The organism is Streptomyces sp. NPDC021080 (assembly GCF_044333225.1).
Taxonomy (GTDB): Bacteria; Actinomycetota; Actinomycetes; order Streptomycetales; family Streptomycetaceae; genus Streptomyces.
Map to the genome: position 1 here is coordinate 112591 of NZ_JBIRQM010000008.1, position 55471 is coordinate 168061.

General features: G+C 72.2%; 51 protein-coding genes, 1 tRNA gene and 1 riboswitch (2 of these 53 running past the window's edge). Of the genes, 24 read left to right on the forward strand and 28 right to left on the reverse strand.

The window, feature by feature from the left end:
- A protein-coding gene (locus ACH4S8_RS21055) for a DoxX family protein (protein ID WP_398396689.1) crosses the window boundary here: on the forward strand, positions 1 to 1524 show its 3' portion. The gene continues 198 nt to the left of window position 1, outside the view; only the last 1524 of its 1722 coding nucleotides appear in the window; its start codon lies off the left edge, out of view; it ends in the stop codon at positions 1522 to 1524.
- Positions 1525 to 1706: 182 nt separating this feature from the next.
- Here the strand turns inward: ACH4S8_RS21055 and ACH4S8_RS21060 are convergent, their stop codons facing one another.
- The 3 genes from ACH4S8_RS21060 to ACH4S8_RS21070 all read right to left on the reverse strand — a co-directional run bounded on the left by ACH4S8_RS21060 (position 1707) and on the right by ACH4S8_RS21070 (position 4369).
- Positions 1707 to 2438 (reverse strand): NDP-sugar synthase, encoded by a 732-nt coding sequence (locus ACH4S8_RS21060; RefSeq protein ID WP_398396132.1) that lies wholly within the window; start codon positions 2436 to 2438, stop codon positions 1707 to 1709.
- A gap of 89 nt (positions 2439 to 2527) precedes the next feature.
- Positions 2528 to 2977, reverse strand: a complete 450-nt coding sequence (locus ACH4S8_RS21065) for a hypothetical protein (RefSeq protein ID WP_398396134.1) — start codon at positions 2975 to 2977, stop codon at positions 2528 to 2530.
- 255 nt (positions 2978 to 3232) lie between these two features.
- Positions 3233 to 4369, reverse strand: a complete 1137-nt coding sequence (locus ACH4S8_RS21070; protein WP_339130151.1) for a sn-glycerol-3-phosphate ABC transporter ATP-binding protein UgpC — start codon at positions 4367 to 4369, stop codon at positions 3233 to 3235.
- Between the two features lie 238 nt (positions 4370 to 4607).
- Between ACH4S8_RS21070 and ACH4S8_RS21075 the strand changes: the two genes are divergently transcribed.
- Positions 4608 to 4681 (forward strand) — tRNA-Thr (locus tag ACH4S8_RS21075).
- A 110-nt stretch (positions 4682 to 4791) separates the two neighbouring features.
- On the opposite strand, the gene ACH4S8_RS21080 is transcribed toward ACH4S8_RS21075, so the two are convergent.
- Together ACH4S8_RS21080 and ACH4S8_RS21085 are read right to left on the reverse strand one after the other, a co-directional pair.
- Positions 4792 to 5166 (reverse strand): hypothetical protein, encoded by a 375-nt coding sequence (locus ACH4S8_RS21080; RefSeq protein WP_398396137.1) that lies wholly within the window; start codon positions 5164 to 5166, stop codon positions 4792 to 4794.
- A gap of 522 nt (positions 5167 to 5688) precedes the next feature.
- Positions 5689 to 6168, reverse strand: coding sequence for a GNAT family N-acetyltransferase (locus tag ACH4S8_RS21085; protein ID WP_398396139.1), 480 nt, complete (start codon positions 6166 to 6168; stop codon positions 5689 to 5691).
- 150 nt (positions 6169 to 6318) lie between these two features.
- On the opposite strand from ACH4S8_RS21085, the gene ACH4S8_RS21090 reads away from it, so the two are divergent.
- Both ACH4S8_RS21090 and ACH4S8_RS21095 read left to right on the forward strand, forming a co-directional pair.
- On the forward strand, positions 6319 to 6972 hold the full coding sequence (locus ACH4S8_RS21090) for a rhomboid-like protein (RefSeq protein WP_398396691.1): 654 nt from the start codon (positions 6319 to 6321) through the stop codon (positions 6970 to 6972).
- 9 nt (positions 6973 to 6981) lie between these two features.
- A complete protein-coding gene (locus ACH4S8_RS21095) occupies positions 6982 to 8388 on the forward strand; it encodes an NAD(P)/FAD-dependent oxidoreductase (RefSeq protein WP_398396141.1) in 1407 nt (468 codons plus the stop codon).
- Positions 8389 to 8443: 55 nt separating this feature from the next.
- On the opposite strand, the gene ACH4S8_RS21100 is transcribed toward ACH4S8_RS21095, so the two are convergent.
- A complete protein-coding gene (locus ACH4S8_RS21100) occupies positions 8444 to 9943 on the reverse strand; it encodes an MFS transporter (protein WP_398396143.1) in 1500 nt (499 codons plus the stop codon).
- Between the two features lie 80 nt (positions 9944 to 10023).
- On the reverse strand, positions 10024 to 11004 hold the full coding sequence (locus tag ACH4S8_RS21105; protein ID WP_398396145.1) for a zinc-binding dehydrogenase: 981 nt from the start codon (positions 11002 to 11004) through the stop codon (positions 10024 to 10026).
- 356 nt (positions 11005 to 11360) lie between these two features.
- On the opposite strand from ACH4S8_RS21105, the gene ACH4S8_RS21110 reads away from it, so the two are divergent.
- Positions 11361 to 12068, forward strand: a complete 708-nt coding sequence (locus ACH4S8_RS21110) for a pentapeptide repeat-containing protein (RefSeq protein WP_398396147.1) — start codon at positions 11361 to 11363, stop codon at positions 12066 to 12068.
- A gap of 72 nt (positions 12069 to 12140) precedes the next feature.
- On the opposite strand, the gene ACH4S8_RS21115 is transcribed toward ACH4S8_RS21110, so the two are convergent.
- Positions 12141 to 12641, reverse strand: coding sequence for a hypothetical protein (locus tag ACH4S8_RS21115; protein ID WP_398396149.1), 501 nt, complete (start codon positions 12639 to 12641; stop codon positions 12141 to 12143).
- Between the two features lie 260 nt (positions 12642 to 12901).
- Here ACH4S8_RS21115 and ACH4S8_RS21120 point away from each other — a divergent pair, with 260 nt between their 5' ends.
- Positions 12902 to 14311, forward strand: coding sequence for a M1 family metallopeptidase (locus ACH4S8_RS21120; RefSeq protein ID WP_398396151.1), 1410 nt, complete (start codon positions 12902 to 12904; stop codon positions 14309 to 14311).
- Positions 14312 to 14383: 72 nt separating this feature from the next.
- On the opposite strand, the gene ACH4S8_RS21125 is transcribed toward ACH4S8_RS21120, so the two are convergent.
- Positions 14384 to 14959 carry a TerD family protein gene (locus ACH4S8_RS21125; RefSeq protein ID WP_339130105.1) on the reverse strand — a complete coding sequence of 192 codons (576 nt, stop codon included), beginning with the start codon at positions 14957 to 14959 and terminating at the stop codon, positions 14384 to 14386.
- 193 nt (positions 14960 to 15152) lie between these two features.
- Here ACH4S8_RS21125 and arfB point away from each other — a divergent pair, with 193 nt between their 5' ends.
- Positions 15153 to 15581, forward strand: a complete 429-nt coding sequence (gene arfB, locus ACH4S8_RS21130) for an alternative ribosome rescue aminoacyl-tRNA hydrolase ArfB (RefSeq protein ID WP_398396154.1) — start codon at positions 15153 to 15155, stop codon at positions 15579 to 15581.
- A gap of 85 nt (positions 15582 to 15666) precedes the next feature.
- On the opposite strand, the gene ACH4S8_RS21135 is transcribed toward arfB, so the two are convergent.
- On the reverse strand, positions 15667 to 16149 hold the full coding sequence (locus tag ACH4S8_RS21135; RefSeq protein ID WP_392973374.1) for a flavin reductase family protein: 483 nt from the start codon (positions 16147 to 16149) through the stop codon (positions 15667 to 15669).
- A gap of 506 nt (positions 16150 to 16655) precedes the next feature.
- Here ACH4S8_RS21135 and cdgB point away from each other — a divergent pair.
- Together cdgB and ACH4S8_RS21145 are read left to right on the forward strand one after the other, a co-directional pair.
- Positions 16656 to 18347, forward strand: coding sequence for a diguanylate cyclase CdgB (cdgB, locus tag ACH4S8_RS21140; protein WP_398396156.1), 1692 nt, complete (start codon positions 16656 to 16658; stop codon positions 18345 to 18347).
- A gap of 117 nt (positions 18348 to 18464) precedes the next feature.
- Positions 18465 to 19427, forward strand: coding sequence for a CBM35 domain-containing protein (locus tag ACH4S8_RS21145; protein WP_398396158.1), 963 nt, complete (start codon positions 18465 to 18467; stop codon positions 19425 to 19427).
- A 120-nt stretch (positions 19428 to 19547) separates the two neighbouring features.
- Here ACH4S8_RS21145 and ACH4S8_RS21150 read toward each other — a convergent pair whose 3' ends face one another.
- The 3 genes from ACH4S8_RS21150 to ACH4S8_RS21160 all read right to left on the reverse strand — a co-directional run bounded on the left by ACH4S8_RS21150 (position 19548) and on the right by ACH4S8_RS21160 (position 22811).
- Positions 19548 to 20477 (reverse strand): 1-phosphofructokinase family hexose kinase, encoded by a 930-nt coding sequence (locus ACH4S8_RS21150; protein WP_398396160.1) that lies wholly within the window; start codon positions 20475 to 20477, stop codon positions 19548 to 19550.
- A gap of 146 nt (positions 20478 to 20623) precedes the next feature.
- Positions 20624 to 21808, reverse strand: coding sequence for an N-acetylglucosamine-6-phosphate deacetylase (nagA, locus tag ACH4S8_RS21155; RefSeq protein WP_398396162.1), 1185 nt, complete (start codon positions 21806 to 21808; stop codon positions 20624 to 20626).
- A gap of 7 nt (positions 21809 to 21815) precedes the next feature.
- Positions 21816 to 22811, reverse strand: a complete 996-nt coding sequence (locus ACH4S8_RS21160; protein WP_398396164.1) for an ROK family protein — start codon at positions 22809 to 22811, stop codon at positions 21816 to 21818.
- 151 nt (positions 22812 to 22962) lie between these two features.
- On the opposite strand from ACH4S8_RS21160, the gene ACH4S8_RS21165 reads away from it, so the two are divergent.
- Positions 22963 to 23190 carry a DUF3263 domain-containing protein gene (locus ACH4S8_RS21165; RefSeq protein WP_328554833.1) on the forward strand — a complete coding sequence of 76 codons (228 nt, stop codon included), beginning with the start codon at positions 22963 to 22965 and terminating at the stop codon, positions 23188 to 23190.
- A gap of 152 nt (positions 23191 to 23342) precedes the next feature.
- The gene (gene otsB / locus ACH4S8_RS21170; RefSeq protein ID WP_398396167.1) at positions 23343 to 24197 is read left to right on the forward strand and encodes a trehalose-phosphatase; all 855 of its coding nucleotides are present in this window, start codon (positions 23343 to 23345) and stop codon (positions 24195 to 24197) included.
- Positions 24198 to 24328: 131 nt separating this feature from the next.
- Here the strand turns inward: otsB and ACH4S8_RS21175 are convergent, their stop codons facing one another.
- Positions 24329 to 25786 (reverse strand): trehalose-6-phosphate synthase, encoded by a 1458-nt coding sequence (locus tag ACH4S8_RS21175; protein ID WP_398396169.1) that lies wholly within the window; start codon positions 25784 to 25786, stop codon positions 24329 to 24331.
- Between the two features lie 78 nt (positions 25787 to 25864).
- Positions 25865 to 26809 (reverse strand): glucosyl-3-phosphoglycerate synthase, encoded by a 945-nt coding sequence (locus ACH4S8_RS21180; RefSeq protein WP_398396171.1) that lies wholly within the window; start codon positions 26807 to 26809, stop codon positions 25865 to 25867.
- A 204-nt stretch (positions 26810 to 27013) separates the two neighbouring features.
- Positions 27014 to 27170, forward strand: a riboswitch (SAM riboswitch).
- A 17-nt stretch (positions 27171 to 27187) separates the two neighbouring features.
- Between ACH4S8_RS21180 and thrC the strand changes: the two genes are divergently transcribed.
- The 5 genes from thrC (at position 27188) to ACH4S8_RS21205 (ending at position 32772) form a co-directional block, all read left to right on the forward strand.
- A complete protein-coding gene (thrC, locus tag ACH4S8_RS21185; protein WP_398396173.1) occupies positions 27188 to 28486 on the forward strand; it encodes a threonine synthase in 1299 nt (432 codons plus the stop codon).
- A complete protein-coding gene (locus ACH4S8_RS21190; RefSeq protein ID WP_398396175.1) occupies positions 28483 to 28758 on the forward strand; it encodes a MoaD/ThiS family protein in 276 nt (91 codons plus the stop codon). The genes thrC and ACH4S8_RS21190 overlap by 4 nt, the downstream gene beginning before the upstream one ends.
- 442 nt (positions 28759 to 29200) lie before the next feature.
- On the forward strand, positions 29201 to 29404 hold the full coding sequence (locus ACH4S8_RS21195; RefSeq protein WP_005315736.1) for a cold-shock protein: 204 nt from the start codon (positions 29201 to 29203) through the stop codon (positions 29402 to 29404).
- A 325-nt stretch (positions 29405 to 29729) separates the two neighbouring features.
- Positions 29730 to 31352, forward strand: a complete 1623-nt coding sequence (gene groL, locus ACH4S8_RS21200) for a chaperonin GroEL (protein WP_398396177.1) — start codon at positions 29730 to 29732, stop codon at positions 31350 to 31352.
- Positions 31353 to 31650: 298 nt separating this feature from the next.
- Positions 31651 to 32772, forward strand: coding sequence for an NADH:flavin oxidoreductase (locus ACH4S8_RS21205; protein ID WP_398396179.1), 1122 nt, complete (start codon positions 31651 to 31653; stop codon positions 32770 to 32772).
- A gap of 89 nt (positions 32773 to 32861) precedes the next feature.
- On the opposite strand, the gene ACH4S8_RS21210 is transcribed toward ACH4S8_RS21205, so the two are convergent.
- The gene (locus ACH4S8_RS21210; RefSeq protein WP_398396181.1) at positions 32862 to 33080 is read right to left on the reverse strand and encodes a DUF397 domain-containing protein; all 219 of its coding nucleotides are present in this window, start codon (positions 33078 to 33080) and stop codon (positions 32862 to 32864) included.
- Positions 33061 to 33903, reverse strand: a complete 843-nt coding sequence (locus ACH4S8_RS21215) for a helix-turn-helix domain-containing protein (RefSeq protein WP_398396183.1) — start codon at positions 33901 to 33903, stop codon at positions 33061 to 33063. Before ACH4S8_RS21215 ends, ACH4S8_RS21210 begins: the two co-directional genes overlap by 20 nt.
- A gap of 121 nt (positions 33904 to 34024) precedes the next feature.
- Here ACH4S8_RS21215 and ACH4S8_RS21220 point away from each other — a divergent pair, with 121 nt between their 5' ends.
- Positions 34025 to 34231, forward strand: coding sequence for a hypothetical protein (locus ACH4S8_RS21220; RefSeq protein WP_398396694.1), 207 nt, complete (start codon positions 34025 to 34027; stop codon positions 34229 to 34231).
- A 30-nt stretch (positions 34232 to 34261) separates the two neighbouring features.
- Here ACH4S8_RS21220 and ACH4S8_RS21225 read toward each other — a convergent pair whose 3' ends face one another.
- Genes ACH4S8_RS21225 through ACH4S8_RS21240 form a run of 4 tightly spaced genes read right to left on the reverse strand, consistent with a single transcriptional unit; the run spans position 34262 to position 38461 of the window.
- A complete protein-coding gene (locus ACH4S8_RS21225) occupies positions 34262 to 34849 on the reverse strand; it encodes a hypothetical protein (RefSeq protein ID WP_398396185.1) in 588 nt (195 codons plus the stop codon).
- 34 nt (positions 34850 to 34883) lie between these two features.
- Positions 34884 to 36545 carry a PTS transporter subunit EIIC gene (locus ACH4S8_RS21230; protein ID WP_398396188.1) on the reverse strand — a complete coding sequence of 554 codons (1662 nt, stop codon included), beginning with the start codon at positions 36543 to 36545 and terminating at the stop codon, positions 34884 to 34886.
- Positions 36546 to 36561: 16 nt separating this feature from the next.
- Positions 36562 to 37497, reverse strand: coding sequence for an N-acetylmuramic acid 6-phosphate etherase (gene murQ, locus ACH4S8_RS21235; RefSeq protein ID WP_398396190.1), 936 nt, complete (start codon positions 37495 to 37497; stop codon positions 36562 to 36564).
- 43 nt (positions 37498 to 37540) lie between these two features.
- Entirely contained in the window at positions 37541 to 38461 is a 921-nt protein-coding gene (locus ACH4S8_RS21240) for a MurR/RpiR family transcriptional regulator (protein WP_398396192.1), read from the reverse strand.
- Between the two features lie 56 nt (positions 38462 to 38517).
- Here ACH4S8_RS21240 and ACH4S8_RS21245 point away from each other — a divergent pair, with 56 nt between their 5' ends.
- Positions 38518 to 38913, forward strand: coding sequence for a hypothetical protein (locus ACH4S8_RS21245; protein WP_398396194.1), 396 nt, complete (start codon positions 38518 to 38520; stop codon positions 38911 to 38913).
- Complete coding sequence (locus ACH4S8_RS21250) at positions 38910 to 39173, forward strand: DUF4031 domain-containing protein (protein WP_398396196.1); 264 nt, start codon at positions 38910 to 38912, stop codon at positions 39171 to 39173. Before ACH4S8_RS21245 ends, ACH4S8_RS21250 begins: the two co-directional genes overlap by 4 nt.
- 166 nt (positions 39174 to 39339) lie before the next feature.
- Here ACH4S8_RS21250 and ACH4S8_RS21255 read toward each other — a convergent pair whose 3' ends face one another.
- The 4 genes from ACH4S8_RS21255 to ACH4S8_RS21270 form a co-directional block, all read right to left on the reverse strand.
- The gene (locus tag ACH4S8_RS21255; RefSeq protein ID WP_398396198.1) at positions 39340 to 40446 is read right to left on the reverse strand and encodes a GNAT family N-acetyltransferase; all 1107 of its coding nucleotides are present in this window, start codon (positions 40444 to 40446) and stop codon (positions 39340 to 39342) included.
- 20 nt (positions 40447 to 40466) lie between these two features.
- Positions 40467 to 41666, reverse strand: a complete 1200-nt coding sequence (locus tag ACH4S8_RS21260; protein WP_398396696.1) for a Cmx/CmrA family chloramphenicol efflux MFS transporter — start codon at positions 41664 to 41666, stop codon at positions 40467 to 40469.
- 319 nt (positions 41667 to 41985) lie between these two features.
- Positions 41986 to 42675: a hypothetical protein gene (locus ACH4S8_RS21265; protein WP_398396200.1), complete on the reverse strand. Its 690-nt coding sequence runs from the start codon at positions 42673 to 42675 to the stop codon at positions 41986 to 41988.
- A 48-nt stretch (positions 42676 to 42723) separates the two neighbouring features.
- Positions 42724 to 43710, reverse strand: a complete 987-nt coding sequence (locus ACH4S8_RS21270; protein ID WP_398396202.1) for a helix-turn-helix domain-containing protein — start codon at positions 43708 to 43710, stop codon at positions 42724 to 42726.
- Between the two features lie 111 nt (positions 43711 to 43821).
- Between ACH4S8_RS21270 and ACH4S8_RS21275 the strand changes: the two genes are divergently transcribed.
- The 3 genes from ACH4S8_RS21275 to ACH4S8_RS21285 all read left to right on the forward strand — a co-directional run bounded on the left by ACH4S8_RS21275 (position 43822) and on the right by ACH4S8_RS21285 (position 47312).
- Positions 43822 to 44874 (forward strand): saccharopine dehydrogenase family protein, encoded by a 1053-nt coding sequence (locus ACH4S8_RS21275; protein ID WP_398396204.1) that lies wholly within the window; start codon positions 43822 to 43824, stop codon positions 44872 to 44874.
- Positions 44875 to 45080: 206 nt separating this feature from the next.
- Complete coding sequence (locus ACH4S8_RS21280) at positions 45081 to 45785, forward strand: copper homeostasis protein CutC (RefSeq protein WP_398396206.1); 705 nt, start codon at positions 45081 to 45083, stop codon at positions 45783 to 45785.
- Between the two features lie 312 nt (positions 45786 to 46097).
- Positions 46098 to 47312 (forward strand): trypsin-like serine peptidase, encoded by a 1215-nt coding sequence (locus ACH4S8_RS21285; protein ID WP_398396208.1) that lies wholly within the window; start codon positions 46098 to 46100, stop codon positions 47310 to 47312.
- 91 nt (positions 47313 to 47403) lie between these two features.
- Here ACH4S8_RS21285 and ACH4S8_RS21290 read toward each other — a convergent pair whose 3' ends face one another.
- Positions 47404 to 49482, reverse strand: a complete 2079-nt coding sequence (locus tag ACH4S8_RS21290; protein WP_398396698.1) for a HelD family protein — start codon at positions 49480 to 49482, stop codon at positions 47404 to 47406.
- Between the two features lie 418 nt (positions 49483 to 49900).
- Here ACH4S8_RS21290 and ACH4S8_RS21295 point away from each other — a divergent pair, with 418 nt between their 5' ends.
- Entirely contained in the window at positions 49901 to 50095 is a 195-nt protein-coding gene (locus ACH4S8_RS21295; protein ID WP_398396210.1) for a hypothetical protein, read from the forward strand.
- Between the two features lie 159 nt (positions 50096 to 50254).
- Here the strand turns inward: ACH4S8_RS21295 and ACH4S8_RS21300 are convergent, their stop codons facing one another.
- Together ACH4S8_RS21300 and ACH4S8_RS21305 are read right to left on the reverse strand one after the other, a co-directional pair.
- Entirely contained in the window at positions 50255 to 51901 is a 1647-nt protein-coding gene (locus ACH4S8_RS21300; protein WP_398396212.1) for a DNA repair helicase XPB, read from the reverse strand.
- A gap of 74 nt (positions 51902 to 51975) precedes the next feature.
- Positions 51976 to 54534 (reverse strand): helicase-associated domain-containing protein, encoded by a 2559-nt coding sequence (locus ACH4S8_RS21305; protein ID WP_398396214.1) that lies wholly within the window; start codon positions 54532 to 54534, stop codon positions 51976 to 51978.
- A gap of 196 nt (positions 54535 to 54730) precedes the next feature.
- Here ACH4S8_RS21305 and ACH4S8_RS21310 point away from each other — a divergent pair, with 196 nt between their 5' ends.
- Positions 54731 to 55471 carry the 5' portion of an HAAS signaling domain-containing protein gene (locus ACH4S8_RS21310; protein WP_398396216.1) on the forward strand. 264 nt of this gene lie beyond the right edge of the window, so 741 of the gene's 1005 nt are visible here — the first part of the coding sequence; the start codon lies at positions 54731 to 54733; its stop codon lies off the right edge, out of view.

The following is a 55471-nucleotide window of genomic DNA, read 5'->3' on the forward strand; positions in this document are numbered from 1 at the left end:
GGCGCGCCGGGCCGAGCGGGCGGGGCCGGTCCGGCCGGCGGGGCTCGCCGCCGTGCGCCCGTCGTCTGGAGCGGGAAGTCCGCGCCGGACGACACCGGCGCCCACCGCCTGCTCCAGGCCGTACGGAGCGCGGGCGTGCCCCACGGCTCCACCGGGCCCACGCCCGACGCCGGTTCGACCCAGGTCATCCCGCGGATCGGCGCACAGGGCGGCTACGCGGGCGACCTGACCGTCGACACGGTCGAGACGCCCCTCGTCGGCAGCCGGCGCACCCCCCTCGGCGACGAGCAGCGGCTGCTGCCCCGGATGCGCGGCGTGGGCAGTGCCTACGACGAACCGCGGTACGGCCGGTCGTCGTACGGCGAGCCGCCCTACGGCGAACACGCTTACCCGGACGCCGACTTCGGGGACGACGACGGCTACGAGGACGACCGCCTCGACACGGCGGAGGGCGCCGCCCCCGCCCGGCGGCGCGGCTCGGACTCGGTCCGGCACGCCTATCACCCCGGTCGCCGCATGAACCTCGGCGTCGTGCTGCTTCCGCTGCGCGTCTTCCTCGGCTTCATCTCCGCCTACGCCGGCATGGGCAAGCTCTGCGACCCGGTCTACTTCGACGGCGGCAAGCGCGGCTCCATGGTGAAGTGGCTCAACACACTGCACCCGTGGGAAGTCGCCGAGCCGCTGCGGCAGTTCGCGCTCCAGCACCCCGTCGGCTCCGGACTCGTCATCGCCTTCTTCCAGGTCATCGTCGGCGTTCTGACCGTGCTCGGGCTGTGGCAGCGGGTGGCGGCCGTCGTCGGCGCGATGCTGTCGGCGGCGCTCATCGTCACCGTCAGCTGGAAGACGGTGCCCGTGTACGACGCGCCCGACATCATCTACCTCGCCGCCTGGTCCCCGCTGATCATCGCGGGTGCCCCGGTCTACTCCGCCGACGGACGGCTCTCCAGCGAGGCCTGGCGGACGCTCGGTCCGCGCGCCGACATCTGGGACCTGCGCTCTCGCGTGCTGCGGCGCGGCGCGCTGCTGGCGGCCGTCGTCGTGGGTCTGACCCTGCTCGTCGGTTCGCTCCTCGGCGGTGCGGTCCGCGACTCCAGCCGGATCGTCGTCCCCGGTCCCGGCGAGGCCCCGCGCAACGAACTGCCCGGCTCCCCGCTTCCGCGGACGCCCGGTGAGCGGCACCGGAAGGCCACCCCCTCGTCCTCCGTCCCGCCCACCCACAGCAGTTCCGCGACCCCGTCGCAGCCGGCGGACACACCGGGCGCGACGCAGGAGACCGACCCGTCCGGCAGCGGGCAGCAGCCCAGCCAGACCCAGGGCGGCGGCCAGGCCCCGCCCCAGCAGTCCTCGCCGGTCGGCCGGACCCCGAGCACCGGCGCGGGTCCCTCCAGCAGCGGCGGTACGGCGACGGGCGGCAGCGGCGGCGGCGCCGCGGGAACCGGCGGTACGGGCACCGGGAGCGGCACCTCGACCGGCGGGAGTTCGTCCACCGGCCAGCCGGGCCTGGTGGGCGGCCTGCTGGGCTGAGGTCCACCGCCGTCCCGGGCGGGCACGACGACGGAAGGGCCCCGCACACCGTGTGCGGGGCCCTTCCGTCGTGCCGTGTGCGCGGAGCCCTGCCCGCTCCTGGCGCCGGGGCGGCTTCCCTCGGCCTGTACGGGTCCTCGCAGGGCCGTGAAGGCGGTCTCCGGTGTCTTGGGCGGCCGTCTCTAGCGGCCCAGGGCCGCGAGTTCCTTCGCCGCCTCCGTGAGGTCCTTGGCCGTGTCGATGGCGCGCCAGTACGCGCCCTGCGGGATCGGGAAGCCGGACAGCCGGCGCTCGCGGGCCAGGCGCGGGAACGTGGTGCGCTCGTGGTCACCGCGCTCGGGGAGCATGTCGGTGAACTCGGGCGAGAAGACGTACACGCCCGCGTTGATCTCGAACGTGGACGGCGGGGCCTCGATGAAGTCCGTGATGTGACCGAAGCCGTCCGTCTTGACGGCGCCCCACGGGATGCGGGGGCGGGCCAGCGCGAGCGTGGCGACGGCGTCGCGCTCGGTGTGGAAGTCCGCCATGTCGCGCAGCGAGAAACGGGTCCAGATGTCACCGTTGGTCGCGTACCAGGGCAGGTCGGGGCGCGGCAGGTGCGCGGCGGCGTACTTGAGGCCGCCGCCGCGGCCGAGGGGCTCCGTCTCGACGACCGTCGTGACGGAGAGCGGGAGGTCGGCCGAGTCCAGCCACTTCTGCAGGACGTCGGCGAGATGACCGCAGGAGACGACGACGTCGGTCACGCCCTCTTCGGCGAGCCAGGTCAGCTGGTGGCCGATGATCGGTGTCCCGGTGCCGGGGATCTCGACCATCGGCTTGGGCCGGTCGTCGGTGTAGGGACGCAGCCGGGAGCCCTGGCCGCCGGCCAGGACGACGGCTTGAACGGGGCGCGACGCGGCGTTCGGATCGGTCATGTCCGAACTGTACGTGGCGCCCCGCACGCGGTTTCCCGCGGCAACGGTTCCTTAATGAGCTGTTACCGGGCGGACCGGAAGCGGTGATCTCAGAGATGGGTCGCTGCGACCCCCGAGGCGAACGCCGTGTCGCAGACCGGCCGGGCGAAGGACTGGGCGCGCGTCGGTCCGTACGCGCGGACCGCGGCGCGGCCCAGGGAGCGGGCGATGGAGACGCAGTGCTTCGCGAGCGACGGGCGGCCGTTCACCGCCTGCTGGAGGTGGGTGAGGGCCACGCCCGGGTTCTTCTCCTGTAGTTCCAGGAGCAGTTTGTCGCGCAGGACGTCCTGCGGGGCGCGGGAGACGGCTCGCGTCGAGACCTCCTCGGAGGACGCGGTGAGCACCGAGCTCGAGGGATTCCCCGACCAGTTGACTTGGGTGACCGCGAGAGTCCCGGAGAGCACCAGGACGACAGGCAGAACGAGGGCGAGGGTGCGGCCGATCTGGCGGGCGGGGCCACGGCCACGCCGGGTCCGCTGGTTAGTGGTGGAGTGCTTCACGCGAGTGAGGGTAGCGCGGGGTGATGATTTGGCGACATTTAGTCACCGGTTCGAGGGACGGGGAAACTGGCTTTTCTGGGTAGTGGGTTGACGCGCGGGGGTCGTGCGGGAGTTGCGCGGGGTCGAAATGCCCGGTCTGCCGGGGTATTTGTCGACAACGAAGAGGGCCCCGCGGCCGGCCGCGGGGCCCTCTTCGTCAACATGGGTGAATTCAACCCTTACGGGGTGTGCGCTTCCGCCCGGATGACGCGGACGTCAGTCGGACAGGCGCTCGCCCGTCGAGGTGGAGAACACGTGGATCTCGCCCGGGCGCGGGACGACGTGCAGCGTGGCGCCCTTGTCCGGGACGGAGCGGCCGCTGACGCGGACGACGAGGTCCTTGTGCTCGTCGCCGACCTTGGCGGAGCCGTAGACGTAGCCGTCGGCGCCGAGCTCCTCGACGACGTTCACGGAGACGGCCAGACCGGCCGGGGCGTCCTCGGTGTCCTTGGAGAGCGACTTGGCGGCCTCGCCGTTGTGCTCGACGACGTCGAAGTGCTCGGGGCGGACGCCGACGGTGACCGTGCGGTCGCCCTTGTCGGCGGCGGCCTTGAGGGCCTCGCGGTTGACCGGGACGACGCTGTTGCCGAACTTCACGCCGCCGTCGGTGATCGGGACCTCGACCAGGTTCATGGCCGGGGAGCCGATGAAGCCGGCGACGAAGAGGTTGGCCGGGCGGTCGTACATGTTGCGCGGCGAGTCGACCTGCTGGAGCAGCCCGTCCTTGAGCACGGCCACGCGGTCGCCCATGGTCATGGCCTCGACCTGGTCGTGGGTGACGTACACCGTGGTGATGCCGAGGCGGCGCTGCAGCGAGGCGATCTGCGTGCGGGTGGAGACGCGGAGCTTGGCGTCGAGGTTCGACAGCGGCTCGTCCATGAGGAAGACCTGGGGCTCGCGCACGATGGCGCGGCCCATGGCGACACGCTGGCGCTGACCGCCGGAGAGGGCCTTCGGCTTGCGGCCGAGGTACTCGGTGAGGTCGAGGATCTTCGCCGCGTCCTCGACCTTCTGGCGGATCTCGGCCTTGTTGACGCCGGCGATCTTGAGCGCGAAGCCCATGTTGTCGGCGACGGTCATGTGCGGGTACAGCGCGTAGTTCTGGAACACCATCGCGATGTCCCGGTCCTTGGGCGGCAGGTGCGTGACGTCGCGGTCGCCGATGCGGATCGCGCCGCCGTTGACGTCCTCGAGCCCCGCGAGCATGCGGAGCGAGGTGGACTTGCCGCAACCGGAGGGACCGACGAGGACGAGGAACTCGCCGTCCGCGATGTCGATCTCGAGAGCGTCGACGGCGGGCTTCTCGGAACCCGGGTAGATCCGGGTCGCCTTGTCGAACGAGACAGTGGCCATGGTGATGGGCCCCCTTCACCGGCAGGAACGTGCCGGACGATCCGTTGTAAAGGTGGTGATCCACTATGGAAACGCCCATAGTGGTGTAGTCCATGTGAGTGAACTGGGTCAGGACGCTACCTGGCGTTCATGTGTTCTGTCAGCACCCCGGGGCCGGTGAAGTTCGCGGAAACTCCCGGCGGGCCTCCGCTGTGACGCGGGTACACTGCACGGGCACGCACGCCCCGGCGCGCGGCAGGCCTCCTTAGCTCAGATGGCCAGAGCAACGCACTTGTAATGCGTAGGTCGTCGGTTCGAATCCGACAGGGGGCTCAGCGGAAAGCCCAGCTCGGACGGTGTCTGAGCTGGGCTTTTGTGTTCAGTCGCGTGACGGCGGCGATGCCGGAGGGGGCGGGTGCGGTCGGGGTGCGTCCGCCGTGGCGTCAGCAGGTCGCGCTGCTGGAGATCCTCACGCCGTCGATGACGATGCCGGGGCTCATCACGGTGGTCGTGTTCGGCCCGACGCAGAGCGTGCCCGCGTTGCTGCGCAGGTAGGCCACGTCGTCGTTGCGGGTGTTGAGGACGATGTAGGCGTCGCGGGACGTGACGTCCTGGAACCCGCTGGTGACGACCTGGAACTTGGCGGCGGGGTGACCGGCCGTGACGGCGGCCCGGTTCACGTAGAAGCAGACGTACGGGTACACGCAGCCGTGCTGGACCGGCTCCGCGTTCGCGGCCGGGGCGCCGGCCATGGACGCGGCCGCGACCGCACCGGCGACGACGGCGAGGTTCGCCGCTTTGCGGATGATGGAGTTCAACAGTCCCCCAGGGATTCGATTCGGTTCGGGCTCATCGGCGAGCGATGCTCGACCGAGGGGACAGCGCACGCCGTGCCGGGCACAGGTCAGGGTGTCGGAGGTGTTCGCCGTCTTCCGCGGCGACAAGTCCGCGCACGGTAGGTTCTCATGCGGTCGTACATGCGATCGACCGTCATGAGGCGTACTGCTGGGGATGATTGGAGCACCGCAGGTGAAGGGCGCCTTCTGCTGACGGGGCGTCGGTTCGCGGCCACGGCATCCGGCCCGGGGTGCGCGCCGCCGACCGGCCGGCCGGCGGATGGGCGAGACCGGATGGCTCGTGGCGCGCAGGTCGTCTGTTCGAATCCGGCAGGGGCTCCGGCGAAGGCCGGGCGCACGGCCCGTGACCCGGTCCTTTCGCTTCCCCGACCGGCTTTTGGTCCGCACCGTCTGCTCGTCCGGCTCGAGATGCCCCAAGGAGGGCGCACGGGGCGCGGTCACCAGCGAGTTCGGCGTCGAGGACCCGTACCGCGTCCGCGGGCCTCAGCCGCGTCCGCCGAGGGACTCCAGCGCCTCGTCCGTCAGCCGGTACACCGTCCACTCGTCCTGCGGGCGCGCACCGAGCGACTCGTAGAAGTCGATCGCCGGCCGGTTCCAGTTCAGGACGGACCACTCCAGACGCTGGTAACCGCGCTCGGCGCAGATCCGTGCCAGCTCCGTGAGCAGTGCCTTGCCGTGGCCGCCGCCGCGCGCCGAGGGGCGTACGTACAGGTCCTCCATGTAGATGCCGTGGACACCGCGCCAGGTCGAGAACGTCAGGAACCACAGGGTGAAGCCGACGGGCTCGCCCGTGGTGTCGTCCTGCGCGATGTGCGCGTACGCGGCGGGGTTCTCCCCGAACAGCGCCTCACGCAGCTGCTCCGGTGTCGCCCTCACCTCGTCCAAGGACTTCTCGTAATCGGCGAGTTCGCGTATGAGGGCGTGGATGACGGGGACGTCGTCGGGGGTCGCGGTGCGGATCATGTGCCGAGGCTAACGCCGCGGCCGTCCCCGCCCCGGTGCTTCTCGCGGCGCGGTCCGGCCGGCGCTTCGGCGGAATCCGGTCGCGACGCGGGCGGCTCGTCCGGAATGTCGATCACATACGGGACACTACCGGCATGGGTGAAGCAGGCCATGCGCGGTGAGCGGTTTTTCCACAGGGTGTGGATGTATGTGCGCGGAGCGCCGGGCACCTACATCTGGCTGACGATTCTCTTCATCACCACCGTGGCCCTGCACCACATGTCTCCGGATTTCGAAGAGGACTTCCTGCGGCAGCGCTCGACGAACATCCACGAGCTGTCGAACAACCCGGTGCGGGTGCTGTTCGCGAGCGCGATGTGGATCGACGGCGGGCACTGGATTCCGTACGCCGTCCTGTACACCGTCTTCCAGGCGCCGGCCGAGCACTGGCTGGGAACCGCCCGCTGGCTCGCCGTCAACGCGACCGCGCATGTCCTGTCGACGCTGGTCAGCGAGGGTGCGCTGCTCTGGGCGATCGAGCACGGCGTGGCACCGCACTCCGCGGTCGACACCCTGGACGTCGGGGTGAGCTACGCCCTGGCGGGAGTGGTCGGTGTGCTCACCTACCGGATCGCGACGCCCTGGCGCTATCTGTATCTGGTGGCCGTCCTGGCGGTGTACGGAATTCCCTTCGTCACCGCCCGCACGTTCACCGATCTCGGGCATTTCACCTCCGTTCTCCTCGGCCTGGGCTGTTATCCGTTGACCAGAGGGCGCGGAAAAGCGTGGAATCCGAAGGAGACAGCCGACACTCCCCGGAGTTAACGTCCCGCCATGAGCAGCTCGGCGAGCAAGGTCGTGAACGGTGGCATCTCCTTCTGGTACGCGGACGACGGCCTCCCCGCGCCCCGGGAGCCGCTGCCCGGCGACGCGAGTGCCGACGTGGTCGTGGTCGGCGGCGGCTACACGGGCCTGTGGACCGCGTACTACCTGAAGAAGGCGGCCCCCTCCCTGCGCGTCACCGTCCTGGAGCAGAAGTTCTGCGGCTACGGAGCCTCGGGGCGCAACGGCGGCTGGCTCTACAACGGCATCGCGGGCCGCGACCGGTACGCGGAGCTGCACGGCAAGGAGGCGGCCGTACGGCTCCAGCAGGCCATGAACGACACCGTGGACGAGGTCGTCCGGGTGGCCGCCGACGAGGGCATCGAGGCCGACATCCACCAGGGCGGCGTCCTGGAGGTGGCGTACACGCCCGCCCAGCTCGCGCGGCTCAAGGCCTTCCACGAGCACGAGCTGTCGTTCGGCGAGAAGGACCGCGAGCTGTACGGCGCGAAGGAGACCGCCGAACGGATCCGGGTCGCGGACGCGGTGGGCTCGACCTGGACCCCGCACGGGGCCCGGCTGCACCCGGTGAAACTGGTCAAGGGCCTCGCCGCCGCCGTCGAGGCGCTCGGCGTCACCGTCCACGAACAGACGCCGGTGACCGAGATCCGCCCCCGCCAGGCGGTGACCCCGTACGGCACCGTCCGCGCGCCCTACATCCTGCGCTGCACCGAGGGCTTCACCGCGAACCTCAAGGGCCAGAAGCGGACCTGGCTGCCGATGAACTCCTCCATGATCGCGACGGAGCCGCTGACGGACGCCCAGTGGGCGGAGATCGGCTGGGAGGGCCGCGAGACGCTCGGCGACATGGCGCACGCCTACATGTACGCCCAGCGCACCGCCGACGGCCGCATCGCGCTCGGCGGCCGCGGAGTCCCGTACCGCTTCGGCTCGCGGACCGACAACGACGGCCGCACCCAGCAGTCCACCGTCGACGCCCTGTACGAGATCCTCGTCCGCCTCTTCCCGTCGCTGACCGGCGTCCGGGTCTCCCACGCCTGGTCGGGCGTCCTCGGGGTCCCGCGCGACTGGTGCGCCACCGTCACCCTGGACCGCTCGACCGGTCTCGGCTGGGCCGGCGGCTATGTCGGCTCCGGCGTGGCCACCACCAACCTCGCCGCCCGCACCCTGCGCGACCTCGTCCGGCAGGACTCCGGCCAGGCGGGCGCGACCGGGCTGACCGAGCTGCCCTGGGTCGGCCACAAGGTCCGCAAGTGGGAACCGGAGCCCTTCCGCTGGATCGGCGTCCACGGCATGTACGCGACCTACCGCACGGCCGACCGCCGCGAACTGACCACCCACAGCCCGGACTCGTCCCGGCTGGCCCGGATCGCGGACCGGGTGGCGGGGCGCCACTGAACCGGAGCCGGGGGAGAGACGCCGCCGGCGGTCGCAGGGCCCGGTGGCCCGGCGGTCAGGCCACCGACTCCGGGACCGTCGCGTCCGACGGCGTGCGCCTGGGGGCCTTGGCCGTGACCATGAGTCCCGCGACCAGGCCGGCCAGCAGCAGGATGCCGGTGGCCCACCAGATGGCCACGGTGTAGCCGTGGACGACGCCCTCCTGGACGACCAGCGCCTTCTGGGCGGGATTGCGCAGATGGGCGGCGATGTACGCCGTGCTGGTGGTGGTGGCGATGGTGTTCAGCAGGGCCACCCCGATCGAACCGCCCACCTGCTGCGAGGTGTTGACCGTCGCGGACGTCACGCCCGCGTCCTGCGGGGCGACCCCGGCGGTCGCGGTGGCGAAGACCGGCATGAAGGTCAGGCCCATGCCGAGACCCATCAGGAGCAGACCCGGCAGCAGTTGGCCGGTGTAGTCGGAGTCGACGGTGAGCTGAGTGAAGATCACCATGCCGCCGGCGGCGAGGACCGTGCCCGGGACCATCAGCGTGCGCGGTGCCACACGGGGCAGCAGCCGCGCGGAGATCTGCGTCGAACCGATGATGATCGCGACGGTCAGCGGCAGGAACGCGAGACCGGTCTTCACCGGCGAGTACCCGAGGACGACCTGCAGGTAGTAGGTCATGAACAGGAACATGCCGAACAGGGCGACGACGGCGAGCCCCATCGTCAGGAAGCAGCCGGCGCGATTGCGGTCCTTGACGATGTGCAGCGGCAGCAGCGGGCTCGGTGCCCTGTTCTGCCACCACACGAACACGGCCAGCAGCGCGGCCCCGCCCAGGATGAGGCTCAGCACCAGCGGGTCCGACCAGCCGCGGGAGTCCGCCTCGCTGACCCCGTAGACGATCGCCACCAGTCCGCCGCAGCCCAGCACCGCGCCGGGCACGTCGAGCCGGACGTTCCTGTGGCCCGGCCGGTCGCGCAGCAGCCCGAACGCGCCGAAGACCGCGATGACCGCGATGGGGATGTTGACGTACAGGCACCAGCGCCAGTTCAGGTACTCCGTCAGCAGGCCGCCCACGATGAAGCCGATCGCCGCGCCCGAGCCGGCCAGCGCCCCGTAGATGCCGAAGGCCTTGCCGCGCTCCTTCGGATCGGTGAAGGTCGTGGTCAGCAGGGACAGCGCCGAGGGCGCGAGCAGGGCGGCGAAGGTGCCCTGGAGGGCGCGGGCGCCGAACAGCATGCCGGACGTGGTGGCCGCGCCGCCGATCCCCGACGCGACGGCGAAGCCGATCAGGCCGATGACGAAGGTGCGTTTGCGCCCGACGAGGTCGGCGATGCGGCCCCCGAGCAGCAGCAGGCCGCCGAAGGCCAGCGTGTAGGCCGTGATGACCCACTGCCGGTTGCCGTCGGACATGCCGAGATCGTGCTGGGCGGACGGGAGCGCGATGTTCACGATCGTCGCGTCCAGCACGACCATCAGCTGGGCGAGCGCGATGACGACCAGTGCCCACCAGCGATGCGGGTCGGGACCCACGGGCGCCTCGGGTTCACCTGTCCGGGTGACACTCATTCGCTCAGAAGACCATGAAACGGAACGAGTCGCATCTTTGGGCGATTTCGCCCCCGGGGGCGCGTTCCGCCGGTTCGTGGTCATGGTTCCAGCACCACCTTTCCGATCGTGGCCCTGTTCTCCAGGTCCCGGTGCGCCGAGGCGGCCTCGGCGAGGGGGAAACGGGTCACGGCCGGGACGAGGCGACCGGCCGCCGCCTCGGACAGGGCCCGCAGCTCCAGGGTCCGCACGGGGTCGGGTCCGCCCGCCCTGCGCATCATCACGGGGCCGAGCACCTGCTCGGACACCCCGTCCACGAGGTACGGGGAACCGCCCCGCAGGCCCGCGCCCGACCAGCCGAAGACGAGGTGCCGGCCGCCGGGGCCGAGCAGCGCGACGGCCTCCCGGGCGACATCGCCGCCGACGCCGTCGAGCACGACGGTCGCCGCCCGGCCGCCGAGGTGCGCGCGTACCTTGTCCGGCCAGCCGGGATCGGTGTAGTCGACGGCCGGGTCGGCGCCGTTCGCGCGGGCCAGCGCCACCTTCTCCGGGCCGCCCGCCAGGCCCACCACGGTCGCGCCCGTGTGGCGCGCGTACTGCACGAGGAGCGTGCCGACACCGCCCGCGGCCGCGGGCACGACGACCACGGAGGAGGGGCCGAGCTCGGCGAACTGCACGATCCCCATGACCGTACGGCCCGTCCCGATCATCGCGACGGCCTGTGCGAAGTCGAGGTTCCCGGGGATGTCGTGGAGGCGCTCGACGTCCGTCACGGCCAGCTCGGCGTAGCCTCCGGGGGCGAAACCGAGGTGGGCGACGACGCGTCTGCCGAGCCAGAGCCCGGCGACGCCCTCACCGAGGGACTCGACGGTTCCGGCGACCTCGCGGCCGGGGACGGTCGGCAGGACGGGCCGGGGCGCCGGGCCGCCCGTCATGCCCTCGCGCAGGGCGGTGTCCAGGAGATGGACGCCCGCGGCGGCCACGGCGATGCGGACCTGTCCGGGCCCCGGCTCGGGGTCCTCGGTCCGCTCGTGGACAAGATTCCCGGCGGGACCGAAGGCGTGCAGACGGATCGCGTACATCGGGGACTCCTCAAGGTCGGTGAGTTCGGTGGGATCGGTGGGATCGACGAGGCGGAGACAGCGCCGGGGTCCCCGGGCCTCGGGCGGGCCGTGGGCCGCGTACGGTCCGTGGGCCCTGCGCACTCCGTGAGGCGTTCGGGGGCGTCGCGCACGGTCGGTGGAACATCCACTCTTCAACCTCAAGTTCGCTTGAGGTCAAGGTGCTCCCGGACGTGTGGGCCGGCGCCACGGCCGCCGTCGCGCAGACCTCGGAACGCCTTCCCGTACACAGGACGAGACGCGGGCCCGGAATGTGACATGCGGGGCGTTCTCGCAGGCGGGCGCCGGTTGTCGGTGGGGGCGGGCAGGATGGGGCCATGGCGAGGAGAGCGACGGGCGGGCACGGCGGGACGGGCGCGAAGGCGCCGGGGGCGGGACCGAAGGCGGCACGGCGGCCGGAGCTGCGGCTGCCCCCGCTGGAGCCGTACGACGGCGGGGAGCTGGAACCCGACGGCGACTATGACGGGCTGGAGTTCCGGGAGACGGACTTCGCCGGGCAGGACGGCGGGGGAGCCCGCTTCATGGACTGCGCGCTGACGGGCTGCGCGCTGGACGAGACCCGGCTGCACCACGCGCGCGTGCTGGACTCGGTCCTCACCGGCATCCGGGGCGTCGGCACCGATCTCGCCGAGGCGACCCTGCGCGATGTCGAGCTGGTCGACGCCCGTCTCGGCGGGGTGCAGCTGCACGGCTCCGTCCTGGAGCGGGTGGTCGTGCGCGGCGGGAAGATCGACTATCTGAATCTGCGCAAGGCGCGGCTCAAGGACGTCGTCTTCGAGGGCTGTGTCCTGGTCGAGCCGGACTTCGGGGGCGCCCGCCTGGAGCGGGTGGAGTTCGTGGACTGCGTCCTGAAGGGAGCGGACCTCACCGAGGCCACTCTCGTGGACGTGGACCTGCGCGCGGCGGCGGAGCTGGACATCGCGCGGGGCGTGGACCGGCTCGCGGGCGCGGTCATCAGTACGGCCCAGCTGCTCGACCTGGCGCCGGTGCTGGCGGCGGCGCTCGGGGTCAGGGTGGAGGGCTGAGACCTCCGGGCGGCTCCTGACGGCCCCGGCTCCCGACGGCCGGCACCCACGGACGCCGCGGACCGTCCGGGGCTAGGAGACGCGGGGGAAGCGGGCCTGGAGCGTCCAGATCGCCGGGTTCTCGGCGAGGTCCTCGTGCAGGTCGGTGAGGTCCGCGAGCAGGTCGTGCAGGAAGTCACGGGCCTCGCGGCGGAGCTCGGTGTGGGAGAAGGTCAGCGGCTCCTCGTCGCCCGGCATCCAGTCGGCCTCGATGTCCACCCAGCCGAAGCGGCGCTCGAAGAGCATGCGGTCGGTCGACTCGGTGAAGTCCAGCTCCGCCTGCTGGGGGCGGGAGGCCCGGCTGCCGAGCGGGTCGCGGTCGAGCTGCTCCACGATGTCGCACAGTGCCCACGCGAAGTCGAGCACCGGCACCCAGCCCCAGCCCGTGGACACCTCGTGGTCCGTCTTGGTGTCGGCGAGGTAGACGTCGCCGCAGAACAGGTCGTGCCGCAGGGCGTGGACGTCCGCGCGGCGGTAGTCGGTCTGCGGGGGGTCGGGGAAGCGGTTGGAGAGGGCGTAGCCGATGTCGAGCACGAGGTGATGGTGTCACGCCGGGGGGTGCCCGCTTCCCGGCCGGCCGCGGGAGGCGGTTCCCGGCCCTGCGGAGGGCACTGCGGAAGCGGCTTCCGGCCCTGCGGAGGGCACCACGGCGGCGGCTTCCGGCCGGACCCGTGGCACCGCGGCGGTGGTTTCCGGCCGTCCTCGTGGTGCCGGGACGGCGGTTTCCGGACGGACCGGGACCGCCGCGCTCCGCGAACGGGTGAGCGGGTGAGCGGCGGCCTAGGATCGCGGATGTGCCCCGATCTTCCGCCGCCGTCCCCTTTGCGCTGGCCCTCGCGCTGGTCGCCGGGCTCACCGCCTGCGGCGGGGACGACGTGCACGGAAAACCCGGCGCGGCCGGCGTCGGCGACCCGTACTTCCCGAAGATGGGCAACGGCGGGTACGACGTCACGCACTACGGACTCACCCTCTCCTACGACCCCGAGGACAAGCGGCTGACGGGGAAGGCCGAGATCACCGCGCGGGCCCTGCAGGACCTCAGCGCCTTCCACCTCGACCTGCTCGGGCTGCATGTCTCCGACGTCACCGTCGAGGGCCGCGACGCCGGTTGGAGCCGGGCGGGCCAGGAACTGACCGTGCGCCCGCACGACGACCTCGGCAAGGGGGAGACCTTCAGCGCGACGGTCCGCTACTCGGGCGTCCCCAGGACGATCACCGATGCGGACGGCTCCAAGGAGGGCTGGCTGCGCACGGCCGACGGCGCCCTGGGACTCGGGGAGCCCACGGGGTCGATGGCCTGGTTCCCCGGCGACCACCACCCCTTCGACAAGGCGTCGTACGACATCAGGATCACCGTCCCGAAGGGCCTCCAGGCGGTCTCCAACGGCGAACTGACGCGCGAGTCGACCAAGGACGGGCGCACGACGTACGCCTGGCACACCGCCGAACCCATGGCGAGCTATGTGGCGACGCTCGCGATCGGCCGGTACGACATCACCCGCTCGACGGCGAAGAACGGACTGCCGGTCTACGTGGCGGTGGACCCGACCCAGAAGCGGGCGAGCGAGAAGGTGCTGGGGCAGATCCCCGAGGTCGTGGACTGGGAGGAGTACAACTTCGGCCCGTACCCCTTCTCCTCCACCGGGGCGATCGTGGACCGCCCCGACGACGCGGGCTACGCCCTGGAGACCCAGACACGCCCCGTCTTCCCCGGCGCCACCGACACCAGGACCCTGGTCCACGAACTGGCCCACCAGTGGTTCGGCGACTCGGTCACCCCGAAGTCCTGGCGGGACATGTGGCTCAACGAGGGCTTCGCCACCTACGCGGAGTGGCTGTGGCAGGAGGACCACGGCGGCGACTCGGCCGAGAAGATCTTCGACTCCCTCTACAAGGGCGAGTACTACGAACCGGTCGACAGCAGCGAGGTCTGGGCCTTCCCGCCCGCCGACCCGCCCTCGGCCGCGCAGATCTCCGACCCGCCGGTCTACTACCGGGGGGCGATGGTCCTGCAGAAGATCCGCCAACTGGTCGGCGACGACACCTTCTACGACATCGTCCAGGGCTGGGCCGCCGCGCACCGCCACGCGAACGCGGACACGGCCGATTTCACGGCGTACGTCGAGAAGACCGCGCCGGACGAGGACTTCAGCGGGATCTGGAAGGACTGGCTGTACGGAAAGGGCAAGCCGGCCCACCCGTGAGCCGCGCACGAGAGGAGCCCCCGGCGAACCGGAGTCCGGGGGCTCTTCTCGTCATGCGTGTGCGCGGGACCGTCAGACGTTGACGCCGAAGTCCTGCGCGATGCCCACCAGGCCCGAGGCGTAACCCTGGCCGACCGCGCGGAACTTCCACTCCGCGCCGTTGCGGTAGAGCTCGCCGAAGACCATGGCGGTCTCGGTGGCCGCGTCCTCGGAGAGGTCGTAGCGGGCGATCTCGGTGCCGCCGGCCTGGTTCACGATGCGGATGTAGGCGTTGCGGACCTGGCCGAAGTTCTGCGAGCGGGTCTCCGCGTCGTAGATGGAGACCGGGAAGACGATCTTGTCGATGTCGGCGGGGAGGCCCGCCAGGTTGACGTTGATCGCCTCGTCGTCGCCGGCGCCCTCACCCGTGGTGTTGTCACCGGTGTGGACGATGGTGTTGTCCGGGGTCTGCTTGTTGTTGAAGAAGACGAAGTGGGCGTCCGAGTAGACCTTGCCCTGGGTGTTGACCGCGATGGCCGAGGCGTCGAGGTCGAAGTCGGTGCCCGTGGTGGTGCGGACATCCCAGCCGAGGCCCACGGTGACGGCGGTCAGGCCCGGAGCCTCCTTGGTGAGCGAGACGTTGCCACCCTTGGACAGGCTTACAGCCATTGTTGGGAGTCCCTTCCCTCGTGACGTACGGGCTTCGTACTGGGGACGAAGCTACCGTCACCCCTATGAACGCCAAGGGGGGTACCCGAGGTTCCGTCTGTCTTTACCATTTTTACCCGGACCCCCCGTCTTCGTCCTGACAGGCGCGGAAAAACGGGTGACGCGGACCGGCCGGGCAGGCGACCATGAACGCATGTCCGGTCCCTATGTCATCCGCGGCTCCGTCTCCCTGCCCGAGGCCGAGCTCATGTGGCGTTTCTCGCGCTCCGGCGGTCCGGGCGGGCAGCACGTGAACACCAGCGACTCGCAGGTCGAGCTCCGCTTCGACCTCGCGAACACCGAGGCGCTGCCGCCCGTGTGGAAGGAGCGCGCCCTCGCGAAGCTGGAGGGACGCCTCGTCGACGGGGTCGTCAGCGTGCGCTCCTCCGAGCACCGCTCCCAGTGGCGCAACCGCGAGACGGCGGCCGTGCGTCTCGCCTCCCTGCTCGCCGAGGCCACCGCGCCGCCGCCCAGGCCGCGCCGCGCCACCCGTATCCCCCGGGGCATCAACGAACGCCGGCTGCGCGAGAAGAAGGCCCGCTCCGAGACCAAGCGCGGACGCACGGGCCGCGACTGGGGCTGAGCGCCCCCTTTCGCCCGGCTGCCGGGCGGGCCCCGGCCCGCGGTCGCCCGCGGCGTGTCCACCCCCGCACGGCGTGCGGGGCCGGTCAGCCCAGCTGCCGGTAGCGGCCCTTGAAGTACGTCAGGGGTCCGCCGTCCGCGCTCGGTACCCGGGCGGTCAGGACGCGGCCGATGACGAGGGTGTGGTCGCCCGCGGGAATCCGCTGCTCGGTGCTGCACTCCAGGGTGGCCAGGGCGCCGCCCATCAGGAGCGCCCCGGACGCCTCGCCGCGGACGTACGGGATGTCCTCGAAGAGGAGCCGGTCGCTGATGCGGCCCTTCATGGAGAAGCGGCCGGCGATGTGGCGCTGGCTCTCCGCGAGCACGGACACGCCCCACAGCGGCTGTTCGTCGAGCAGGTCGTCCATCCGCGATCCCTCGCGCAGGCTGACCAGGACGAGCGGCGGGTCCAGGGAGACGGACATGAACGCGGTCGCGGTCATGCCGACGTCCTCGCCGCGCGGCCCGTCCGGGGCCAGCGCGGGCTCGTGCGCGGTCACCAGGACCACGCCCGCGGCCAGCCGGGTCATGGCGGCGCGGAACTCGTCGTTGCTCACCCCCTCAGCATGCACGGACGGGGTGACGGGAAGAGCCGGGGGAGTCGTGAGCACGCCGAAACGCTAGCCTCCGCACCCAGGACGCCACATCGGACCTCGGTCCTAACCGGGACCTAGGTCCGGGGGCGGAGAGGGAGGCCGTACCCTCGTCCGTACTCCCTCGGTGGACACGGGGAGTGCACAGGTTCTGCACAGTCGTCGAATAATGCATTCGGCAAACGCACACCGAAATGCAGAAACTCCATTCAATTGCTCAAGTTCTGCTGTGACTTGAGTCACAGGGGCCATATTTTGTTGACCCTGTGTACCGAGTGGGGAGCGCGCTGTGATTCAGTGGCGGAGGCGTTACGCGGGGAAGCTACCAAGCAGTACGGCGTGAAGGGGTTCGCGGGAGGCGCCGAGCAGTCAGCACGGAACCGAAAGCACCCAGTACGCCGAGAGAACCCTGGAGTTGCTGCGAGGTCTCGAGGGGAGGGCGAATGGAGACCGAGTCGGAGCCCTACGTCCGTCTTGCGACCCTGCGGCAGCTGCACCAGGTGATGGCGGACATGAACACCGCCCGCAGCCTGGCCGACACGCTGCAGACCGTCGCCGACGGCGTGGTCACCGGGCTCGGCTACGAGCTGGCCTGCGTCAACCTCGTGCGCCCCGACGGGGACCTCGTCGTCGCCGCTCTCGCCGGGAACCCGGCCGCCGAGGCCCTCATCACCGGCCGCGTCGGCTCCCGCACCTCCTGGGAGCGCCGGCTCACCATGGGCGAGGCCTGGGGCGACCTGCGGTTCATACCCCACACCGAGGGCTGGGTCCTGGACGAGGACGACGTGCCCCAGTGGTACACCGACGGTCCCGCGCCCCGCTTCGAGGACGAGTGGCACCCCTCCGACCGCCTCTTCGCCCCGATGTACACCCCGAACTCCGGCGGCGGCCACGGCGAGCTGATCGGCGTCCTGTCGGTGGACAAGCCGCGCAACGGCCGCAGGCCCGGCGCCTGGGGCCGCGAAGCCCTCCAGATGTACGCCTTCCAGGCCGCCATCGCGATCAGCAACGCGCGTCTACGTGCGAACATGCAGCGCGCCCTGGTCCGCCTGGAGCGGGAGCAGCAGGCCCTGCGCGCCAGCGAGGAGTCCTTCCGGCAGGCCTTCGAGTACGCCCCCTCCGGCATGGCGATCGCCGAGATGGGCGGCGACCAGCACGGCCGCATCCTGCGCACCAACGACGCCCTGTGCCGGCTGCTGGGCCGGCCCGCCTCCGCGATGCGCCGCTACTCCTTCTCCGACCTCGTGCACCCCGAGGACATCGGCACCCTGCTGCGGACCTCCGCCGAGGGCGGCCGGGCCGAGCTCAGGCTCGGGCGCCGCGACGGCACGTACGTCTGGGTCCATCTGCGCAACTCCGTCGTCGCGGACGCCGCCGACGGCCCCCGCTTCCTGCTCACCCACGTCGAGGACATAGAGGACCGCAAGCGCCGTGAGCTCCAGCTCGCGCACCGCGCCTCGCACGACGCGCTCACCGGCCTGCCCAACTCCGCCGAGCTGCGCTCCCGGCTCGGCGCCCGCCTCTGCCGACGCCCGCAGTCCCTGCCGCCGGGCGCGGTGGCCTCGCTGGACGCCGCGTACGGGCACACGGACCTCGTCGGCGAGTACGACGACAACGGCCACCCCGCCTACGACGGGAACGGGCACGGCTTCGACTTCCGGGCCGGTGCCGAGGCGTTCGAGGCCTTCGACCACCATGTCCACACCATCGCCCCGGAGGGCGAGACGGACGACGGCACCAAGGGGCTCGCGGTGCTCTTCTGCGACCTCGACGGCTTCAAGTCGATCAACGACCGGTTCGGGCACAACGCGGGTGACGAGGTTCTCATCGAGGTCGCCCGCCGCCTCACCCACGGGGTCCGGGACGGCGACACGGTGGCCCGGCTCGGCGGCGACGAGTTCGTCGTGCTCGCCGACGGCCTCGGCCGCGCGGACGCCCAGGACCTCGCCGTACGCCTGCGGAACGCGATCATCCCTCCCATCAGGGTCGACGGGCGGGCCGTCCGCGTGGGCGCCAGCTTCGGCATCGGGTGGGCCCACTGCGGAATGACGGCGGACGAGGTGTTGAAATCCGCTGACGAACGGATGTACGTCGAGAAACGGTCTCGTCCCAAACAGCACAGGCGTGCCGGATAAGTCACAGGTCGGTGCGTCGATGCGGTGAAGGCCCCCCGTCCGGCCCGGCGGGACCGGGTAGGCTCGCCATTCATTCGTGTACCGCATCAGAACCGCACCCGCTGAGGAGACCAAGGGATGACGCCCGGCAACAACGGCGCGAGCACGCCCGAGGAGGACGACCCGTTCGGCTATCTGTACGCCGACGGTCAGGCCAACGGAGCCACGCCGCCCTCTGGAGGCGGTGGCTACGGCTACCCGGGCTCGGTCAACCGGGTGCGGGCGGTCGGCGAGCGCAAGTACGGCCAGCAGACCGCTCAGGGCACCTACGGCCAGCAGGCCGCCCCCACCGCCCCGTACGGCCAGGTGCCGCAGCAGGGCGGCTACGGCCAGCCGAACGCCCACTACGGAGCCCCCGAGACCGTTCCCGGCGGCGCGCAGACGGTGCGGACGCCGATGGCCGGTGACGGCGGCGGACGCGGCCGTGGCCCGAACACCAAGGGTCTCCTCATCGGCGCGATCGCCGTGGTCGCCGCGGTCGTGATCGGCATCAGCATCGCCATGCTGGGCGGCGGGGACGACGACAAGGGCGGCAACCAGGCGGACCCGACCCCCTCGACCTCCCAGACGGCGTCCCCGACCGACTCGGAGACGAAGTCGGCGAACACGCCCGCGGAGCTCCCCAAGGTCGACGCGAAGGCGCTGAAGCTGGGTGACGGCGTGACGACGGCGTCCGACATCCAGGGTGCCAAGTCGGACGGCGGTGTCTACGTCACGGGGTTCAACCACGTCGGCGCGTCCGTCGTCTGGAGCGTCAGCGGCATCGAGAAGGCCGGCAAGTACTCGCTGAACGTCAACTACGGAGTCCCCGGCAAGGACGCCAACGCCACCCTCACGGTCAACGGCACAGCCCAGGACCGCCCCCTCAACCTGAAGAACTTCGCCCAGGCGGCGGAGGGCGATGCCGCGAAGGGCTGGACCAACACCTGGGCGGACATCACGCTCAACAAGGGCACCAACACGATTCAGATCTCCTGCGCGGACGGCAACCAGTGCGACGTGAACTTCGACCAGTTCTGGTTGGAGTCCGGGTGGAAGTAGTCCACGGCCGGTAGAACGGCGAAGAGGGGCGTCACGGCAGCGGTGCTGTCGTGACGCCCCTCTCGTCGTATCGGGCCGGACCGCCCGCTGCGCACGCACGGCCGCGGACCGCCGCCGTGGCTACGCCGCCGGCGCCTCGCTCGTCACCGCCACCTGGCCCGCGAGCGCCTCGTACGCCGAGCGGTCGAACTCGCCCGCGGCCGGGGCCAGTACGGTCGCCGCGGACAAGGCCGCGGCCCGTGCCAGCCGCTCCGGCCACGGCAGGTTCTCGACCAGCCCCGACAGCAGGCCCGCGACCGCCGAGTCGCCCGCGCCCGTCGGATTGCCGTGGACCCGGCGCGGCGGAGCGGCCCGCCAGCGGCCTGCCGCGTTCTCTGCGAGGAGTCCGTCAGCGCCCAGCGAGGCCACGACGGTGTGGGCGCCGCGCCGACGGGCCGAGCGGATGGCCTGCAGCGGCTCGTGGGAGCCGGTGAGTTCGGCCAGTTCCTCGGCGTTCGGCTTGACGATGTCGGGGCGGGCGGCGACTCCCCGGCGCAGCGGCTCGCCGCTGGTGTCCAGCAGCACGGGGACGGCCAACGCGCGTGCGGTGCGGACGAGTTGGGCGTAGGCGCCGACCGGGACGCCCGGGGGCAGGCTGCCGCACAGGGCCACCGCCGAGGCGGAGCGCAGCAGGTGCTCGTACCTCTCCTGGAAGGCCGACCACTCGGCGGGGGTTATCGCCGGTCCCGGTTCGTTGAGCTGGGTCGTGTCGCCGGTCGCCGTGTCGACCACGGCTATCGTGCGGCGCGTCGGACCCTCCACCGGCACGAGCGCGTCCACGACCCCGACTGTCTCGGCCAACTGGTCCCGCACGGTGCGGCCGGTCGCGCCGCCCGCGAACCCGGCGACCGTCACCTCGTGCCCGAGGGCGGCCAGCACCCGGGCCACGTTCAGGCCCTTGCCGCCCGGGCGTTCGCTCACCTCGCTCACCCGGTGGGTGCTGTGCGGCCGCAGCGCCCGTACGCGATAGGTGATGTCGAGAGCGGTGTTCAGCGTGACCGTGAGGATCACCTGGGACGACCTCCCCCGAAGAGTTCTGTGACGTGGGCGCCGGTCTCGGACGCCCGCCGGTGGTTCCGGAGGCTCGATCATGCCAAACGCGACGGCGGTCGGCCCAGTCCCCCCGGGCCAACCGCCGCAAGCAACAAAGGGGTGAATCACCCCAGTTGGGGATCGACCACCCATTCCCCGCCGCGCATGACGCCCTTGAGCGCGAAGTCGGCGTCGAGAACCACGAGGTCCGCGGCCTTGCCGGGTTCGAGGGAGCCCACCCGGTCGTAGCGGCCCAGCAGGCGGGCGGGGTTGGCCGAGATGGCCGCGACGACCTGCTCGACCGGCAGCCGGTCGACCGTGACGGCGCGCTGGAAGGCGCGGTCGAGGGTGAGGGTGGAGCCGGCGATCGAACCGCCCTCCACCAGGCGGGCGACACCGTCCGCGACCTCGACCTCCAGCGGGCCGAGCATGTAGCGGCCGTCGCCGAAGCCCGCCGCGTCCATCGCGTCGGTGATGAACGCGACCCGGTCCGGCCCCGCGTGATGGAACGCCAGCTCCAGCGAGGCGGGGTGCAGATGCGTGCCGTCGTTGATCAGCTCGACGGTGATCCGCTCGTCCTCGAGGAGGGCGGCGATGGGGCCCGGCGCGCGGTGCCCGAGCGCCGGCATCGCGTTGAACAGGTGCGTCGCCACGGTCGCGCCCGCGTCGATGGCCGCCTTCGTCTGCTCGTACGTCGCGTCGGTGTGCCCGATCGCGGCGATCACCCCGTGTTCGGCGAGCAGGCGTACGGAGTCGAGGCCGCCCGGCAGTTCGGGGGCGAGCGTGACCATGGCGGCCCGGCCGCGCGCCGCGTCGAGGAGCTTGCGGACGTCGGCCGGGTCCGGGTCGCGCAGCAGTTCCTCGGAGTGCGCGCCCTTGCGGCAGGGCGAGATGAACGGGCCCTCGAAGTGGATGCCCGCGATGTCGCCCTGCTCGGCCAGCTCGGAGAGCATTCCCGCGCGCTCGGCGAGGCCGTGCATGTCGCCGGTGACGGTCGAGGCGACCATGGTCGTGGTGCCGTGCAGCCGGTGGGTGTGGATGCCCCGCAGGACGTCCTCGGCCGTTCCCGAGGTGAAGGACGCGCCGCCGCCGCCGTGGTTGTGCAGGTCGACGAAGCCGGGGACCACCCAGTGGCCGGACAGGTCGGTCACGGGGGTGTCCGCGGGAACCGTCCCGAGGACACCGGCGGACCGCGTCTCGGGGGCACCCGCGCCGGTGATCACCGGACCGTCGACGATCACGCGGCCGTCGTGCACGATCCCGGTGGGCAGTACCACCCGGGCGCCGGCGAGAACCTTGCTAGGGGCCATCGGGTGGTTACCTCCGGGGAGTCGTAGAAGTGGTGTTCAGGAGGTCCCGGGCGAGGAGCCCGGCACCGAGGCATCCGGCGGTGTCCCCGAGGGCCGCGGGGACGATGGACGGCAGCTTCTGGAACGTGACACGCCGTTCGACCGCGGCCCGCAGGGGTGTGAACAAGGTTTCCCCGGCCTCGGCGAGCCCGCCACCGATGATCAGGGTGCGCGGGTCCAGGAGGGTGAGCGCGGTGACCAGGCCGTCGGCGAGCGCGTCGACGGCCTCCTGCCAGACGGCCCGTGCCCTCGGGTCGCCGGACTCGACGGCCTTGGCGCAGTCCGCCGCGTCCGCCCCGGGGTCGCCGCACGCCTCGGCCCAGGCCTGGCTGACGGCCGCCGCGGACGCGAACCGTTCCAGACAGCCGCGCTGCCCGCACGGACACGGGGACCCGCCGGGCCGTACGACGATGTGGCCGATCTCGCCCGCGAAGCCGTGCGCGCCCTCCTCGACGCCGCCGTTGATGCCGATGGCGCCCGCTATGCCGGTGCCCAGCGGGACGAACAGGAAGCGGTCCGCCCCCTGTCCGGCGCCGATCCGGCCCTCGGCGAGGCCGCCGGTGCGCACGTCGTGCCCGAGCGCCACGGGCACGCCGCCGAGCCGCTCGCCGAGCAGCCGACGCAGCGGGACGTCGCGCCAGCCGAGGTTGGCGGCGTAGACCGCGATGCCGCCCTGGGTGTCCACGATGCCGGGGACGGCGACGCCGGCGGCCAGCGCGCTCGTCCCGAAGTGCTCCTCGCCGTAGGCACGCAGCTCGGCGGCGAAGTCGAGGATGTCCTCGACGACGGCGTCGGGCCCGCGCTCACGGCCGGTCGCGCGGCGGGCCTGGTGCAGCAGCGCGGGGTGCCCGGGGGCCTCGGGCCGCGGCGCGTCGGGGCGGTCCGGGGAGGGCTCGGTGTCCACCCCGACGAGGGCGGCCTTCATCCCGGTGCCGCCCACATCGAGGGCGATGACGTGTCTCACGGGGGACAGTGTCGCCCTTTACCCCTGGAAAGGTCTAGTCCACTCACGGGATAGGCGACCTCGTGTTCCGCATTCCGGGACGGCGCCCCGGGCGCGGCGGCCTCCGTCCCGGCCCCGGCGCTTGTCGGTGCCGGGGACTACCGTGCTGTCCATGGAAGAACTGCCCGCGCGTGAACGGAGCATTCTCGCCCTGGAGCGCCGCGGTTTCCCCGGTCCCGGCGCCAAGGAGCGCGCCATCCGCGAACAGCTGGGCCTGGCCCCGGTCCGCTACTACCAGCTGCTCAACGCGCTGCTGAACGACCCGCGCGCCCTGGCGCACGACCCCGTCACGGTGAACAGGCTCCGCCGGGTGCGGGAGGCCCGCCGGGAGGAGCGCTGAACTCGTGGGCGAGGACGCCATCACGTGGCCGGTGCGGCCGGTGTGGTCGGGGGGCGGGTGCGAGTGGTGGGATCGAGGCATTCCTGGTCGTGGGGTGTTCGCCCGGCCATGAGTCGGGGGTGCGTCCGCGCTCACCCGGATAGGGTCGCCCCATGGGCAGCCACCCCGAATCCAAGGACTTCTTGCCGGCTCCGGTGACCCCCGCCGGACGCGACGCTCTGGAAGCGATCCTCACGCGCCCGGCCCGGACGGTCGTCGCACTCGACTTCGACGGAACCCTCGCCCCCATCGTCCCCGACCCCGACCGGGCCCGCGCGCACCCCGACGCGGTCCCCGCACTCGCCGCGCTCGCCCCCAAGGTCGCCTCCGTCGCCGTGGTCACCGGCCGCCCGGCCGGTGTGGCCGTGCGCCACGGCGGCTTCGCGGGCGTGCCCGGCCTCGAGCACCTGGTCGTCCTCGGCCACTACGGCGCCGAGCGCTGGGACGCGGTGAGCGGCACGGTCACCGCTCCCGCCCCGCACCCCGGGGTGGCCGCGGTCCGTGCCGAGCTGCCCGGCTTCCTCGACCGGATCGGCGCCTGGCAGGGCACCTGGATCGAGGAGAAGGGCCGGGCGGTCGCCGTGCACACGCGCCGCGCCGCCGACCCCCAGTCCGCCTTCGAGGCGCTCCGGGAGCCGCTGGGCGAACTCGCCGCCCGGCACGGTCTGATCGTCGAGCCGGGGCGCATGGTCCTGGAGCTGCGCCCGCCGGGCACGGACAAGGGCGTCGCCCTCATGGAGTACGTCCGGGAGAGCGGCGCCGAGGCCGTCCTGTACGCGGGGGACGACCTGGGTGATCTGCCCGCCTTCGCCGCCGTCGACAAGCTCCGCTCCGACGGGATTCCCGGGCTCCTGGTGTGCAGCGGCAGCTCCGAGGTCGCCGAACTCGCCGAACGCGCCGACCTGGTGGTCGACGGGCCCGCCGGAGTCGTCCGGCTCCTCGCCGCCCTGGCGGCCCGGCTCGCCTGACCCCGCGGCTGGTCACCCGGTCGGGCCGGGGCGGGGCAGGCTTGTTTCGCCCCCTCCGCCCCTGCCCTTCCCACCTCGGGGCTCCGCCCCGGACCCCGCTCCTCAAGCGCCGGAGGGGCTGGAGCCTCTGCTCAGGCCTCCAGCTCGCGCAGTTGGTCCAGGAACCACTGGGCCGGGGGCAGGGCGGTGGCCGCGGCGGCCAGTCGCTTGGTGCGTTCGGCCCGTTCGCCCGGCTGCATGCCGAGCGCCTCGTGCAGCGCCCGCGCCGTACCGGTGATGTCGTACGGGTTCACCGTGATCGCGTCCTCGCCCAGTTCCTCGTAGGCCCCGGCCTCTCGTGACAGGACCAGAGCGCAGCCCTCGTCGGAGACGACCGGGATCTCCTTGGCGACGAGGTTCATGCCGTCCCTGATGGGGTTGACGAGGGCGACGTCGGCCAGCCGGTAGGCGGCGAGCGAGCGCGCGAAGTCGTCCTTCACGTGCAGGACCACCGGGGTCCAGCCGGGCGTTCCGTAACCGGAGTTGATCTCGTCGGCGAGCCGCTGCACCTCGGCCGTGTAGTCCCGGTACACCGCGAGGTCCTGCCGCGACGGATAGGCGAACGCCACGTGGACCACCCGCTCGCGCCACTCGGGGTGGTCGTCGAGGAGCTGCCGGTACGCCAGCAGTCCCCGCACGATGTTCTTGGACAGCTCGGTCCGGTCGACGCGCACGATCGTCCTGCGGCCCGCGCCGATCTCCTCGCGCAGCGCGGTCATCCGCTCCCCGACGTCCGCGCGGTGCGAGCGCTCGCGCAGGAACTCGGCGTCCGCGCCGAGGCCGTGCACCCCGATGCGGGTCTCGCGCCCGCCCGCCCCGGGGTCGTCCAGGTGCCTGACCGCCAGGGGCGTCACCGAGGACCAGGACCCGGCCCAGCGCCAGGGGTCGGTCGTTTCCGCACAGCGCAGGAACGCCGTGGCCCACCGCCAGGTCAGGAAGGCCACCCGGTCGGCGCCGAGCATGCCCGCCATCAGCTCCGCGCGGATGTCGTCGGGGAGCATCCGGAAGTAGTCCTCGGGCGCCCACGGGGTGTGGGAGAAGTGACCGATGTGCAGGTCGGGGCGCAGTTCGCGGAGCATCCCGGGCACCAGGCACAGGTGGTAGTCCTGCACCAGCACCGTCGCGCCGTCGGCGGCCTCCTCGGCCAGTGCCTCGGCGAAGGCCCGGTTGTAGGTCCGGTACGACTCCCACTGACGCCGGAACTCCGCGTCGAAGACCGGCTCCAGCGGGGTCTGGTAGAGCATGTGGTGGACGAACCACAACACGGAGTTGGCGATGCCGTTGTAGGCGTCGGCGTGCGTGTCGGCGTCGATGGCCAGCATCCGTACGCCGTCCTCGTGGACTCCGCGCCGCACGGCCTCCCGGTCGCCGTCCCCGAGGGCGGAGCAGACCCAGAGGGCGCCCGCGTCCGGCCCGATCGCCGAGAGTCCCGAGACGAGGCCGCCGCCGCCGCGCCGGGCGTGCAGCGAACCGTCCTCCCGTACCTCGTAGGTGATCGGGCCGCGGTTGGACGCGACCAGAATCCGGCGGGCACCCCGCGTTGAAGCCATGCCTCGAAACCTAGCCCCGTGTCGAAACGCTCAAACGCGCTCTTCGGCCGTATGCGATCGTCGGCCGTCGGCGCCGGACTACGCGGCCTTGCGTGTCTGGTACTCGGAGATTTCGCTCATCGGCGGCCTTTCCTCGGTGTCCACCGAGTACGTGCGCGGCCGGAAACCGTCCCGGTCGCGTTCGAACTGGGTGAGGGAGGGGCGGATCAGATGGCCGCGCGCGAGCCGGAGTTGCGCGGTGCGGTAGATCGCGGCGGCCATGCGGCCGAGTGCCTGGCCGTCCTGGTGGCGGTGCTTGCGCACGCCGACGTCGACCTGGGCGAGGGCGTCCAGGCCCACCAGGTGCAGGGCGTCGACGAGCATGCCCAGCTCGACGCCGTAGCCGACGGGGAAGGGGAGCTGCTCGAGCAGCGAGCGGCGGGCCGCGTACTCGCCGCCGAGCGGCTGGACGAAGCCCGCGAGCTGCGGCCAGTGCATGTTCAGCAGGGGGCGGGCCATCAGCTCGGTGACCCGGCCGCCCTGTCCGCCGCCACCGGCCATCGGGCGGTCGTACATGGCCTTGACCAGGTCGACGCCGGGCTCGGTGAGCAGCGGGCCCACGATGCCGGAGACGAAGTCGGACGAGAACTCCTTGAGGTCCGCGTCGACGAAGCAGACGATGTCCCCGCTCGTCACGAGCAGCGACCGCCACAGCACCTCGCCCTTGCCGGGCACGGCCGGGATCCGTGGGAGGATGTCGTCGCGGTGCACGACACGCGCGCCGGCGGCGGCGGCGACCGCGGCGGTGCGGTCGCTCGAACCGGAGTCGACGACGACGATCTCGTCGACGAGGGGCACCTGCTGCATCAGGTCGTGGCGGATGATCGAGACGATCTCGCCGACCGTCTCCTCCTCGTTGAGCGCGGGCAGCACGACGCTGACCGTCGACCCGGTCACGCGTTTGGCTGCCATGAGCTTGTGGAGCGGGCGGTCGGTCACGGACCAGGAGCGTGTGCTCAGCCAGCTTTCGACTTCTCTCAGCACCGTCTGCGGCTCCTCACTGTCTGATCACACGCTCTCATCGGCGTGCCCGCTGCGGCCAGCGGCAGATCGATTGGCTCGTCTCGCGGTTCGGACGACTATCTCAACTGTCCAGGCCTTCGGTTACAGTCTTGAACAACGCGCATGACCATCGCATGTCCTGGATCGTCGGCGCGTATCGTGTTCAACAGTTCAACAATCAAATACCGCTCATCCAGAGGGGCAGAGGGATACGGCCCGATGAAGCCCCGGCAACCCTCCAGCCGGTCTCGTACCGATCGATGTCGATCGCGTCGCGAGGCTCCCGGCTAGGGAAGGTGCCAAATCCGTCTCACGGCGAAGTGCGCCGTGAGGAAGATGAGGAGAAAGGGCCTCGCCTCCATGGCTGCGCAGACAGTTGCAAGCACCACGAACTCCGCCGACTCGGTGGACCTCGGCCCGGCCGCGGCGCTTTCCTGCCGCGAGTGCGGACACCGCGTCCCGCTCGGCCCGGTCTTCGCCTGCGAGGAGTGTTTCGGCCCGCTCGAGATCGCCTACGACTTCTCGGCCTACGACGCCGAAGAACTCCGCAAGCGCATCGAAGCGGGACCCGCGAACATCTGGCGCTACGCGCCGCTGCTGCCCGTCCCCGCGGACGTGGCGGACAAGCCGAACATCAACCCCGGCTGGACCAAGCTCGTCCAGGCCGACAACCTGGCCCGCGAGCTGGGTGTCGACGCCGGAAAGCTCTTCGTCAAGGACGACTCCGGCAACCCGACGCACTCCTTCAAGGACCGCGTCGTCGCCCAGGCCCTCGAAGCGGCCCGCGCCTTCGGATTCACCACCCTCTCCTGCTCCTCCACCGGCAACCTCGCCGGAGCGGTGGGCGCCGCGGCGGCCCGCGCCGGTCTGCGTTCCTGCGTGTTCATCCCGCACGACCTGGAGCAGGGCAAGGTCGTCATGGCCGCGGTCTACGGCGGCGAGCTCGTCGGCATCGAGGGCAACTACGACGACGTGAACCGTTTCTGCTCCGAGCTGATCGGCGACCCGGCGGGCGAGGGCTGGGGCTTCGTCAACGTCAACCTGCGGCCGTACTACGCCGAGGGCTCCAAGACGCTGGCGTACGAGATCTGCGAGCAGCTCGGCTGGAAGCTGCCCGACCAGCTCGTCGTGCCGATCGCCTCCGGCTCCCAGCTCACGAAGATCGACAAGGGTCTGCAGGAGCTGATCAAGCTCGGGCTCGTCGAGGACAAGCCGTACAAGATCTTCGGCGCCCAGGCCGAGGGCTGCTCCCCGGTCTCCGTCGCCTACAAGGCCGGCCACGACGTCGTACGGCCGCAGAAGCCGGACACCATCGCCAAGTCGCTCGCGATCGGCAACCCGGCGGACGGACCGTACGTGCTGGACATCGCGCGGCGCACCGGCGGGGCCGTGGAGGACGTGAACGACGACCAGATCGTGGACGCGATCAAGCTGCTGGCCCGCACCGAGGGCATCTTCGCGGAGACCGCCGGCGGTGTGACCGTCGGCGTGACCCGCAAGCTGATCGAGAACGGTCTCCTCGACCCGACGCTGACCACCGTCGTGCTGAACACCGGCGACGGCCTCAAGACCCTGGACGCGGTGGCCTCCGACACCGGGCTGACCGCGACCATCCGCCCGAACCTCGACTCCTTCCGAGAGGCTGGCCTCGCATCATGAGCGTCAACGTCCGCATCCCCACCATCCTGCGCACCTACACCGGTGGCGCCGCCGAGGTGAAGGCCGAGGGCGCGACCCTCGCCGAGGTCATCGGTGACCTGGAGAAGAACCACACGGGCATCGCCGCGCGCGTCCTGGACGACCAGGGCAAGCTGCGCCGCTTCGTGAACGTGTACGTCAACGACGACGACGTGCGCTTCGAGCAGGGGCTGGAGACGGCGACCCCGGCAGGGTCCGGCGTCTCGATCATTCCGGCCGTCGCCGGAGGCTGATCGTTACCCTCGGTAATGCCGAACACAGTGCGTTCACAGAATTGCCCCCTCCGTGAGACAAACGGAGGGGGCAATTCTATTGGATTGAACGCGCTAGAGTTGGGGAAGTCGCTCCGATTTGGATGTTGGTTTCATGCCGGACGCATATGAGTGGCTGTTCGGCGGGCGACAAGAAGTAGCCAAAGTAGCTCACCTATTTGGGCATTTTATGGCAATTGCGGGGTCCGACTTGCCCTGGATCCGTGCGTATCCTCCGCATATCAATGATCGGCCATGCCCAGAATTCTCGTCCGATTGACCTGTTGCAGAGGGCAGTTGGACAGATACATTCAGCCGCGGTCGACGCGTTCCGGCGCACACCCCCAACCGTTTGGGGGGTGAGGTCTGACCCGGATCCGCGAAGTGTGGATCTGTGCAAGGGCCAGTAATAGGGGAGTTAGGCATGGCTCAGGGCACCGTCAAGTGGTTCAACGCGGAGAAGGGGTACGGCTTCATCGCGGTCGACGGTGGTGCGGACGTCTTCGTGCACTACAGCGCGATTCAGATGGACGGCTACCGCACCCTTGAAGAGGGTCAGCGAGTGGAGTTCGAGATCTCGCAGGGCCAGAAGGGTCCGCAGGCGGACATGGTCAAACTCGCCGTCTGATCCGGGCGCGAACGACCACCGACTCACTCACGCACGAGGGGCTCGCATCCCACCGGGGATGCGAGCCCCTCGTGCGTTCCGGGCCGGGCCTTGCCTCTTGTCGAGGGTCGCTCGGCGTGCCGGTTTTGCCGAGAGGCGCTTGCACTCGCAGGGGTCGAGTGCTAATCATTGCGTTAGCACTCTCCGAGTGAGAGTGACAGAACTTGGATCGGGCCGGCGAGGTCCACGGGCCTGTGGGGCAAGGAACCACAGGGTTCGAGGGCCGTCCGTCGCGGGCGCGGGCGCGATCCGGAGCAATCCACCCCGTCCGGGAGGACCACTTCACATGGCCAAGATCATCGCGTTCGACGAGGAGGCACGGCGCGGCCTCGAGCGCGGCATGAACCAGCTCGCGGACGCCGTCAAGGTGACGCTCGGCCCCAAGGGCCGCAACGTCGTCCTCGAGAAGAAGTGGGGCGCCCCCACGATCACCAACGATGGTGTCTCCATCGCCAAGGAGATCGAGCTCGAGGACCCGTACGAGAAGATCGGCGCCGAGCTGGTCAAGGAAGTCGCCAAGAAGACGGACGACGTCGCCGGTGACGGTACGACCACCGCGACCGTTCTCGCCCAGGCGCTCGTCCGCGAGGGTCTGCGCAACGTCGCCGCCGGCGCCAACCCGATGGCCCTCAAGCGCGGTATCGAGAAGGCCGTCGAGGCCGTCTCCGGTGCCCTGCTGGAGCAGGCGAAGGATGTCGAGACCAAGGAGCAGATCGCTTCGACGGCCTCCATCTCCGCCGCCGACACCCAGATCGGCGAGCTCATCGCCGAGGCGATGGACAAGGTCGGCAAGGAAGGCGTCATCACCGTCGAGGAGTCCCAGACCTTCGGTCTGGAGCTGGAGCTCACCGAGGGTATGCGCTTCGACAAGGGCTACATCTCGGCGTACTTCGCCACCGACATGGAGCGTATGGAGGCCGTCCTCGACGACCCGTACATCCTGATCGCGAACTCCAAGATCGCGAACGTGAAGGACCTGCTCCCGCTCCTGGAGAAGGTCATGCAGTCGGGCAAGCCGCTGCTGATCATCGCCGAGGACGTCGAGGGCGAGGCCCTGTCGACCCTGGTCGTCAACAAGATCCGTGGCACCTTCAAGTCCGTCGCCGTCAAGGCCCCGGGCTTCGGTGACCGCCGCAAGGCCATGCTCGGCGACATCGCCATCCTCACGGGCGGCGAGGTCATCTCCGAGGAGGTCGGCCTCAAGCTGGAGAACGCGGGTCTGGACCTGCTGGGCCGCGCCCGCAAGGTCGTCATCACCAAGGACGAGACCACGATCGTCGACGGCTCCGGCTCCGCCGACCAGGTCGCCGGCCGTGTGAACCAGATCCGTGCCGAGATCGAGAACTCGGACTCGGACTACGACCGCGAGAAGCTCCAGGAGCGTCTGGCGAAGCTGGCCGGCGGCGTGGCCGTCATCAAGGCCGGTGCCGCCACCGAGGTCGAGCTCAAGGAGCGCAAGCACCGCATCGAGGACGCCGTTCGCAACGCGAAGGCGGCCGTCGAGGAGGGCATCGTCGCCGGTGGTGGCGTGGCCCTGCTCCAGGCTTCCTCGGTCTTCGAGAAGCTCGAGCTCACGGGTGACGAGGCGACCGGCGCCAACGCCGTGCGCCTGGCCCTGGAGGCCCCGCTCAAGCAGATCGCCGTCAACGGTGGTCTCGAGGGTGGCGTCATCGTCGAGAAGGTGCGCAACCTGCCCGTCGGCCACGGCCTGAACGCCGCGACCGGTGAGTACGTCGACATGATCGCCGAAGGCATCATCGACCCGGCGAAGGTGACGCGCTCTGCCCTGCAGAACGCCGCCTCCATCGCCGCGCTGTTCCTCACCACCGAGGCCGTCATCGCCGACAAGCCGGAGAAGGCCTCGGCCCCGGCCGGCGGCGGCATGCCGGGCGGTGACATGGACTTCTGATCGACCCCGGTCGATCAACGTCCTGACGTTCCGAGGGCGGCACCTTCCCGAGAGGGAGGGTGCCGCCCTCGGGCGTTCTCCGGCCAGCCCCGGCCCGTCCCGGCGCCGCAGGGGAGTGCGGCGGGCCCCGGCCGGCGTGGCCCGGATCACAGGAGCCGGTGCGGGAACGGCGGAATGCGGGGCCCGGTACGACGGTTGAGGCTGAAGAGCAGTTGATGCACGTGCACATACCGCATGGAATCTCCTGCCTCGCAGACCGCTCGACGTCATACCGACCACCTCTTCGAGGAGCCCCCACGTGACCGCTGACGCCGCGTCCCGCGCAGCCGAGATCCTGTCCCGTCCCGTCTCCATCAACGGCCTGACCGTCCCGAACCGGATCGCCATGGCCCCGATGACCCGGATGTTCTCGCCGGGCGGTGTGCCGGGCGAGGACGTGGTCGGCTACTACTCCCGCCGCGCCGCCGCGGGCGTGGGCCTCATCGTGACCGAGGGCACGTACGTCGGCCACGACTCGGCCGGACAGAGCAACGAGGTGCCGCGCTTCCACGGCGAGGACCAGCTGGCCGGATGGGCGAAGGTCGCCGACGCGGTACATGCGGCGGGCGGCACGATCGTCCCGCAGCTGTGGCACATAGGCATGGTCCGCAAGGCGGGCGAGCCCCCGTTCGCGGACGCTCCGCCGGTCGGCCCCTCCGGCCTCTACAAGGAGGGCGCCGAGGTCACCGGCAGGAGCATGACCCGGCAGGACCTCGACGACGTCATCGAGGCCTTCGCCAAGGCCGCCGCGGACGCCGAGCGCATCGGCTTCGACGGTGTCGAACTGCACGGCGCCCACGGCTACCTGCTCGACCAGTTCCTGTGGTCCGGCACCAACCGGCGCGAGGACGCGTACGGCGGCGACCCGGTGGCCCGTACGAAGTTCGCGGCGGAGATCGTCGCCGCGGTGCGGGCGGCCGTCTCGCCCGAGTTCCCCGTCATCTTCCGCTACTCGCAGTGGAAGCAGCAGGCCTACGACGCCCGGATCGCCGAGACCCCGGAGGAGCTGGAGGCGATCCTCGCCCCGCTCGCCGCGGCCGGAGTGGACTCCTTCCACGCCTCCACGCGCCGCTACTGGGTGCCCGAGTTCGACGGCTCCGACCTCAACCTCGCCGGCTGGACGAAGAAGCTGACGGGCAAGCCCACCATCACCGTCGGCTCGGTCGGCCTGGACGGCGACTTCATCAAGGCGTTCGTCGGCGAGGGCTCCCCGGTCAAGGGCATCGACGACCTCCTCGACCGCATGGAGCGCGACGAGTTCGACCTCGTCGCCGTCGGCCGCGCGCTGCTCCAGGACCCGGAGTGGGCGGCAAAGGTCCTGGCCGGACGCTACGACGAGCTGGCTCCGTACGACGCGGCGGCGCTGGGCACGCTCAGCTGACCGCTTTGACTTCCTGGTGACAGGGAGAACGGGGGAGGGAGGGCGCCCGCGGTGACACGGGCGCCCTCCCTTTTTTGCGCTCTCCCCGGTCAGCCGGTGGTGCCGAGGTGCCCGACGAAGGCCCCCCAGGCGGCGGCGCCGAATCCGATCACGGGCCCGGGGTTCTTGGAGTCCCGGACGGGAACGAGGTGGCCTTCGCGGCCTTCGCCGAGGGCGACTTCCAGGCAGTCGCCGCCGTCGCCTGCGCTGTAGGTCGACTTGCGCCAGGTGCGCGAACTCGGCTCGCGATCAGTGGTGTTGGTCTCCATGCTCGTAAGCATGGGCCACCGACTCGATCAGAGCCAGGGAAGCCTGTGGCGAAAGCGCCGCCGCCTGCAGGAGGCTGAACGTCAGGCCGTGGCGAGCCACCGTTGCCGGATCGTCCACCAGCTTGCCCATGTCGATGCCTTCGATGAAGCAGAGCGGGGGAGCGTCCGCGAATTCCATCAGCTTCAGGGAGCCGCCCATCGCGGCATGGGCGCCGGCGGCGAACGGCAGGACCTGCATGATGATCCGGCAGCGGTGTACAAGGTCGGCCGTGTGGCGGAGGGCCGCTGCCATGGCTGCCGCCCCGCCGACTGGTCGGCGGATTGCTGCCTCGTCCAGAACCACCCACAACAACGGGGTTGTTGGATCGGCCAGGAGACGGGCGCGTTCCATACGGGTGGCCACCAACTCCTCGATGTCCGCGTCGGAGGCCATCGGCCGGTAGGTACGGAACAGGGCAGCGGCGTACGCCGGAGTCTGCAGCAGGCCCGGGATGAGCAGCGGAAGGTAGTGCCTGATCGCCGTGGCAGCCGCCTCCAGCTCCGCCGCCTCCACGAAGTGGTCCGGGTACTTCGACCTGGCCAGGGCCCTGTAGTTGCGCTCGAAGAAGCCCTTCGTGCCGAGGATCTCGTCTATCTGGACGGCGTATTCGAGCTGCAGGCGCCGCGTGCCCGACTCCAGCTGGCCGATGAAGGAACCGCTGACGAAGAGGGGTTCGCCCAGTTCGGACTGGCTGAGGCCGGCTCTCTCGCGGGCGTGCCGCAGCTCGGCGCCGATCATCGCGCGGGGGGAGGAGGCCGGGTCGAGGGCCTTGGGGTTGGGCATGGCGACTTCCCGTCCAACAGGCTGGGTTGTTGGAGCGCAGACTCTGGCCAGGGTACGGATCTGCCGATCACTCTGGGTGGTGAACAGGAATACTCAGCGTGGAGGGATCGGTGAGATGGAGATGGCGTCGGGCGAGGAGTACGCGATCGACGTGCGGGACGGGCGGCTCGGTCAGGTGATGGGGCGCGAGGGCGGCCTCGTACAGCTGCGGCCGCCGGGCGGGGGCGTCGAGTGGGACTGTCCGCCCGAGGCCCTCGGGGAGGCGCCGCCGGGTGAGGTGCTGCGGGCCCGGGTGCGGCGGATCAACGCGGAGGGGCGCCTGCCGTGACCGTCCCCGGGGCCCGTCCGGACCGCCGGCCTAGAGGTTGCCCATCGGCTCGATGTCGACCTTGACCGGCGTGCCCCAGATGCGCAGCACCTCGTAGTCGGTGAACTCGTGGACGAGGCGGTAGGCCATGCCGGGGCGGGGGGCCCGGCGTTCCGCGGCGAGGTAGCGCTCGGCTTCCTGGCGGTCGCGGCGGGGGGTGCCGCACAGGAGCCACGTCTGGCCGTTCCAGACCTCCGGGAGCCAGCGCTGCTGGGGCTGGGGGCGGTCGCCGCGGACTCCGTAGCGGGACATCGTGCGGTCGGGCAGCTCGTCCGGGGCGGGCGTCCGGCCGTGTCCGTACGCGTCGTTGACCTCGGTGCGGCGGGCGGTGCGGCGGCGGGTCTCGCACAGCAGACAGCGGTCCGGGGCGCTCTCGTCCACCGGGCCGCTGGGATGCTCGGCACAGCGGGTGGTCGGCTTGGCCGTCGTCACCGTCTCGTCGAGCAGGTCCAGGGCCCGCTTCAGGTCCGCCTTGACCTCGTGCAGCTTGGCGTCGGGGGTGTCGGCGTTCAGTGCGTCGCCGTGCTCCCCGAGCAGCCGCAGGGCGCGGCCGAGGGCGGTCAGCTGTGCGTGGTTCATGCCCCCAGCCTCGCACGCGCCACCGACAGCGCGGCTATACGGCGGTCCGTTCCGCCCGGTGGGCCGGTGACGCGCCGTCGAGGTCGCTGCCGAGGTCGCCGTCGAGACCGTCCGCCCGGACGCCGCCGAGGCCGAAGAAGTAGGTGGCCGCGAACCCGACGACGTACCCGGTCAGCAGGCCGCCCGCGTAGACCGCCGCGGTGAAGGCGAGGCCCCGGTTGCCGGACAGCAGCGGGAACAGGGCCAGACCGGAGGGGCCGATGGCCGTCGAGCCGACCCGGTCGCCCAGCATCGAGAAGAAGCCGATGAAGGCACCGCCCGCCGCTCCGCCCGCGCAGGCCGTGACGAAGGGGCGGCCCAGCGGCAGGGAGACGCCGTAGATCAGGGGTTCGCCGACGCCGAGGAGACCGGCCGGGAGCGCCGACCGGATGGTCGTACGGAGCGAGGTGTCGTGGCGCAGCCGGACGTAGACCGCGAGGGCGGCGCCGACCTGGCCGGCGCCCGCCATGGCGAGCACGGGCAGCAGGACGGTGTAGCCCTGCTGCTCGATGAGCGTGGTGTGGATGGGGATGAGGGCCTGGTGCAGGCCCAGCATCACCAGGGGGAGGAACAGGGCGCCGAGGACGAGCCCGGCGAAGGCGCCCGTGGTGGAGAGCAGCCAGGTGGCGGTGGTGCCGATGGCGGCGGAGAGCCGGCCGGCCGCGTACATCAGCGCGTACAGCGTGACCAGGCCGGTCAGCAGCACGGTGAGGGTGGGGGTGAGAAGGACGTCCAGGGTGGGCGGGACCCAGCGGCGGCACCACTTCTCCACGTACGTCCCGAGCAGGGCGGCGGCCAGTGCGCCCAGGACGCCGCCCTGGCCGGGGGCGAGGGTCATGCCGAGGACGGTCACCTTGGCGACCCCCGCGTACACGACGACGGCGGCCACCGCGCCGCCCAGGACCGGGGTGCCGCCGAACACCTTGGCCGTGTTGTGCCCGACGAAGACGGCGATGAGCGCCATGAATCCGGAGGCGACGGCGGTCAGGGCGGGGGTGAGGCCGGTCAGCACGCCGAGGTTGATCAGCAGGCCGTTGAGGCCGGCGATCACCCCGCAGCCGATCAGGGCGGGGATCAGCGGAACGAAGACGTCCGCGATCCGCCGCAGGAACAGCTTGAGGGGGGTGGCGTTGCGGCGGGCCCGGGCGGCCTTCAGCTCGGCGCCGCGCAGGGCGAGCCGGTCCGCGGCGGCCACGGGTCCGGCGCCGGACGGGCCGGCCGGGTCCGGGGCGGCGCTCGCGGGTCCTGTACCGGGCGGGCCGGTCGGGTCGGGACCGGCCATCGGTCCTGTACCGGGCGGGGAGAGGGGCGCCGAGGCCGTTGCCGGGGTGAGGCCGGACGGGGCGGGCAAGGGCGGGTCGGCCGGTCCGGGGGCGGTCGCCGGTTCCGTGCCGGGCGGGCCGGCCGTCAGCAGGGCCTCGAACGCGGGGGTCACCCGGGCGGCCGTGCCGGGGCCCAGCACGATCTGGTACGAGCCGTCGCCCGCGACCAGCCCGAGGACGGCGGGCAGGGCCCGCAGGCCCTCCCCGTCCACCAGGCCCGGGTCCTGCAGACCCAGCCGGAGCCGGGTCATGCAGTGGGCGACGGTGAGGACGTTCGCGGGTCCGCCCACGAGGGGGAGGATCGCCGCTGCTGTGGTGGAGTCCGGTGTACGCACTCCCCGAGCGTGCTGGTCAGCCGGCCGAAGCCGCCAGCGCGGCGCGCAGATGGCCCCCCGACTCCTCCAGAAGGCGGGCGGCCGTGGGTCCGTCCACCCCGCCGAGGATCGTCAGGACGGCGTTCTTCACCTCGCCGTCGGTGGCGGCGAGCGCGCGCTCGATCTCCTCGTCGGAGGCGCCGGTGGCGAGCGCGACGATCCGGCGGGAGCGGGCCCGCAGCTTCTCGTTCGAGGCCCGGACGTCGACCATCAGGTTCCCGTACGTCTTGCCGAGCCGGATCATCGTGATCGTCGAGAGCATGTTGAGGACGAGCTTCTGCGCGGTGCCGGACTTCAGCCGGGTCGAGCCCGTGAGCAGTTCGGGGCCGACCACGACCTCGATGCCGTGATCGGCGGCGGAGGCGAGCGCGCTGTGCGCGTTGCAGGACAGGCCGATCGTGAGCGCGCCCTGCTTGCGGGCGTGCTCGACCGCGCCGACGGCGTACGGGGTGCGGCCCGAGGCGGAGATTCCGACCACGGTGTCGTCGGCCGTCAGCGCGAGCGCGTCCAGGTCGGCCGCCGCCAGTTCCCGGGAGTCCTCGGCGCCCTCGATGGAGGCGACCATGGCGGTGGGCCCGCCCGCGATCACGCCGATGACCCGGGACGGATCGGTGTTGAACGTGGGCGGGCACTCCGAGGCGTCCAGGACACCGAGGCGGCCCGCGGTTCCGGCGCCCGCGTACACGAGTCGGCCGCCGCGGGCCATGCGCTCCGCGATGTCGTCGATCGCGGCGGCGATGAACGGGAGCTGCGCGGCGACGGCCGCCGGCACCGTCGTGTCCTCCCCGTTCATGAGGTGCGCGATCTCCAGCGTGGACAGACGGTCGATCTCCGAGAGTTCGGGGCGGAACGCCTCGGTGGTCAGCGTCTCCAACTCTGCCCGGAGATCGCCGTGGTTGGGCATGGAGGTCATGGGAGAGGCGGCTCTTTCCGATGAGGTCGGTCGTGCGGCGCGGCTATCGGCCGGTGCGCGGGGAGTGGCGGTGCGCCAGGGCCTCGTACGAGGCGGACAGCGCGGGTGCCGCCGTCTCGTAGGTGCGCTGGGCGACCCCCACGAACAGACAGTCCACCACCAGCAGTTGGCTGGTGCGCGACGACATGGCCGCCGGGCGCAGCTCGCTCTCGCGGGCGGTGGAGGTGGTGAGGACGTGATCGGCGTACTGCGCGACGGGTCCGCTCGGACGGCCGGTGATCGCCACCGTCGTCGCACCGTGCTCGAAGGCGACCCGCAGGGGTTCGATGACGTCGCCGGTCGAGCCGGAGTGCGTGATGGCTATCGCCACGTCCTTGGCGCGCAGTTGCACCGCGCCCGTCACCGCGAGGTGCGGGTCGCTGTGCGCGTGGACGACGATCCCGATCCGCATGAGTTTCTGCAGGAGGTCCTGGGCGACGAGCCCGGACGCGCCGACGCCGTAGACGTCGACGCGGCGGGCGGCGGCTATGGCGGCCACGGCGGCGCCGAGCTGGACCGTGTCGAGCGCGGCTGCGGTGTCGGCGAGGGTCTGCTGCTCGTCGTAGGCGAGTTTGGCGACGACGTCGGCGATGGGGTCGTCCACCGCTATGTCGGCGGTGACGGCGGGGGCCCGGCCCGACTGCTGCTGGGCGGCGAGCCCGGCGAGCGCGAGGCGCAGGTCCCGGTATCCGGGGTAGCCGAGGAGGCGGGCCGTGCGCACGACCGTGGCCTCGCTGGTGCCGGTGAGCTCGGCGAGACCGGTGACCGTGAGGGCCGCGCAGCCGGCCGGATCGGCGGCGACGGCCTCGGCGACCCGCTGCATGGAGCGCGTCATCGAGGGGGCGAGGGTCCGCACCTTGGCCGCGAGGGCCGCGGGGGCGGGCGGCGCCCCACCCGCGAAAATTTCCTTCACGTCATGGGTCACATCATGAAAGATATTTTCCTTTGGGGTGCGCGGTCAAGAGTGCGCACAATGGGGACATGGACCCCACCGGCAACCCCCTCGACCCCCTGGAGCAGGCGTTGCACGCGGCGCGCGCCCGTGTGCTCGCCGACCTGGTCGCGGGCCGGGCGGCCGAGGCGGACGTCGTCTCCCTGGTCGAGGACTCGGTGGCGCAGCGCCGCTGGTGGGTCGAGCAGTGGCCGGAGGGCGCCGAGTTCGTCGCCGGGCTCGTCGCCCAGGACGTGCAGGACGCGCTCCTGGAACGGCACGGACGGTGGCCGCTGTGCCCGGTGTGCACCTCCGGCGGCCCGCACGCTCTGGACGTCGAGCCCGAACTGGGCCCCGACCCGCACTGGGTGTGCCACGAGGCCGGTGTGAAGATCTCCCCGCTGGGCTCGCTCGGCTCGGCGACCGGCACGAACCCGCCCTCGTGACCGTCTACATCGATCCGCCCACCTGGCCGGGGCACGGCCGTGTCTGGTCCCACCTGATCAGCGATGTCTCCTACGACGAACTCCACACGTTCGCGGAGGAGTTGGGCGCACCCCCGCGGGCCTTCGAGCGCGACCACTACGACATCCCCTCCCACCGCTACGCCGACGCGGTCGCCGCCGGGGCGGTGGAGGTCAGCAGCCGCGAGGTCGTACGCCTGCTGCACGGGGCCGGACTGCGCCGCCGCAAGCGCGCGGGCTGAGGCCGCGCGGGGCGGGACCGGCGCGGTGCGGTGCGGGGCCGAGGCGCGCGGGGCCGGACCGACGCGGTACGGGCGGCGGGTGACGGCGTACGGGCGGCGGGTGACGGCGTACGGGCGGCGGACGGCGGCGTGCGGGGCGCCGCGGCGCCGGGCCGCCCCGGCGGCCTCACTTCTCGCGGGAGTACAGCCGCAACTCCCCCTGCCGGTCGGCCAGTTCGTTGCCGAACTGCTCCAGCTCCTTGCTCACGCGGGTGAATCCGGCGCGGGCGACCACGCGCTGGGAGGGAGCGTTGTCCCGGTCGATGGCGGCGAACAGGAGCTTGACGTCGTCACGGGCGAGGGCCCACTCGGCCAGCGCGCGCAGGGCCTCGGCGGCGTACCCCTGGCCGCGGCCGTTCTCCGCGAGGTCGTAGCCGATCTCGGCGCGCCCCTCCTCGTCGGGCACTCCGTGGAAGCCCATGGCGCCGACCGCCCGCCCGTCCTCGCGCCGCACGAGCACGAAGATCCCCCACTCCGGCCGGTGCAGCCCCTTCTCGTAGGCGCTCACGGCCATTCCGGCGGCGTCCCGGGTGCCCTCGAAGGGGCCGCCCTCGATCCACTCGAAGCCGCCCGTGCCGCCCGCGCGCAGATCGGCGGCGGCGGCCGGGGTGACCCCCTGGAGGGTGAGCCGCTCGGTGCCGATCACCAGGTTGTTGTTCCAGCGCCACTCGGTGAGCGCCTCCCGGCCGGGCAGGTCGCCGCGCCCGGTGGCCCACAGGAGCGTGCCCCACGGGGCGTCGGGTTCGGGCCGCACGTGCGGGAAGATCCGGGTGAGGACCCAGGTGCACAGCTCGGCCGGCGGCTCGTAGGGCAGGCCGAGCCCCTCGGCGATGTCGTGCGTGTGCAGCAGGACCTCGGCGACCCCCATCGCGGCGAAGCCCTCGCGGTTCGCGCTGCGGAACGGGTACGGATGGAAGGCGCGCACCTCGCGCGGGGTCGTGCGGACCGTGGCGGAGAGCAGCCGGCCGGCCGCCTCGATCACGTCGACGACCCCCGTGTTGCCGGTGCCCTCCTCCAGCGCGATCTCGAACGGCACGTACGCCGTGGTGGCCCGCACCGCCAGACGCCCCGCGTACGCGATGAGATCGTCGGCGATGTGCTCGGCGGTCCGCCGGCAGCTCCACTCCAGCCCTCCCGCCCGTACGCCGTCCCAGTCCCGCCCGTCCGCCGCCCGCAGCAGTGCGGCACAGCTCGCGACGGCTTCCTCGACCCGTTCCCCGCCCGTGTCTGTCATGCGGCCGAGAATAGGACGGATCACGCCCCGGAACGTACGGGATTGTTGGCCGTTCCCGCGGTCCGCGCGCCCGGCGGGCGGCGGTGCGTCCGCAGCACCACGAGGGTCAGACCGACGGCGGCGCCCGTCAGCACCGCACCCACCCAGGCGGTGGCCGGGTAGCCGAGCCCCGCGTCGATGACGGCGCCGCCGAGCCAGGGACCGACGGCGTTGCCCAGATTGAAGGCGGCGGTGGTGGTGGCGCCCGCCAGTGTCGGCGCGGCCGCGGCGACGTGGAACATCCGGGCGTTCAGGGCCGGGGCGGTGCTGAAGCAGGCGATCCCGAGGAGGAAGGAGAGGGCGACAGCCGCGACGGCGTACCGCCCGAGCAGGGCGAACGCGCCGAGGACGACGATGTCCGCCGCCATGCCGCCGAGCAGGACCCGGAACGGATGCGCGTCGGCGAACCGCCCGCCGAGCACCGTCCCGATGAGCGCGCCCACGCCGAACAGCGCCAGCACGGTCGGCACCCAGCTCTCGTCGAGGTGGGCGACATCGGTGAGCAGCGGGGCGAGATAGCTGAAGGCGCAGAAGACTCCGGCCGCGGTGAGCGCGATCGTGCCGACGGACAGCCAGACCTGCCGGTCGCGGTAGACGCGCAGTTCCGTGCGGAGGCGCGGCCGTTCCCGCGGGGGCGCGATGGGCGGGACGAGGGTCACGATGCCGACGAGTGCGACGGCGGACGCCGCTCCGACGGCCCAGAAGGCGGCCCGCCAGCCGAGTCCCCCGCCGAGGAACGCGCCCGCGGGCACGCCCAGCACGTTCGCGATCGACAGGCCGCCGATCATCACGGCCAGCGCCCGCGCCCGTGACGTCACCGGGACCGCTCCGACGGCCACGGCCGCCCCGACCGCCCAGAAGCCCGCGCAGGCCAGAGCGCTGACGACACGGGAGGCGAAGAGCACGGCGTAGCCCGGCGCGAGGGCCCCGGCCGCCTGGCCGAGTCCGAAGACCGCGATCAGGGCGACGAGGGTGGTCCGCCTCGGCAGACGGAGGGTGGCCACGGCGAGCAGCGGTGCGCCGACGACCATGCCGAACGCGAACGCCGAGATCAGCAGGCCCGCCCGCGGGATGGTCACGCCCATGTCCGTCGCGATGGAGGGCAGCAGTCCGGACAGCATGAACTCGCTGGTGCCGAGGGCGAAGACGGACAGGGCGAGGACGTAGACGGACAGGGGCATGCGGGGGTGGTCGGCTGCGGGGGTGACGGCGGGGGCCTGGGCAGGGGCTCGGGTGGGTGCGGGTATGTCCGGCTTCAGGGGGCCGGGGCTCGGAGGCATGCCTCCTTCGTACGGGGTCGGGCGCCTGACGTCGAACCCGTTTCCGTCCGCCGTCCGCCGGCTGTCGCCCGGCCGCCCCCTCCGCCCCCGAGGTCCGCCTCCTCGCCCGCTCCGGCCACAGCTTTCTTTCGCCCCCGCCGCCCCTGCCCTTCCCGTACCCGGGGCTCCGCCCCGGACCCCGCTCCTCAAACGCCGGAGGGGCTGGATTTGCCCCCGCTCCTCAAACGCCGGAGGGGCTGATTGCCGCCAGCTCGGTCTCCATGTTGCGGCGGGCCGGGCCGGTCCAGGTGCGGTCTCCGTACGACGTCCTGAACAGCCTCGGGAGATCGAGGAGTTGGCGCAGTACGGCGGCCCGGCCCGTACGGAAGGCGGGGTCGGGGACGAAGGCGTACTCCTCGCGGACGGCGGCGGTGTAGGCGGCGTACGCGGCCGGGGGCGAGGCCAGGACCGCGAGGTCCGCGTCGCACAGGACGGCACCGTCGGTGTCGTCGTCGGCGGGGTCGTGGGTGACGGTGAGCCGGACCAGCCGGGCGACCTCGGCGGTGCGCGCCGGGGCGACGCCCAGTTCGGCCAGCGCGCGCTCGGCGAGCCGGGCGGAGCGTTCCTCGTTCTCCGAGCGGTCCGGGAGGTACACGGCGTCGTGGAACCAGGCGGCCAGGCGCACCGCGGCCGGATCCTCTGCGCGCTCCCCGTGTGCCTCCAGCACGTCGATGTGGCCGAGGACCGCGAGGAGATGGTCGGTGGTGTGGTACCGGCGCTGTGGCTCGGCCCAGCGGTCCAGGAGGTTCGCCGCGTAGGGCTCCGGCGCGGGGCCGGACCCGCCGTCGCCGTCACGTGCGGCCGAGACGGTGTCCGCCCAGCGCTTCGTCAGCTCCGCGTGGGCCGGGTGGCGGTTGCTCTCTGCTGCCATGGAGCCCATTGTCCCCGCCGCACCCGCCCGCCGGTCGTCGGCGCCGGATCAGGGGTGACCGGGGTGCGGCTGTCCGCCGTCGTCCGGGCCGGGGCGGGTCCGGGAGCGGAAGGTGCGGCGGTAGGCGTCCGGAGGCACACCGACCGTGCGGTTGAAGTGCCGGCGCAGTGTCGTGCCCGTTCCCATGCCGGTGGCCGCCGCGATGGTGTCGACGCCCGCGTCGGTGGTCTCCAGCAACTCCTGGGCGTGGCGGATCCGTTGGGTCAGCAGCCACTGGAGCGGGGTGGTGCCGGTCACCGATCTGAAGTGGCGGCCCAGGTTGCGCGAGCTCATCCGCGCCTGACGGGCCAGGTCCTCCACGGTCAGCGGACGGTCCAGCCGCTCGATGACCCAGGGGAACAGCTCGGCGAGCGGGTGGTGGTCGGGGGCGGGCACCGGGGTGCTGACGAACTGGGCCTGGCCGCCGTCCCGGTGCGGGGGCACGACCAGGTTGCGGGCGACGGTGTTGGCGACCGACGAGCCGTGGTCGAGGCGCACCAGGTGCAGGCACAGATCCATGGCGGCGGCCTTGCCCGCGGAGGTGAGCACGCCGCCGTCGTCCACGTAGAGGACGTCCGGGTCCACCGTCACCCGGGGATGGCGGTCGGCCAGGGCCCGGGTGTGCGCCCAGTGCGTGGTCGCGCGCCTGCCGTCCAGCAGTCCCGCGGCGGCCAGGACGAAGGCGCCGGTGCACAGGGAGGCCACGCGCGCGCCCGCCTCGTGGGCCGCGCGCACCGCGTCGACGAGGGCGGCGGGCGGCTCCCGGTCGATGTCGGCCCAGCCCGGCACGATCACCGTGTCGGCGAGGGGAAGCCGGTCGAAGCCGTGGTCGGGCTCCAGCCGGAACGGGCCGACGCGCACGGGCTCCGGCCCGCAGAGCGCGAGGTCGTACCAGGGGACCTTCACGGCGTCCGGCGCGGACCCGAAGACCTCGCAGGCCAGGCCCAGTTCGAAGTGCAGCATCCCGTCGGTGACGGCCAGCGCGACAGAGGTCATGTCCGGAATTGTACGGGGCACGTCGTTCCGGACACTCGTGCGGCGCCTCCGCTCTCGCCAGGATGTCCGTGACGGATCAAGGCAGTTCACTTCGAGCACGGGGGAGTACCCATGGAGTCGGGGCAGGCAGTGACGGTGTTCGGCGCGTACGGGCACACCGGACGGTTCGTGGTGGCCGAACTGCTCCGGCGCGGGTTCACCCCGGTCCTCTCCGGCCGGGACGCCGAGAAGCTGAAGGAGCCGGCGGCCTCGTATCCGGGCCTGGACGTCCGTCCGGCCACGGTCGGCGACCCGGCCTCGCTCGACCGCGCGCTGGCCGGCGCGGCGGCGGTGGTCAACTGCGCCGGTCCCTTCGCCACGACGGCCGCCCCGGTGATCGAGGCGGCCCTGCGCGCCGGGATCCCGTACGTGGACGTGGCGGCCGAGATCGAGGCCAACCTCGACACGTTCACCCACTTCGCGGAACGGGCCGAGGCGGCGGGAACGGTGATCGTCCCCGCGATGGCCTTCTACGGCGGCTTCGGCGACCTGCTGGTCACCGCCGCGATGGGCGAGTGGACCGCGGCCGACGAGGCGCACATCGCGTACGGGCTGAGCGGCTGGCACCCCACCGCCGGGACGCGTGCCGCGGGCGCGGTCTCCCGGGAGCGGCGCGGCGGCCGGCGCGTCCGCTACACCCGGGGGCGGCTGGAATACGTCGACGGCACCCTGCCCACCCTGGAATGGCCGTTCCCCGATCCGACGGGTCCGCGCGCCGTCCTCGGCGAGTTCTCGATGGCCGACGTGGTCACCGTGCCCAGCCACGTCGCCGTCCCGGAGGTGTGCACCTACATGACCGTCGAGGCGGCCGGGGAACTGGCGGCCCCGGACACCCCGGCGCCGAGCGCGGTCGACGAGCACGGGCGGTCCGGTCAGACCTTCGTGGTCGACGTCGTGGTGCGCTCGGCCGGTGCCGAACGGGGGGCCGTGGCGCGGGGCCGGGACATCTACGCCGTCACCGCGCCGCTCGTGGTGGAGGCGCTCGACCGCATCCTCACGGGGCGCACCAGGACGGTCGGGGTCGCCTCGGCCGGCGAGATCTTCGACGCTCCGGACTTCCTGCGCGCGCTGTCCCCGCACGTCTCCTTCGAGCTGCGCGGGCAGCGGGCGGCCGGCGGCGAGTGACGGGCGGCGGGCGGCTGCAGCAGTGACAGGCACAGGCACAGGCGCAGGCGTCAGGCGTCAGGCATCGGGCGCCGGGCATCGGGCGCCGGGCGCCGGGCGCCGGGCATCGAGTGACAGCCGACGCGCCGTGATCTTCTCGCGCCCCCGCCTCCACGCGCGTACTGTTGATTGGACTAGACCTATAGCGGCTCAAGGGAAGAGGTCCGATGAGTGAGCGGAAGAGCGCGGTCCTTGAGGTGATCGCCCTCGGCGTGGAGGACGCGGTCGCGGCTCAGGCCGGGGGCGCGGACCGGCTGGAGCTGGTCACGGACATGGCCGCCGACGGGCTGACCCCGTCGGTGGAGACCTTCGCCGGGATCCGTGCTTCCGTCGACATCGCGCTGCGCGTGATGCTGCGCCTGTCCGACGGGTTCTCGGCGGGCGGCGCGAAGGGGGTCGACGCTCTCGTGCGGGCCGCGGGCGAGCTGCGGGACGCGGGCGCGGACGAGTTCGTGCTCGGCTTCCTCGACGAGCACGGCGGCCCCGACCTGGCCGCCGTGGAGCGGATCGTCGCCGGACTGGACGGCTGCCGCTGGACGTTCCACCGCGCGATCGACCGTGCCGACGACCGTGACGCCCTGCGCAAGCAGCTCGCGGACCTGCCCGGTCTCGACGCCTATCTGACCGCCGGGTCCCCGGCCGGCGTCGACGACGGACTCCCCGTCCTCGCGGCCGAGGCCGCCCGCCGCGGTGAACAGGGCTACGAGCCGCGGATCATGGTCGGCGGCGGTCTGCGCCTCGATCATCTGCCGGAGCTGCGCGCGGCGGGCCTCGACGCCTTCCACATCGGCGGTGCCGCACGTCCGGAGGGCTGGACCGGGCCGGTCTCGGCGGAGTCGGTGCGGGAGTGGCGGACCGCGGTCGACGCGTAGGGCGCCCCCGGCTTCTGTGCGGCGGGTCCAGCTCGGCTCGGTCCAGCTCGGCTCGGTCCGGCTCGGCTCGGCTTGGCTCGGCTTGGCTCGGTCCAGTCCGGACCGGCCCGAGCCGTCCGGTCCTGGCGGCAGGTCACGGATCCATCTCCGCCACGTAGTTGTTGTGTTGTGAGAGTCACGAAGTGATCAATGGGCCGCTTTTCGCGTGCATATTTGATCGCGCCTCGGTCGGTCGGGGCATGACAATCACACATTCGTGCGTGCCGACGAAAGCGGTACGGCAGCACAGCAGCCTCAGGGGGACAGGGCTCCATGCCATCCATACGCAGCCGCACGCTCGCGGCAGCCGCGGCCGTGATCGCGGCCGTCATGATCACCACCACGGCCTGTGACGGCAAGAAGGACGACGAGGGCGCCGCCGCCCGGCCCTCGTCGTCCTCCCAGGCCGACAAGGGTGTCGACACCGGCCAGGACGACGGCTCCGTCTCGATCGGCGGCTACAAGCTGCCCTCGGGCATTCCCACCGAACTCAGCGGCGCCGCCCTGGACAAGTGGAAGAACGGCGGGTGGCAGGACTACAGCAAGTGGGCCTCCAAGGCCGAGGACTTCGCCAACCCCTACATCAAGGACTTCTGGTCGCCGGAGAAGATGGCCGAGGCCAAGGCCAGCATCCCGGTCGCCCAGGCGGGCAGCACCAGTTCGGGCTCGGGCGGCGGCGCCACCTCCTACCTGCCCGACGGCAGGGTGACGAAGCAGACCGCCGCCAAGGTCAAGGGCACGTACCACCACTACGCGCCGCCCGTCGGCAAGATGTTCTTCTCCTCGCCCCAGGGCAACATGGTCTGCTCGGCCGCCGTCGTCACCGACCCGGCGCACCCCGGCAAGTCCAACCTGGTGTGGACCGCGGGCCACTGCGTGCACGCGGGCAAGGGCGGCGGCTGGTACCGCAACATCGCCTTCGTCCCCTCGTACAACAACTCCGCGAACCTGAGCAGCCGTCAGATCACCGATCCGCGCGCCAAGTCCGTCTCCCCGTACGGCATCTGGTGGGCCGACTGGGCCACCACCTCCTCCCAGTGGATCAAGGGCGGCGCCCACACGGGCAACGCGGCCTCCGGGTACGACTACGCCGTCCTCCACGTCAAGCCCGAGAGCGGCGGCAAGTCCCTTCAGGAGCGGCTCGGTTCGGCTCTGCCGGTGTGGTTCGCCGCTCCGGCCGCCAACAAGGTCAAGTCCATGAAGGTCCGCGGCTACCCGGCCGAGGCGCCCTACGACGGTTCGAAGATGTACGACTGCCACGGCGCCACCAAGCGGTTCGTGCTCGCGAGCAACGTCCCCGCCCAGTACATGATCGGCTGCACCATGAACGGCGGCGCGTCCGGCGGCCCCTGGTTCATGAGCCACAACGGCCGGACCTACCTGGTCTCCAACAACTCCCTGAGCGACCGCAAGACGTTCATCACCGGGCCGCGCCTCGGTGAGAACGCCAAGGGCGTCTACCTGGCGACCAGCAGGAAGTTCAAGTAGGGCTTCACCGCACACGGCCGACGGCCCCCGGCGTCCACGCCGGGGGCCGTCGGCATCCCCGTCGAGGGCCGCGGGCCGGGTGCCGCCGCGGTCAGACCAGTTCGGCCGGGAGCGGCGCCGCGTGCGTCACGATCAGGCCCGAGACCGCACGGGTGAGCGCCACGTACAGGCGGCGCAGCCCGGTGCGCTCGTCCGGTTCGCCGTCGACGACGGCCCGCGGCTCGTCCAGGACCACGTAGTCGTACTCCAGGCCCTTGGCGAGCGAGGCCGGCACCAGGGTCAGCCGGGTGTCGGCCGTCGTCTCCTCGCCCGGACCCAGATACGTCCGCCCGGCCGCCGTCAGCGCCTCGGCGAGCACGGGGATCCGGGCGTCGGCCGCGATCAGCCCGACCGATCCCTCGTGGCCCAGCAACTCCTCCACCGCGCCCAGGACTTCGGCGTCCTCGGTGCTCGCGCGCACCTCGAAGAAGCCCGGGTTCTCCCGCACCGAGGCGACCGGCGCGAGACCGGGCGCGATGTGCGGCAGCAGCCGGGACGCGTACGTGATGACGTCCGTGGGGACACGGAAACCGGCGGTCAGCTCCTCGACGACCGCGTCGCCCTTGCCCAGGTGCAGGAGGGCCTCCTCCCAGCTCCGGGTCGCCCACGGGGTCGTCCCCTGCGCCAGGTCCCCGAGCACGGTCGCGGAGCCCGTCGTGCAGCGCCGGCCCACGGCGCGGTACTGCATCGGGGAGAGGTCCTGCGCCTCGTCGAGCACCACGTGGCCGAGGGAGTGCGTGCGCTGGACCAGATCGGTCGCCTCGTCGATCAGCACGGCGTCGGCGGCCGACCACTTCGCGCTCTTCACGCTGCGCACCGGCTTCGCCCAGAGGATCTCCTTCTGCTCGGCCTCGTCCAGCAGCCCCTCCGCGTGCGCGGCGAGGAAGTCGGCGTCGGTGAGCAGCCGGAGCACGAGCCTGGCGGGGTCGACCTGCGGCCAGATCGCCTTGACGGCGGCCTTCACGGCGGCGTTGCGGGCGACGGCGTCCTGCACCCGGTCGTCCGGCGCCTCCCCGGAGCGCTCCATCTGGACCAGTACGGCGTGCGCGATGCGCTGCGGAAGGGCCTGGTGGGCCGCGCCGTACCGGATGTCCCGGTCGAGCAGCTCCCGGACGATCTCCTCCAGCTCGTACGCCGGAACGCGCCAGCGCCGCGATCCCCTGACCACCACCACGGGCTCGGTCGGGATCGTCACGTGCGAGCGCACGGCCCGGCGCAGCACCCGGGCCATGCGGGCGTCGCCCTTGATCACGGCCGCCGCCGCGTCGTCGCTCCCGCGCACCTCGACATGGGCGACGAGATCGTCGACGGTCGCCTGCTTGACCTCCAGCTCGCCGAGGGCGGGCAGGACCTGCTCGATGTAGTGCAGGAAGGACTTGTTCGGCCCGATCACCAGGGTGCCGGTGCGGGCGAGCCGTTCCCGGTGCGCGTACAGCAGATACGCGACCCGGTGCAGGCCGACGGCGGTCTTCCCGGTGCCGGGGCCTCCCTGCACGCAGACCGAACCGGACAGCCCGGAGCGGACGATCTCGTCCTGCTCCGGCTGGATGGTCGCCACGATGTCGCGCATCGGACCGACGCGCGGGCGCTCGATCTCCTGCTGGAGCAGCTTGCTGGTGGCCGCCGCCTCGGCCGGGTCGGAGAGGTGCTCGTCCTCGTAGGCCGTGAGGTCGCCACCGGTGTAGCCGAAACGCCGGCGCAGCCCGATGTCCATCGGGTCCTTCTTCGAGGCCCGGTAGAACGGCTGGGACACCGGCGCGCGCCAGTCGATCACCATCGGGTCGCCGTCGGCGTCGTGCACATGGCGCCGCCCGATGTAGAACCGCTCGCCCTCGGCGCCCTCGGCCAGGTCGGAGCCGGGAGCGTGCAGATAGTCGAGCCGGCCGAAGAACAGCGGGGTGTGGCTGAGGTCGGCGAGGGCCTTGATGCGCTCGGTGATCTGCCGGTGCAGCACCTCGGCGTTCACCCAGTTCGCGGTGACGTCGCGGATGTCGAGGTTCTCGGCGTCCTCGCGCATCGCGCGGAGCGCCGAACGGGACCGGCCGAGGTGGGAGCGTTCGCGGGACAGGGGGTCGTCGGACGGGGACGGGGTGCCGGACGGGGACGGGGTGCCGGACGGACCGTCGGACAGGGTGGACACGGGGAATTGCCTCCGGGAAGCCTGCTGTGGGGGTGCTGCGGGAGTGCCGCGGTGCTCTGGCAGTGCTGCGCGAGTGGTGCGGTTCGTGAATCGCTGCGGATTCCGTCGGGAATCCGTCGGGAATTCCGACGGAATCCGGTGTGAATCCAGGTGCCGTCCGGTTTCCGGCCGGGCGGCGGCACTCCGTGAAGGGAGGCGGGCAAGACCGAAGATTCTAGGCGACGGACGGATGTGGGGGCCAATGGTTTTCCCGCCGCCCGCGCCGTTTCGGGGTCGGCCCCCGGGATCCCTAGGGGGCGGGGTCCGTCGTGAGGCGTACGGAGGACGGCCCGGAGCGGTACCTGAGAGGTGGTGAGGTTCGGTCCGGGGACCGACGCCGTTCGGGTCGGGGCAGTCGCACCATGGAGATATGAGCGCAGCCACTTTCATCCCAGGTCCTGCCCATCCCGGGTCCGTCGCGCGTGGTGCGACGGCCGTCACCTCCGTCGACCACCGCCACCGCCTCGGCGACGCCCTGAAGGCCGTCAAGGTGTTCGGGCGCGCGGCCATCGGGGTCGTCCTGCTCGGCGAGTACGGCGAGGAGGCGGGCGTCCGGCGCCGCTGAGTTCCTGCCCCGGGCGACCCGCACTCCTGTCCCGCCCCCGACGGACGGCTCGACCCCGTCCGACCCATCCCCTGGGGCTCCGCCCCGGACCCCGCTCCTCGAACGCCGGAGGGGCTGGATCTTCCCCGGCCGGGGCCGGAACCGCCCCGCCCGTGACGGCTACTCGGTGTCCGCGAGCACCTCGTCGGCGTCCATGATCCGGTAGGCGTAGCCCTGTTCCGCCAGGAAGCGCTGGCGGTGGGCGGCGAAGTCCTGGTCGATCGTGTCGCGGGCGACCACGGAGTAGAAGTGGGCCTGGTGGCCGTCGGCCTTCGGGCGCAGCACGCGGCCCAGGCGCTGGGCCTCCTCCTGGCGGGAGCCGAAGGTGCCCGAGACCTGGATGGCCACCGTCGCCTCCGGCAGGTCGATGGAGAAGTTGGCGACCTTGGACACGACGAGCACGCTGATCTCGCCCTCCCGGAAGGCGTCGAACAGCTTCTCCCGCTGGGCGTTGCTGGTCTCGCCCTTGATGACCGGCGCGTTCAGATGCTCACCCAGCTCGTCGAGCTGGTCGATGTACTGGCCGATCACCAGGATCTGCTGACCGGCGAACCTGCGCACCAGCGCCTCGGTCACCTTCCGCTTGGTCGCGGTGGTGGCACAGAAGCGGTACTTCTCCTCGTTCTCGGCGGTGGCGTACGCGAGCCGCTCGGAGTCGGTGAGGTTCACCCGCACCTCGACGCAGTCGGCCGGCGCGATGTAGCCCTGGGCCTCGATCTCCTTCCAGGGCGCGTCGAACCGCTTGGGCCCGATGAGCGAGAAGACGTCCGACTCGCGCCCGTCCTCGCGGACCAGCGTGGCGGTCAGCCCCAGCCGGCGCCGGGCCTGCAGGTCGGCGGTGAACTTGAAGACCGGGGCGGGCAGCAGGTGGACCTCGTCGTAGAGGATCAGGCCCCAGTCGCGGGAGTCGAAGAGCTCCAGGTGCGGGTAGACGCCCTTCCGCCGGGTCGTCAGCACCTGGTAGGTGGCGATGGTGACCGGACGGATCTCCTTGCGGGTGCCGCTGTACTCGCCGATCTCGTCCTCGGTCAGCGAGGTCCGCTTCACCAGTTCGTGCTTCCACTGCCGGGCGGAGACGGTGTTGGTGACGAGGATCAGCGTGGTCGCCTTGGCCTGCGCCATGGCACCGGCCCCGACCAGCGTCTTGCCCGCGCCGCAGGGCAGCACGACCACGCCGGAGCCGCCGTGCCAGAAGTTCTCCACGGCCTGGCGCTGGTAGGGCCGCAGCGCCCAGCCGGTCTCGTCGAGCTCGATCGCGTGCGCCTCGCCGTCGACGTACCCGGCGAGGTCCTCGGCCGGCCAGCCCAGCTTCAGCAGGGTCTGCTTGATCTGGCCGCGCTCGGAGGGGTGCACGGCCACGGTGTCCGGGTCGATCCGGTTGCCGACGAGCGGGGCGATCCGCTTGGAGCGCAGCACCTCTTCGAGGACGGGCCGGTCGGTGGTGGTCAGGACGAGCCCGTGGGCCGGGTGCTTGCTCAGCGTGAGGCGTCCGTAGCGGTCCATCGTCTCGGCGATGTCCACGAGCAGCGCGTGCGGGACCGGATAGCGGCTGAACTCCACCAGCGCGTCCACGACCTGCTCGGCGTCGTGCCCGGCGGCCCGCGCGTTCCACAGGCCGAGCGGGGTCACCCGGTAGGTGTGGATGTGCTCGGGCGCCCGCTCCAGCTCGGCGAAGGGGGCGATGACCCGACGGCAGGCGTCGGCCCGTTCGTGATCGACTTCGAGCAGAAGCGTTTTGTCGGACTGGACGATCAGGGGTCCGTTCACAGCCGTCCTTTCTGCGTGGCGGCACCCGGCGCGGATGCTCGGCCAAACCTCCAGTGTGCCCTACCGGCGGGCGGTCACGGCTGGTCGTCGGCCAGCTCCGCCACCCCCGTGACCCGGTGCAGCGGATAGGTGCGGACCTCGTCCGCCGTGTGGTCGTACGCCGTGACGAAGCCGCCCTCGACCCGGATGGGGGCGATGACGCGCTGGCTGGCCGCGCCCTCGGCGTTGACGTAGCCGATCCACACCGCCTCGCCCGTCATCACGGCGGCCTGCATGGTCGCGAGGGTCTCGGCGGAGCTGGTGCGGGGCAGGGTGCCGTCGCCCGGGCGGCCGGCGGCGGGGTCCTCCTTGCGCGGGGCCGTGGAGGCGAGGTCCCCGGCCCGGATCGCCCGGATCGCGGCACCGAGGAGCGTGGCGTCGGGGACCGGCGGGCCGTCCGGGACGGGCTCGGGGGCCGTGCGCGGCGGGGTGCGGTGGGCGTGCGCCCGGCTGATCAGCACGTCGCCCTCCGCCGACTCGGCGGCCGGCGCGAAGCCCATCGTCCGCAGACCGGCGAGCAGGCTCGACGGGTCGGACTGCGCGACCAGCACCGTCGGCGCGATCCGCCGCAGCCCGAACTCCTGCGACCGCTTGTCGGCGAGGATCTCGTTGAGCACCGCCTCGTCGTCGCAGCGGACGTACGCCGACGCCGCCCCGATCCGCAGATGGCCGTGCCGGCGCGCCATGTCGTCGATCAGATAGGCCAGCGGCTGCGGGACCGGCGTACGGGAGTGGGCGGCGAGGAAGGCGTGCAGGTCGGACGCCGAACGGCCCGCGTCGAGCGCCCGGCGCACCGAGGCCGGGGTGAAGCGGTACACCGTGGCCCCGCCCTTGGACTCGACGTCCGCGAGCACCCCGAGCGTGTCGGCCAGCGGACGCTTCAGCGGGCCGGGCGCGACCGCCGTCAGATCCGCCTGGAGCAGGACGTGGTCGAGCGGTTCGGGCAGCAGCGGCGCGAGGAGGGCGGTGGCCCGGGCCGTCGCCGCGGCCCGCTCGGCGGGGGAGTGCGGCGGCGGAGCGGTCACGGCGGAGGCCGCCGGGTCGCGCCGCCTGTGGTGGGCGGGAAGCCTGTCACCCGGTCCTGACGGCTGCGCCGCCCGCGCGCCCTCCGGGGCGGGCAGGCCGAGCAGCGCCCGTCCCTGGGCGGACAGCGCACCGCGGCCGGTCACCCCGAGCAGCTCCGCCTCGGACAGCGTCCAGCGGGCCAGCCGGGCCCGGGGGTCGTCCGGCGCGGGCCGGACACTGCGCGAGGGCCGTTCCCAGTGCAGCCGGGCCAGGAGCGAGTCCGTGTCGGGAGAGGACCCCTCGGGAAGCTCGGCCAGCAGGACGAGGACGCGCCGGCGGACCTCGGGTGCCGCGGAACGGTCGAGGCCGGGGCCGAGCGCGGAGAGCGTACGGTCCTTCGCGTCCCGTCCGCCGACCAGACCGGCCGTGCGGGTCGCCGCGAGCCACGCCGACGCGAGCTCGGCCCAGCGCTCCGCGGCGGGCAGCTCCAGCCAGGTGTCGTAGGCGGGCGTCGCCGCGAACCGCTCGTCCGCCTCGCCGTCCGACGCCACCAGACCCGCCGCGTGGGCGAGTTCCACCCAGAACGCGGCGACGGGTTCGGGGACGTCGAGCGCCACCGCCGTTCGCTTCAGGTCCCGCACGCTCACGCCGCCCGCGCGCAGCACGGCGGGACCGCCCTCGTGCCAGTCCTTCAGCAGTTCCTCGACGGTCGCCAGCGTCGTGTACGCCTGGCCGGCCGCGGCGGCGTCCACGGCCTGCGGACTGTGGGCCGTCGCGGCCCCGACCGCGGGGGCCACCGGCTCGGTCACCCGGTGCGCGCGGCCCGCCCGCAGGTGCAGGGCGACCTCCCGGGGCAGGACGACCGTGCCCGGCGCCGTGGGCAGCAGCAGCCCCCGCCCGATCAGCCAGCGCAGATGTGCCGCGGGTTCGGCCGTCACCTGCCCGTACGGCGGCCCCCACACCAGCCGGGACAGCACCTCCACCGCCTCGGCGGGCGCCTCGTCGAGCAGCGCCGACATCCGGGTCCGGCCGGAGAACAGGGCGCTGAGCGATGCCACCGCCGACACGGAGTCGTGGGTGGAGGCCAGCCCCGCCGTGGCCACGATCTCCTGGATGCGGCCCGGCGACATGCCGGCCGTGGCCTCGCCGACCGTCGGCCCGAGGCCCGTCGGGGACGGGTGCTGCGGGGACGGCGCGAGCAGTTCACGTGCCGTGCGGACGAGCCGGAGGCGGTCGTCGGGTCCCCACAGCAGAGCCTGCTCGCGCAGCGCGGCGAGCGCGTGCGGGAAGGCCGCCGTGGCCACCGGGTCGCCGTCGTCGCCCGCCAGCAGCCCGAGCAGTTCGTCGTACGTCGCCGGTTCCCGCGCCACCGCCAGCGCTTCCGCCGTCTGCAGCGTGAAACGGTCCAGACGCTCCAGGGCGCGTACGACCGACGCCCGGGTGCCCGCCCGTGTGGCCAGCTGGGTGAGGTCCGTGGGGACGGGGGTGATCAGGTCCGGCCGGGACCGCAGGAGGGCGGACAGCGAGGCGTCGTCCCGCGCGCGGAGTGCTTCCGCCAGGGACCGCGGGGCGGTCGTCTCGGGGCTCATCCTGTCCACGGTAGCGGGTGGGATGCCCCCGGGGCCCGGCCCCCGCCCGGTGGACCGTGCGGCGGCCCCGCGATTCCGGGGGCGGGTGGACGTCGTACGGCTGCCCGAGGCCCCGGCCGGACGCTCCCGCGCACGGGAGAACCGGTACCTTCGTCCCGCACGGGGTATTCAACGCACGCGCCCCGGAGGGGACTTCGTGGGGATCGAGAGCGACCAGCTGGTCTTCGACTATCTGAGCCGGGTCGGTGACCTGGCCCAGCGGCGGCAGCTGCCGTCGGCCACCCGCATGCGCCTGGTCACGGAACTGCGCGAGGAGATCGGCCGCCGCCGGGCCGGAGCCGCCGACAGTCCCGCCGCCGTCCGCCGCATCCTCGACCGCCTCGGCACCCCCGACGAGATCGTCGCGGCGGCCGGAAGGGGTTCGGACGCCGCCGGGGCCGGCACCGGGACCTGGGCCGCCGTGCCGTCGCAGCGCGCCGCCGCCGAACCGCAGGAGCGCCCGAAGGGACTGCGCCGCGTCGTCCCCCGCCCCCGCCCGGCCCCGGAGCGGACCGCCGAGAACGCCGGGGCCGACACCCCGTCCCCGCCCCATCTGGCGAGCGCGTCCGAACTGGGCGACAGCGCCACCCGGCCCGACTGGTGGCGCTCCACCGACAGCCCCTTCGGGCTCGGCGACAGCGTGCCCGGGTTCGTCGGCGGCGTGGAGATCCCCGAACTGCTCAAGCCGCCCCCGGCCGAGCAGGACGGCGCGGCCGGTGAGGAGACGAAACCGGCCGAGGAGACGGCGCCGGACCCCGGGGACAGGCCGGCCGACGGGGCCGCCGTCGCGCGCCGCGGACCCCGTCTCCGCCTCCCGCGCCCCGGCGGCTGGACCAACCCGCTGCTCCTGCTCGCCGCCGCCCTCCTCGTCGCCGGCGCGGTCCTCGGCAACTGGTTC

What these genes read in the sequence shown, in the direction of transcription:
- ACH4S8_RS21285 (WP_398396208.1), top strand. Translation starts at nt 46,098, where the DNA reads ATGCCATCCATACGCAGCCGCACGCTCGCGGCAGCCGCGGCCGTGATC.
- ACH4S8_RS21195 (WP_005315736.1), top strand. Translation starts at nt 29,201, where the DNA reads ATGGCTCAGGGCACCGTCAAGTGGTTCAACGCGGAGAAGGGGTACGGC.
- ACH4S8_RS21070 (WP_339130151.1), bottom strand. Translation starts at nt 4,369, where the DNA reads ATGGCCACTGTCTCGTTCGACAAGGCGACCCGGATCTACCCGGGTTCC.
- ACH4S8_RS21060 (WP_398396132.1), bottom strand. Translation starts at nt 2,438, where the DNA reads ATGACCGATCCGAACGCCGCGTCGCGCCCCGTTCAAGCCGTCGTCCTG.
- groL (WP_398396177.1), top strand. Translation starts at nt 29,730, where the DNA reads ATGGCCAAGATCATCGCGTTCGACGAGGAGGCACGGCGCGGCCTCGAG.
- ACH4S8_RS21245 (WP_398396194.1), top strand. Translation starts at nt 38,518, where the DNA reads ATGGACCCCACCGGCAACCCCCTCGACCCCCTGGAGCAGGCGTTGCAC.
- murQ (WP_398396190.1), bottom strand. Translation starts at nt 37,497, where the DNA reads ATGACCTCCATGCCCAACCACGGCGATCTCCGGGCAGAGTTGGAGACG.
- nagA (WP_398396162.1), bottom strand. Translation starts at nt 21,808, where the DNA reads ATGGCCCCTAGCAAGGTTCTCGCCGGCGCCCGGGTGGTACTGCCCACC.
- ACH4S8_RS21105 (WP_398396145.1), bottom strand. Translation starts at nt 11,004, where the DNA reads ATGTACGCGATCCGTCTGCACGCCTTCGGTCCCGCCGGGAATCTTGTC.
- ACH4S8_RS21085 (WP_398396139.1), bottom strand. Translation starts at nt 6,168, where the DNA reads ATGATCCGCACCGCGACCCCCGACGACGTCCCCGTCATCCACGCCCTC.
- thrC (WP_398396173.1), top strand. Translation starts at nt 27,188, where the DNA reads ATGGCTGCGCAGACAGTTGCAAGCACCACGAACTCCGCCGACTCGGTG.
- ACH4S8_RS21145 (WP_398396158.1), top strand. Translation starts at nt 18,465, where the DNA reads ATGACGCCCGGCAACAACGGCGCGAGCACGCCCGAGGAGGACGACCCG.
- ACH4S8_RS21225 (WP_398396185.1), bottom strand. Translation starts at nt 34,849, where the DNA reads ATGAACCACGCACAGCTGACCGCCCTCGGCCGCGCCCTGCGGCTGCTC.
- ACH4S8_RS21175 (WP_398396169.1), bottom strand. Translation starts at nt 25,786, where the DNA reads ATGGCTTCAACGCGGGGTGCCCGCCGGATTCTGGTCGCGTCCAACCGC.
- ACH4S8_RS21215 (WP_398396183.1), bottom strand. Translation starts at nt 33,903, where the DNA reads ATGCCCAACCCCAAGGCCCTCGACCCGGCCTCCTCCCCCCGCGCGATG.
- ACH4S8_RS21295 (WP_398396210.1), top strand. Translation starts at nt 49,901, where the DNA reads ATGAGCGCAGCCACTTTCATCCCAGGTCCTGCCCATCCCGGGTCCGTC.
- arfB (WP_398396154.1), top strand. Translation starts at nt 15,153, where the DNA reads ATGTCCGGTCCCTATGTCATCCGCGGCTCCGTCTCCCTGCCCGAGGCC.
- ACH4S8_RS21100 (WP_398396143.1), bottom strand. Translation starts at nt 9,943, where the DNA reads ATGAGTGTCACCCGGACAGGTGAACCCGAGGCGCCCGTGGGTCCCGAC.
- ACH4S8_RS21275 (WP_398396204.1), top strand. Translation starts at nt 43,822, where the DNA reads ATGGAGTCGGGGCAGGCAGTGACGGTGTTCGGCGCGTACGGGCACACC.
- ACH4S8_RS21210 (WP_398396181.1), bottom strand. Translation starts at nt 33,080, where the DNA reads ATGGAGACCAACACCACTGATCGCGAGCCGAGTTCGCGCACCTGGCGC.
- ACH4S8_RS21095 (WP_398396141.1), top strand. Translation starts at nt 6,982, where the DNA reads ATGAGCAGCTCGGCGAGCAAGGTCGTGAACGGTGGCATCTCCTTCTGG.
- ACH4S8_RS21270 (WP_398396202.1), bottom strand. Translation starts at nt 43,710, where the DNA reads ATGACCTCTGTCGCGCTGGCCGTCACCGACGGGATGCTGCACTTCGAA.
- ACH4S8_RS21110 (WP_398396147.1), top strand. Translation starts at nt 11,361, where the DNA reads ATGGCGAGGAGAGCGACGGGCGGGCACGGCGGGACGGGCGCGAAGGCG.
- ACH4S8_RS21090 (WP_398396691.1), top strand. Translation starts at nt 6,319, where the DNA reads ATGCGCGGTGAGCGGTTTTTCCACAGGGTGTGGATGTATGTGCGCGGA.
- ACH4S8_RS21220 (WP_398396694.1), top strand. Translation starts at nt 34,025, where the DNA reads ATGGCGTCGGGCGAGGAGTACGCGATCGACGTGCGGGACGGGCGGCTC.
- ACH4S8_RS21305 (WP_398396214.1), bottom strand. Translation starts at nt 54,534, where the DNA reads ATGAGCCCCGAGACGACCGCCCCGCGGTCCCTGGCGGAAGCACTCCGC.
- ACH4S8_RS21280 (WP_398396206.1), top strand. Translation starts at nt 45,081, where the DNA reads ATGAGTGAGCGGAAGAGCGCGGTCCTTGAGGTGATCGCCCTCGGCGTG.
- ACH4S8_RS21260 (WP_398396696.1), bottom strand. Translation starts at nt 41,666, where the DNA reads ATGCCCCTGTCCGTCTACGTCCTCGCCCTGTCCGTCTTCGCCCTCGGC.
- ACH4S8_RS21135 (WP_392973374.1), bottom strand. Translation starts at nt 16,149, where the DNA reads ATGACCCGGCTGGCCGCGGGCGTGGTCCTGGTGACCGCGCACGAGCCC.
- ACH4S8_RS21125 (WP_339130105.1), bottom strand. Translation starts at nt 14,959, where the DNA reads ATGGCTGTAAGCCTGTCCAAGGGTGGCAACGTCTCGCTCACCAAGGAG.
- ACH4S8_RS21265 (WP_398396200.1), bottom strand. Translation starts at nt 42,675, where the DNA reads ATGGCAGCAGAGAGCAACCGCCACCCGGCCCACGCGGAGCTGACGAAG.
- ACH4S8_RS21255 (WP_398396198.1), bottom strand. Translation starts at nt 40,446, where the DNA reads ATGACAGACACGGGCGGGGAACGGGTCGAGGAAGCCGTCGCGAGCTGT.
- cdgB (WP_398396156.1), top strand. Translation starts at nt 16,656, where the DNA reads ATGGAGACCGAGTCGGAGCCCTACGTCCGTCTTGCGACCCTGCGGCAG.
- otsB (WP_398396167.1), top strand. Translation starts at nt 23,343, where the DNA reads ATGGGCAGCCACCCCGAATCCAAGGACTTCTTGCCGGCTCCGGTGACC.
- ACH4S8_RS21165 (WP_328554833.1), top strand. Translation starts at nt 22,963, where the DNA reads ATGGAAGAACTGCCCGCGCGTGAACGGAGCATTCTCGCCCTGGAGCGC.
- ACH4S8_RS21190 (WP_398396175.1), top strand. Translation starts at nt 28,483, where the DNA reads ATGAGCGTCAACGTCCGCATCCCCACCATCCTGCGCACCTACACCGGT.